Source organism: Haloechinothrix halophila YIM 93223, assembly GCF_000504245.1.
Classification (GTDB): domain Bacteria; phylum Actinomycetota; class Actinomycetes; order Mycobacteriales; family Pseudonocardiaceae; genus Haloechinothrix_A; species Haloechinothrix_A halophila.
On sequence record NZ_KI632509.1, the window covers coordinates 3,367,045 to 3,423,627 of the forward strand.

The following is a 56,583-nucleotide window of genomic DNA, read 5'->3' on the forward strand; positions in this document are numbered from 1 at the left end:
AGGGCGCGGCGTTTGCGGAACGGCTCGCCGGTGAGGTCGTCGTCGCCGAGCGCGAGCAGGTCGAACGCCACGAAGCTGGCCGGGGTCTCCGCCGCCAGCTTGCGCACCCGCGACGCGGCGGGGTGCAGCCGGTTCTGCAGCACGTCGAAGTCCAGCCCGGATTCGGTGACCAACACGATCTCGCCGTCGACGACGCAGCGCGGCGGCAGCGCCGCCGCCAACAGCTCGACCAGTTCGGGGAAGTACCTGGTCAGCGGCCGGTCATTGCGGGAGCCGAGCTCGATCTCATCGCCATCTCGGAACACCACGCAGCGGAAGCCATCCCACTTCGGTTCGTAGGCAAGGCCCTCGGTGCGAGGCACCTCGCGGACCGCCTTAGCCAGCATCGGCTTGACCGGCGGCATCACTGGAAGGTCCACGAGGCACAGCTTAGGCCCAGCCACCGACACTCCGCGCGGTTTCCGGCACCGCCCGGATCAGCCTTCGCCGACAGTATCCGCGACGAGCATCGTCATGAGGCCCCTCCTGCCTCCTAGTGAGTCGGCGCGTGCAGCCGTTCCCTGACGTCGCGCTGCCGGGCCTTGATGACCGCTTCCGGGCGCCCGACGCGCAGCAGCACCTGCGGGTAGCCCGCGAGGCCGAGCCGGTCGACCATGCCGGAGCGGACTTCGCTCAGGTGCAGCGCTTGGGTGAGCACCGCACCGGCAAGGCCGTCGGAGACCGACGTGAGCCAGGCACGCTGCATCGCTTCCCCGGCACGCACGTGGTCGGCGACGGTGTCGGTGTCGCTGACGACGATGAACAACGTCTCCGCGGCGAGCCTGCGGGCTAGCGTCGGCACGTCAGGCAGCCGGGTTCCCCTGCTGACCAGCCCGGCCCACGGCAGCGTGTCCTGCGGCCGGGCGCGGGACACTCCGTCGGCAGCACCGGTGTAGCGCGCGTAGCGGCTGGTCCACGCGTCCAGCTCGCGCTGATAGCCCTTGTCGGCCCGCAGCATGTCCGCGGCGTAGCAGAGCAGCGACGCGAGCGGGCGGCACTCGTTCGGCTCGACCCGCCGCAGCCGCACGCCCTCGCCCTCCCCTGCGTTGACTACCTCGGTGATCTCGGCGTCGGTCACGAGCTCCGCCACGAACGGTTTGCGGTAGCTGCGCCTGCGGAACATGGACCAGTAGCTGGCGAGCTCCGTCTCGGTGACGGGCTGGCGCGCGGTGATCGTCAGCCGGGCGATGAGGTCCCTGCGGCGTTCCGGGTACAGCTCGACGTCGAAACACCAGCCGAGCGAACGCACCGCGAGACGCAGGTTGGCCAGCGCGGCGCCGCAGGAGATCAGCCGGTCGCGCCCGGTGGGATCGTGGTGCGGCAGCGACCGTTCGACGTTCTCGTACAGGTCGGCTCGGTGGTCGCGCGTTTCGAGGAACCACGGCATCGTGTCGTGCACCGACGGGGCGTTGCTGACGGCTCGCACCAGCACCCCGACTTCCGCGCGCGTCCATGCGCCCATAACCACAGCTCCTTAACCAGTCCGCCCCTGGCTACTTTCACCGACGCAATCGCCCTGGTGCAGAGTCTTCCGTTGGGCATGACTGGGCCCTACGTCCCGAATCGGACGCCACGAACCGGACAACATCCGGTCGTTTCTTGATCCGCAGGTGACTTTCTGCTCTAGCGACACGCCGCGGCGGCTCAGGATGCTGGAGTCATCCGGGGCGTCGCCGGTCACGGCCAGGCGGCGTCCGCCGACGACGACAGGAAATCAGCATGCATAGCGACCCGAAGCGACTGCGTGAGCTGTCGCCCGCAACGGCATTGCGCCATCTCGGGTCCGTACCCATTGGCAGAATCGTGTTCACGGCGCATGCCCTGCCCGCCATCCGCCCCGTCAACCACGTGCTCATCGACGGCGACGTCGTGTTGCGATGTCACGCCGGTGCCGCGCTGCTAGGCGCCATCGGCCAGGTCGTCGCGTACGAGGCCGATGCGATCGACCCCGACACACACGCGGGGTGGAGCGTGATCGTGACCGGCAAAGCGGAGGAGGTCACTGACGCGGACGAGAGGGCACACGTCGAACAGCTGCTAGACCCGCATGTGGATTTGACGATGGTGCACGTGGTGCGCATCCGCCCGGAGCTCATCACAGGCTTCGAGCTGATCGACGTCACGCAGGGCACGGTCACGCAGGGCGCGAACGACCTCATCGCCTGAGCCCCATCCTCGCGGCACCGCTGCGGTGACGCGATCTCAGCCCGCGTCCGAGCGCACCATCATGACGGGGCAATGCGCATGGTGCAGCACCGCCTGGCTGATCGAGCCGAGGCTGAGCCCGGCCATTGCGCTCTTCCCGCGGGTGCCGACCACGATCAACTGCGCGACCCTCGCCTCCGAGAGCAGGCATTTCGCCGGCTTGCCCTTGCGCACCCTGCTGTCCACCTCGACGTCCGGGTAGCGCTCCCGCCAGTGGGCGAGCCGCTCGGCGAGCACCCGGTGTTCCGCGTCGATCACGTCGTCCTCGGACAGCCGCATCGGATAGTCCGGCCAGCCCGTTTCGATGGTCGCCTCGTTCCAGACGTGCACCGCCATCAGGTCGACCCCGCGCGCGTCCGCGGCCTCGAAGCCGAACCCGAGCGCGGCATCGCTGATCGCGTCGCGACCGACGCCGACGACGACCGGTCCCCGCTCGGTGTGGGCGTACTCCTCGCCGTCGTGGTGCCCGGTTGTGGGGGTGACGACGACAGGACAGCTCGCCCGCGCCGCGACGGTGAGCGCGACCGAGCCGACAAGCAAGCTGGCGAACCCGCCAATGCCGCGCGAGCCCATGACAACCAGCCGCGCGGTCTCGGCGGACCGGATCATCTCCTCGGCGGGATGTCCTTCCCGCTGCTCGGATCGGACGACGACCTCCGGCGTTACCTGCCCGACCAGGTGCTCGGCATCGGCGAGGTATTCCTTACCGCAGTCCGCGAGCGCGTCGGCGACGCTGCGCGGCAGCGCGATGCGGCCGTGCCGGATCGGCGGTGGATGGCACACGTGCAGCAGCCGCAGTGGCACGGAGTGACGTCGTGCCTCCAGCGCCGCCCAGTGCACCGCTCGCAGCGAGGACTCCGACCCGTCGACGCCAGCCACGATGTCGCGGTGCGCCGCGGTGTCGCTCACGTCGGTCATGGCGTGCTCCCGTCAGCACGATCGGCCACTGAACCTGGTATGTGGCGGGTACCCCCGCGCGGCGGATGTGACACTCCGCGCGCCGCGATCGGGGCTCACATACCGAACAAGTGCGGGCGAAAGTGCTGTCCGCACGGATCAACCAGGGCCGACCGCAGTGCTACGCCGCCCCAGTCCGTTCGGCCGCTCCAGCCGGACGCACCGCTCACGTCGGACGCACTGCTCCAGTCCGCGCCCTCGTCCTCGTGCTCGGCGGTCTCGACGCTCCCGTCGTCCACCCCGTCGCCATGCCAACGCGGTGCCAGCGCCACGGCAGCGGGGAGAATGTCGGTCGTGCTCATCAATGCCTCCAACGTCCGAGCCAACGGTAGGCCGTGCCGCCGCCTGATCGGCAGAGTCGAAATACCCCATTCGGCGGGACCTTGCCGGGCATCCGACGACAACGCCCCGGCACGACGGCCAGTGAGCCGCCTGCGGACACCGACCATTGGGCGCTAACCTCGCAGCACAAGCAAAGCGCCCGTATCAGGCAGGACGGGGAGCATGACCGAGCAGGTAAGGGTGATCGTCGGGGTGGACGGCTCCGGCCGCAGCCACCGGCTCCGGCAGCTCGCTGCCCAGCACAGCGGCCCGGTCCGCGCGGTCGAGCCCACGACGACGACCGACGAACTCGACCGCCTGCTCGCCAGCGTCGCCAGCTCCGCCGACGGCACCCTCGTCATGGTCGACGACGCCCACCTGCTCGGACCGGAGCCGCTGCGGCAGCTGACCACGGCGGCGGCCAACGGCATCGACGTCGCCGCGACCAGACGGCCGTCGTTGCCCTCAGCTGAGCTGGCCGCGCTGGATGCCACGCTGTCCGCGCGGGGCATCCTGGAACGGCTCGCCCCGCTGGACGAGGCCGCCGTTGCCGCGCTGCTCCCCCGCGCCGCGACACCCGCCGCGGTACGCGACGCGACCGGGGGCCTGCCCGCGCTGGTCACGGCGGTGTCCCCGGACGATCCCACCAGCGCGCCCCCGGCACTCGTCGCCCGCGTGCAACGCATCCTCACGCTGCTCGGCGCCGAGGCCACACGACTGGCGCAACTGCTCGCGCTCGGCATCGACCTGCCGGACGACGTCCGCTGCCACGCACTCGGCATCGAACGGACGACGCTGGCCGATGCGATGCGCGCGTTACGCGACGCCGGCCTGCTCGCCGAGGACGCCGACCACCTGATCCCGGTGATCGAGCACGCGGTGCGCGCCGAACTCGCACCCGCCGAAGTCCGCGCGCGACACGCCGACGCCGCCCACGCCCTGCTCGCCCGTGGCGGCACTCCCGTCGCGGTGGCGGACGCGTTGACCGCCGCCGACGCGCGCGGCCCAACCGCGACCGAGGCGTACACCCGCGCCGCCGACACCCTGCGCTTCACCGACCCGGCGTCAGCGGCCCGCTGGTACGACCGCGCCCTCGACGCTGGCGCCGACCCCGACGCACTCGCGCTCGGCAGGGCCGAGGCCGCGGCCGCGCTCGGCGAGCCGATCGACCCCGACCTCCGTGCGGACTCACCGCAGCAGCGTCAGCGCAGAGCATTGCTCACTGGTGCGAGCGCTGCTCACGACGGCAGGCAGGACCGTGCCGCACAGGCACTGCTCGCGGCGGACGCACCGGGTCCGGTTCTGGCGGTCCCCGCCCTGGTGGCGACCGGCGACCTCGACGCAGCCCGCGAGGCCGCCAGCGGTGACGCCGCGCCGAGCCTGCGGCTGCTGGCGGATGCCGTGCTCGCACTGCCGGAGCCGGTCGCGGCTCTACCCGCGCTGATCGAGGCAGCCGAGGCAGCCGAACGCGCCCACCCGGAGTACGTGCTGCCGGACACACCGCACGCTATCGGGGCGCTCGCCGCCGTCACCGCGGGAGACGTCGCGACCGCGGAGCACCTGCTGGACCGTGCGCTTCGCACGAACATCGGCGGGCCGGTCGCCACCGCGCGGCACCGCATCCTGCTCACCTGGGTCCGGCTGCGCACCGGGCGTTTCGAATCGGCCGTCGCCGAGCTACCACGGCTCAGCCAGCTCAAGCTCGGCGCGCGGGACCAGATGCTGCTCGCAGCGCTGACAGCCGGCCTGGCCCGGCGCACCGGCGACATCGCGCAGCTGCGCGCCGCGTGGGAGCACGCCGAGCCGGTGCTCGCCCGCCGCGCGGCCGACCTCACGCACATCGAACCGATTGAGGAGCTGCTGGTCGCGGCGGCACGGCTCACACAGCACGACCGGACCGCCGCGACACTCAGCCACCTGCGGGCCATGCTCGAGGGCTGCGGGCGTCCCCCGGCGTGGGCGGTCACGCTCGGCTGGCTCCGCTGCCAACTCGCCGTCGCGACCGAGGACGCGCAGGCCGCGGCCGACGCCGCACGCGAGATCGCCGCCGTTCACGCACCAGGACGCAGACAACAGGCACAGCAGGACGCCGCACGCCGCTGGGCCGACATCCTGGTCGGCACGGTCGACGCCGACGCCGTGCTCGCCGCTGCCGCCGACCTAGCGGCAGGAGAACTGCCCTGGGAGGCGTCCAGGCTCGCGGGCGGCGCGGCGATCAGGACATCCGACCCGGCAACGGCGCGGCGGCTGCTGGAACGCGCGCGCGAGCTAGCCGACCTCGACGCGCTCACCGGTGACGAAGCCGCTGGCGCACGCACCAGCACGCTGTCCGAGCGTGAGGCCGACGTGGCGCGGCTCGTGCTGGCTGGCCGCACCCACCGGGAAATCGGCGCACAGCTCTACGTCGCCCCCAAGACCGTCGAACACCACGTCGCGCGGATCCGCACCAAGCTCGGTGCGACCAGCAGGGCCGAGCTGCTCGCCGCGCTGCGCGCTGAACTGGGCCACGACCAGGCGTAAGGACGCCGGATGCGCCGCGAACCTTGAGGGCTTAAGCCTCTAGCCGGAAGCCCCCTACAGGCGTCTGCTCAGCATGGGGGTTTTCCCGATGTGGCACGGGGTGGCGAGAACGCACTGTTGTCTCATCACCCGCTCCGCCACACCGGCAGCGGAGCACCAACTGAAGGAGACCAATCATGGCAGTGGACGTCAGCTCGCAGCTCTACCAGGCGATCAAGGACATGATCAACCAGCTGTTCAACGACAAGCAGGCCGCGGCGCAGTTCGCGGAGGACCCCTTCGGCGCGGTCGCGGCGCAGGGCATCGGCGGTGACCTCGACGGGCTGGACATGCACCAGATCATCGGCGAGTGTGCCGCGGACTCGAACCTCGGCGACGGCCCGAAGCAGGCGTTGCAGAGCTACGCCAGCGGCAGCCCCGCCCCGGCCAGCTCACCGGTGAAGCCGCCACCGCAGCCCGCGAACAACACCACGGAGGTCGTCCAGCAACTGCAGTACGCGACCTACGTGGCCCACGAAGGTGACACGAACATCCAAGAGACGATCATCGACAACAGCGTCAACACCAACGTCGAGGGTGACGTGCACGGCGACGTCGACGTCGACTCCACCAACGTCAACGCAACCGGCGACGGCGCCATCGCGGCGGGAGACGACGTCAACGCCGCCACCGGCGAGGGCTCGCAGGTCATCGACGGCGACAACTTCGGCCAGGCCAACACCGGCGACGAGGCCGCGCTGGCCGATGACGGCAGCCAGGCCAACACCGGGGACAACGCCGCGGTAGCCGGCGACGACGGTCAGGCGAACACCGGCGACGGCGCGGTGCAGGCCGGCGACGACATCAACGCCCCGGTCAACACCGGCGTGAACACCGGCATCCTCGCTGACGGCAGCGTCGAGGACGCGGTCGTGGGCGACGGCAACACGGTCAACCAGGTCGACGGCAGCGCCGACGGCGCGGTCTTCGGCGACAACAGCGGCCTGGCTGGTGGCATCGACATCGACACCGGCGGTGGTGCTGGCGGGGACGCGAGCGGCACCGGTGGCGACGCGTTCGGCGGCTTCGGCGGTGACGGTGGCAGCACCGGCGACACCAGCACCGGTGGCGGTGGCCTGTTCGGCGGTTCGAACGACACCGCGGTCGGCGGCATCGGCGGGTCCGGCGGTGACGCCAATGCCACCGGCGGCGCTGGCACCGGCGGCAGCGCGGACGGCGGGCAAGGCGGCGACGTCAACCTGAACCTCAACTTCGGTGGCGGCTCGCAGACCAGCGTGCAGGACTCCATCGTGGAGGAGTCGGCCGTCAGCACCGGCGGCGACGCCAACAACGTCGCGGACAACTACGTCGACGACGGCTCGGCGGCAGCGGCGGGCGGCGACGCCAGCGGCTACAACGAGGACACCGACGTCGACGCCAGCTTCTCGGACGTGTCGACCGAGCAAGGCCCTGGCGACCAGACACAGGAGGAATCGGACCCGGCGTCCTTGTAACCCAGAGGTCCCAGTGCGGGCCGGCAGGCGCACCCTGCCGGCCCGCACTGCCGTCAGCAGACACCCCTCATACCCAACCCATCAAGCGAATTGCACGTCGATGACTGAATCACGTGACTTATTCCCTGCGAGTAGATGATGAGGCACGATGATGGCCATGGCATCCCAGCCCGCGGGTAAGGAGGCGGTCGCGCGGGCCACCGCCGCGGTAGCGGCAGGCATCAAAGCCTGCGAGGCCTATGACCGGCCCGACTTGGCGAAACGGCTGGAGCGCGCGGCGACGTCACTGGCGGAACCGAGCGTGCCCGTCGTGGTCGTCGGCGAGTTCAAGCAAGGTAAGAGTTCATTGGTGAACGCACTGGTCGGTGCGAACATCTGCCCGGTGGACGACGACGTCGCCACCGCCATCCCCACCTCGGTCAGCTACGGCGAGCAGCAACGCGCGGAGCTGATCTTCGAGGGCGAGCCCCCGGCGCGCGAGCCCATCGACCTCGGCGACGTCCGGCGCTGGGTGGTGGAGTCCGACCCGGTGACCGCCGCCGTCGAACCGGAACCGCAGGACACGAACCGCGGCCGCCCGGTCGGCGCCGAGGTGACCCTGCCGCGCAAACTGCTCTCCGGCGGGCTGACGCTGGTGGACACCCCCGGCGTCGGCGGGCTCGGCTCAGCACATGCCGCCGCGAGCCTGGCCGCCGCGTCCATGGCCGACGCGCTGGTGTTCGTCACCGACGCCTCGCAGGAGCTGACCGCCAGCGAGCGGGACTTCCTGATCAAGGCGCGTAACCTGTGCTCTGCGGTGGTGTGCGTGCTGACCAAGACCGACTTCTATCCGCGCTGGCGCACCATCGCCGAACTGAACGCCAAACATCTGCGTGATCTGGGCGATCCGCCGATTATCCCGGTGTCGTCCACCCTGCGGTCCCAGGCTGCGGCGACCGGCGACACCGCCCTGAACGCCGAGTCCGGCTTTCCCGAGCTGGTGACGTTCCTGACCGCGCAGGTCGGCGGCGCCGCGGCGCAGCGAAGGGCCGCCACGGCGGCGGGTGAGGTGGCGACCGCGTGCACCCAGATCGAGGCGCAGTTCGAGGCCGAACGCTCCGCACTCGACAATCCCAAGCAGGCCAAGCGGGTCGTCGCCGAGCTCACCGAGGCCAAGGAACGCGCCTCAGCGCTGAAGTCCGCCGCCGCGAAGTGGAGCCAGACGCTCACCGACGGCGTCACGGACCTGACCTCCGACATCGAGCACGACCTACGCGGCAGAATCCGCACGGTGCTGCAGGAAGCCAGCGACGCGATCGACGAGAGCGACCCGGCCGACACCTGGCACGAGATGGAGGCGTGGCTGGAAGCGCGGGTGGCGCACGAGCTGATCGAGAACTACACCATGCTCCGCGACCGGGCGATCGAGCTGAGCGAGCGCGTGGGCGAGCACTTCCGGGAGGCGTCCGGCGGAGTGCTCGACGCGATCGCGGTGCGCAATCCTGAGCCGATGCTGGCGGGGGCGAAGATCGACCACAAGATCGAACTGGAGCGGATGAAGGTCGGCAAGCAGGCCATGGTCGCACTCAAGAGCGCCTACGGTGGCGCGATCATGTTCGTCATGCTCGGCACCCTGACCGGGATCTCACTGGGGCCGATCGCGCTCGGCATCGGCCTCGTCATGGGCCGCAAGGGGCTGCGCGACGAGAAGAAACGGCAGCGCAACGCACGGCAGTCGCAGGCGAAGAACGCCGTCCGCCGCTACTGCGACGAAGTCAGCTTCGTCGCGCAGAAGGACTCCCGAGACACCATACGCAGAATTCAGCGTGAGCTGCGGGACTACTACACCGGACTCGCCGACGAGTTCAACACGTCCAACGCGGCGGCGCTGCAGCGCGCGAACGAGGCGGCGGCACGCACCAAATCCGAGCGCACCAAGCGGCTCTCCGACATCGACGCCGAGATGGCCCGCTTGAAGCAGCTGCGCGAGCACGCCATGGCGGTGACGTCGTGACCGGCCTGCTCGACGACACCAGGGCGGCACTGGCCCGCGCCATCAACGTCTATGCCGGCACCGAGGATGGCGATCGGCTCACCCAGCTTCGCACCCGGCTGGACGAGCCACTACGGGTCGCGGTGGCCGGCCGGATCAAGGCGGGTAAATCGACGCTGCTCAACGCGCTGGTCGGCGAACGTCTCGCACCGACCGACGCCGGGGAGTGCACCCGCATCGTCACCTGGTACGCCGATGGTCACACCTACCGAGTGACCGCCGAGATGACCGACGGGGAACAGCAGCAACTCACCTTCCACCGCGACGAGGGCGTCATCGACGTCGACTTAGGCGGGCTGCCACCGGAGAAGGTCACCCGGCTGCTGGTCACGTGGCCGTCCGCGCGATTGCGCACGGCGACATTGATCGACACCCCCGGCATCGGCTCGCTGTCGGAGTCGGTCGCCCAGCGGACCTGGGATCTGCTCTCCCCATCCGACAGTGACACTGCCGAGGCGCCCGCCGACGCCGTGCTCTACCTGTTGCGGCACCTGCACTCACACGACCTGGAGTTCCTGCGCGCGTTCCACGACACCGAGGTATCGCAGCCGAACCCGGTGAACGCGATCGGCGTGCTGTCGCGGGCGGACGAGATCGGCGTCGGCAAGCTGGACTCGATGACGTCGGCTGGCAAGATCGCCGCTCGGATGGCGACCGACCCGGTGGTGCGGACGGTGGTGCAAACCGTGGTGCCGGTGGCTGGCCTGCTCGCCGAGACGGCCGCGACGCTGACCGAGACCGAGGTCGCGCAGCTGCGGCGGGTCGCTGAGCTGCCGGTCGCCGACGCCGACGCGCTGCTGCTGACCGCCGACCGATTCGCGACCAGGATGCCCGAGCTGGGGCTGACATCGACCGAGCGCGAGGAGCTGCTCGACCGGTTCGGGCTGTTCGGCATCCGGCTAGCGACCAGCGTGCTGCGGCACCGGGTGGCGGCAACGGCGACCGAGTTGGCGGCGGTGCTGACCGAGCGCAGCGGCGTCGGCGAGCTGAACGAGCTGCTCCGATCGCTGTTCTTCGATCGCAGGGACGTCCTCAAGAGCCGGTCGGTGCTGGCCGCCCTCGACGCGCTGACACGGGCTTCGCCGCGGCCGGGCAGCGAGGCGGTGGCAGCCGACGTAGAGCGGATCATGGCCTCGGCGCATCCGTTCCAGGAGCTGCGTGTGCTCTCCGCGATCCGCGCGGGATGGGTGACCGGCAAACCCGCCGTGCTCGATGACCTGGAGCACCTCATCGGCGGCGCGGGCGCTGGCATTTCGCAACGGCTGCGGCTATCAGACGATGAGGGTCACGACGCGCTGGTCGCGGCGGCCGCCGAGGCGCTTGACCGGTGGCAGCGGCGTGCGGAGAACCCGCTGACCCGGCACCAGCTGGCCGTCGCCGCGCGCGTGGCGATCCGCTCCTGCGAGGGGATGCTCAGCGAGTTGGGGCGGTCGTCGTGAGCACGCCCAGATCAGTCACCAGTGAAGCCGGTCTCGTCCGCGGCCCCGGCGCCCGGCTCCTCGCCATCGTCCAGGTTCGCCGAACCGGTGCCGAACAGCTCCGGCAGCTCGTCCCCCTGCGCCTCGACGTCGGGCTCGGGCAGCGGCGCTGCGCCTTCCGGCCCAGCCAGCCCCGCCGCGTCCCCTGCCACCTCGCCGACGTCCGCCGCACCGCTGCCGAAGTCCAGGTCGTCGCTGCCAGCGCCGAACGCGATTCCCAGCGTCTCGCCGGGCTCGGCTGCCACCGCGTCGAGCTCGTCGATGTCCCCGCTTGGCGCGCTGGCCAGCAGCGAGAGCGCCTCAGCCAGATCTGCGTCCTCGCCCGCCTCGTGCGCCATGACGAACGGCGCGAGGTGTTCGGCCACCGCGATGTCGGCGGTGCCCGCGTAGTGCGCGAGCGCGTCGCCGAGCAGATCGACGGGCAGATCGTGTCCTGCGTCGCGCAGGGCGGCGACCGGGTCATCGAGCGCACCACGGGACAGCGCGTCGAAAACCTCATGCAACGGGCGAGCGGAATCCATACCACCACGGTAGGCGCCGCACGCGCGCCCTGCTTCGGGGACATCCCCCGCGCCACCCCCATTCACCCGCCACCGGATGACACGGAGCACTGATGTACTCACTTGGTATCGACCTCGGCACGACGTTCACGGCGGCGGCCACCTGTCGCGACGGCCACGCCGAGGTGGCCTCGCTCGGCAGCAAGGCGGCGGTCATCCCCTCGGTGGTGCTGCTGCGTGACAACGAGACCGTACTGACCGGTGAGGCAGCCAGTCGGCGTGGCCTGAGCGAGCCACAGCGCGTCGCGCGCGAGTTCAAACGGCGGTTCGGTGACACCACGCCGATCCTGCTCGGCGGTGCGCCGCACTCGCCAGAAGCGCTGACCGCGAAGCTGCTGCGCGCGGTGATCGACGACGTCGCCGAACGCGAGGGCGAGCAGCCGTCGCGGATCTGTGTCTGCCACCCCGCGAACTGGGGCCCATACAAGCGGGACCTGCTGGACCAGGTGATCCGGCTGGCCAATGTCGACCAGCCGGTGCGGTTCACCACCGAGCCGGAGGCGGCGGCCGCCTGCTATGCGCAGCAACAGCGCGTCGAGGTCGGGTCCGTGGTCGCGGTGTACGACCTTGGCGGTGGCACGTTCGACGCCACCGTGCTGCGCAAGACGCCGACCGGGTTCGAGATCCTCGGCACCCCGGAGGGCATCGAACGACTCGGCGGGATCGACTTCGACGCCGCCGTGTTCCACCACGTGGCGCAGGCGCTTGACGGTGCGCTGGACGATCTCGACGAGGACGACCCCAGCGTCGTCAACGCCGTCGCGCGGCTGAAGGAGGAGTGCGTCGAGGCCAAGGAGGCGCTGTCCTCGGACACCGATACCTCGATCCCGGTGCTGCTGCCGTCGCTGTCGACCGAAGTGCGGCTGACCAGAGCGGAGCTGGAGGCGATGGTGCGGCCCGCGCTGTACAGCTCGATCGAGGCGCTGCGACGCGCGCTGCGGTCGGCCGACGTCACACCGGAACAGTTGCACTCGGTGCTGCTTGTCGGCGGGTCGTCGCGGATGCCGCTGGTCTCGCAGCTGGTGGGAGCAGAGCTGGGCAGGCCCGTCGCGGTGGACGCCCACCCGAAGCACGCGATCGCGATCGGCGCGGCGTGGCTGGCGAGCGCGGCGGACCGTGCGGAGCAGGAGACCCAGCCGGTCTCGCACCAGGCACCGCAGCGGACGGCCTCGGCTGGGCGTTCCGGTGCGGCAGCGGCGGGCGCGGTTGGCGCGGCAGCGGGTGCCGCCGCTGGGGCAGGCATGGCGAACGCCACGAACGGAGCAGGCAAGGCCGACCACGCCGCCGCGGGGCAGCCCCCGACGCAACCGGGCCAGCCCCCGGCGGAGACGTCGCGACAGCAGGCGTCGCCACCAGAGCACCAGGTGTCCTCGTCGCAGCACCCGACACCGCCGGGGCAGCGGCCCTCGTCAGGACAACCCACCCAGCTGATGTCCACGTTCGGCACCAGCAGCGGACCGCCTACGCCCGGCGGGCAGCGTGCACCCGGCGGACACGGCAGCGGCGGCAGTGGCCACGGCGGTCCGAACGCGCCACACACCGGCAGGAGCGAGGGATATGGCGTCCGGAGCGAGGGACACGACGCCGGGAACGGGGGACACGACGGCAACGGCGACCGCCGCGGGACCATGCTCCGGCGGATCGGGCTCGTCGCGGGGGCCGTGGTCATCGCGGCGCTGGTGGCCAGCGCGGCGGTGTGGGCCAACCTCGGCGGCGGAAACGGCGGGGATGAGGGCACCGGCCAGAACCAGGGACAAGGACAGAACCAAGGTCAGGACGACGGCGGCGACGCTGGCGGCGCGGACGACGGTGGCACCGGGCCGCAGGTACCGCCTGACGAGGAGTGCACCGACGCGATCAAGGACAACGAGCGCTGGGTGTGTCTGGTCAGCGCCCGGTTCGAGGGCGAGGAACTCGTCGTGGACTACGAGGCCGAATGGGCTGGTGTGCCACCCAACGTCAACGGCGGTTTCCACCTGCACCTGTGGGGCAGCGACGGCGAGAGCCCGCCTGCCGAGAGCATGGGCACCCACGCGACGGATCGCGGCACGTGGGTGATCAAGGACGAGCAGCCTGCCGTGCTGGACGCCAAGCAGGTGGCCAACGTCATCGGCGCCAACCCCAAGGTGTGCGCCCGGATCGCCAACGGGTCGCACGCGCTGGTGCCGGACAACGACGGTGGCTACACCACCGGTAACTGCGTCCCGATCGAGTAGTAACGCCACCTGACGGCCCGCCAGGCAGCGTCGAGCCTGGCACCGAGGACACCGTGTCCCGCACGCTGTCGGCCCACACGCACCAGCGCTGAGCCACCCCGGTGTGTGAAGACCGACGAGCCGGGTACTCCGGAATGGCCCGTACTGGCAGGACAGAGAGGAGCCAGCCATGACGGCCATTCAGGTCTCGGTCGATGTCGCACGCCCAGTGCGCACCGTCTACAACCAGTGGACCCAGTTCGAGTCGTTCCCCGCGTTCATGTCGGGCGTCGACCGGGTGGTGCAGAAGAGTGACACTCGCGCCCGCTGGGAGACCAGCATCGGCGGCGTGAAGCGGGAGTTCGACACCGAGATTACCGAGCAGCGCCCCGACGAGCGCATCGCGTGGACGTCGCTCGACGAGCCGAAACACGGCGGCGTGGTGACGTTCCATCGGATCGACGACCACAGCACGCGTGTGCACCTGCAGATGGAGTACGAACCGAACTCGATCCCGGAGAAGGCGGGCGCGGCGCTCGGTGTGGTGCAGCACCGCATCAAGGGCGACCTCAACCGGTTCAGGGACTTCATCGAGCACCGGCGGCGGGAAACCGGCTCCTGGCGCGGTGCGGTGCCTACGCCTCGCCAGCACGACGCGGGCGCCAAACCGGGCAACGCGTGAGGATCACCCGAGCCGAGACGAAAGGGACCCATGGATCAGTCGCGGGTAGCCGGGCGAACCAGCGCCCGGCTTAGAGCGACTCGACGACGTCGACGAGTTCGTGGCCGGGAAAGATGCCCAGCTCCGCAGCCGCGAGGCTTTCCGGCGGGATCACCAGCACCACCTTGCCGCCGACCCCCGCCACGGCATCGGCGATCTCCTTGATGGCCAGCGACGCCCCGTCGACCACGGGGCCAAGCGCGCTGAGATCCAGCATGAGTGGGACGACGCCGCCACAGCTGGCGCCGAGGAGCTGCCTGCGCAGCAGCGCGGCGGCGTCCGCGGGGACATTGCCGGTGATCCTGACGATGACCTCATCGGCACTGCTGCGCACCGCGATCCGGTGCTCGCCCTTGTTCCGGCCGGACGCCTGGCCATGTGCGACATCGAGCTCAAGGGTGACATCGGTGCCGTCCGACGTGTGCTCGATGTAGACCCGATCAACGCACTCCTGCATCATCAGCACGCCCCTTCCCCCAAGACCCTCGCCGGGACGTGCGGGTTTCCAGCTGCCCTTGTCAGCCACCGTCAGCACTACCTCGTCCCCCCGATGCTGGCCCACGACACGCAACGGGCCAGGGGGACCGTCCCGGTAGCCATGCACCATGGAGTTGGTGATCGCCTCGTTGAGCGCGAGCAACGCACGCTCGACGCCGTCGTCGGGACAGGTTATGTGCCGGAGCCAGCGTTCGAGGCGATCGCGCAACCATGGCAGCTGCCGCGGTTCGGCGCGCACCTCCACCTCGACGTGGTGCGGGTGCGTCTGCCCGCCGGTTGTGTTCACCAGCGCCCTCCTGCACCTGCCTCATCATTACCTGCGAACCCTCGGGTTTATTACGGAACGGATACCGCACGACTCAAGGTTCGAAACGGGCGGTGACCATTCCGTAACGTCGCAACAAAACGGCTCGCCACGGCCAGCAGGTAAACACAGACACCACGAGGGATCAACCGTACGGCGTAGCAAGGCCCCTTCCGCCGCGAGAGCGGCCTGGCCCAGCGTCCTAGCGAAGCACCACGATGAACGATCGCACCCCGGCGCGGCGGGCACTCCCCGTGGCGGTACACACTGAGTACACGCATCGACACGTCGCAATTACGACGAGGACCACACAGCCCAAATACACCGATCAGCGACCCACCCTCGCTACCCTGCCATAGCAGCGGGCGCGGTCGCCGCCGGTGATCCGCGCCTGTCGATCGTTTCGTTGACCGCCAGCTGACCCAGCACGATTTCGGAGAAGGATCTGTGACCGCTCTCGCCGAGGACATGTACGGGGCTGACGACCTCACCCACCTTGAAGGGCTGGAAGCCGTCCGCAAGCGGCCCGGCATGTACATCGGTTCCACCGACAGCAGGGGTATCAACCACCTGTTCTCGGAGATCGTCGACAACTCCACCGACGAGGGCGTCGCGGGCCACGCGAACAAGGTCGTCGTGACGCTGCACGCCGACGGCAGCGTGCAGGTCGACGACAACGGCCGAGGCATCCCCACCGACGTGCATGCCAAGTCGGGGCTGTCCGGCGTCGAACTGGTGCTGACCCGGCTGCACGCTGGCGGCAAGTTCGGCGGTTCCGGCTACAAGGCGTCCGGTGGCCTGCACGGCGTGGGCGCGTCGGCGGTCAACGCGCTGTCGCACCGGTTCGACGTCACGGTCAAGCGCAGCGGCAAGGTGCACGAGATCTCGTTCGCGCGCGGCGTGCCCGGTGTGTTCGACGGCCAAGGACCGAAGGCCAAGTTCACCAAGCAGGCTGGGCTGCGGGTGGTGCGCAAGATGAAGCGCACCGAGACCACCGGCACCTCGATCCGCTACTGGCACGACTCGCGCTATTTCGAGTCCGGCGCGACGCTGGACATCGAGACGGTGCGGGACAAGCTGCGCAACACCGCGTTCCTCGTGCCTGGCGTCACGTACGTGCTGCGCACCGCGGTGGGCGACGAGATCAGCGAGGAGACCTTCCATTACCCCAACGGCCTCGTCGACATGGTCGACTTCCTCGCGCCCGCGGGCGAGAAGCCAGTCTGCGACACGTTGCTGATCACCGGCGAGGGCACCTACAAGGAGAACGCCGCCGACGACAACGGCGTGATGCGGTCCAATGTGGAGCGTCATGCCGAGGTGGAGATCGCGCTGCGCTGGGGCACCGGCTACGAGCGCACCATCGAGTGCTTCAGCAACACCATCCGCAACGTCCACGGCGGCACCCACCGCAAGGGCTTCGACCGGGCGCTGAGCCGCTCGCTGCAAGACGCCATCAGCAAGACGCGCGGACTGCTCAAGCCGAAGGAAGACCCGCCGACGCTCGACGACTGCCTCGAGGGCATGACGGCGGTGATCCACGTGCGCGTCCCCGAGCCACAGTTCACATCGCAGACCAAGGACGAGCTGTCCACCGCGGGCATCACCAAGGTCGTGCAGCAGGTCGTTGAGAAGCACATCAAAGCGTGGATCTCGGCGCGCAAGACCAAGACCGAGGCCAAGACCGTGCTGCAGAAGGTCGTCGACGCCGCCCGCGTGCGGCTGATCCAGAAGCAGCAGAAAGACGCCGCCCGCCGCAAGACCGCGCTGGAAGGCGCGGCGATGCCGCCCAAGCTGGTCGACTGCCGCACTACCGGCGTCGCCCGCAGCGAGCTGTTCCTCGTCGAGGGGGATTCGGCACTTGGCTCAGCGCGCATGGCCCGCGTGTCCGAATACCAAGCGTTGCTGCCGCTGCGCGGCAAGATCCTCAACGTGCAGAAAGCCAGCCTGTCCGACGCACTGAAGAACGCCGAGATCACCTCGATCGTGCAGGTCCTCGGCTCGGGCACCGGCAGGACGTTCGACGTCGCCTCGATGCGCTACGGCCGCATCATCCTGATGGCCGACGCCGACGTCGACGGCTCGCACATCCGCACCCTGCTGATCACGCTGTTCGCCCGCTACATGCGGCCAGTGATCGACGAGGGCAGGCTGTACGCCGCGATGCCGCCGCTGCACAAGGTGATGACCAAGGGCCGCAACCCGGAAACGCACTTCACCTTCACCCAGCGCGAGATGGAGGACACCGTCGCGCGGCTGGAACGAGCGGGCAAGAACATCGTCACCCCGGTCCCCCGGTTCAAGGGTCTCGGCGAGATGGACGCCGACGAGCTGTGGGAAACCACGATGAACCCCGCGACTCGGTCGGTCCGTCGCATCACCCTCGACGATGCCGAGGCGGCCGAGAACGCGCTGGAACTGCTCATGGGCGAGAAGGTCGAGCCGAGGCGGAATTGGCTGGTCGAGTCGTCCGCCCGGGTCGACAAGGCCGCCATCGACATCTAGTGACCGCCACCGCGCTGGTCACGACCATCGCCGCGTCAACAAACACAACAGCGTCAAGCAACGCCACCGCGCCGCTGCATCACCGCAAGGAGTCTCCCCACCATGGCACGCCGCAAGGGCACCGTCACCCGAGTCGATCCCGCCGCGTTCGACCAGGCGGGCGCGCAGGTTTTCGAGAACCCGGTCAAGACCGAGATCGAGGACTCCTACCTGGAGTACGCCTACTCGGTCATCCACTCCCGCGCGCTGCCCGACGCACGCGACGGACTCAAGCCGGTGCACCGCCGGATCTTGTTCTCCATGAACGAGAACGGCTACCGGCCCAACCACGCCTACGTGAAGTCGTCCCGCGTGGTCGGCGACGTCATGGGCCGCTACCACCCGCACGGCGACACCGCGATCTACGACGCGATGGTGCGGCTGGCGCAGGACTTCTCGATGAACGTCCCGCTGATCGACCCGCACGGTAACTTCGGCAGCCCAGACGACGGACCGGCCGCATCGCGTTACACCGAGGCACGGCTGTCGCAGGAGGCGATGCTGCTGGTCGGCGAGCTCGGCGAGGACACCGTCGACTTCCGGCCGAACTACGACGGCTCGCTGGAGGAGCCGTCGGTGCTGCCAGCTGCGTTCCCGAACCTGCTGGTCAACGGCACGTCGGGCATCGCGGTCGGCATGGCGACCAACATGATCCCGCACAACATGGGCGAGGTCATCAACGCCGCGCGGCACCTGATCACCAAGCCGGACGCCTCGCTCGACACGCTCATGGAGTTCGTGCCCGGCCCCGACCTGCCGACCGGTGGCACGCTGCTCGGACTGGATCAGGTGCGCAAGGCGTACGAAACCGGACGCGGTGTCGTCCGGATGCGCGCCAAGGCGGAGACCGGCCCGCTGGAAGGCAGCCGGGGTCGCCAAGCGATCACGGTGACCGAGCTGCCCTATGCCGTCGGCCCCGAGAAGATCATCGAGAAGATCACCGACGAGGTGAACAAGTCCAAGCGCCTCACCGGGATCGCCGACGTCAAGGACCTCACCGACCGCGAGAACGGCACCCGGCTGGTCATCGAGTGCAAGGTCGGCGTCAACCCGCAGGCGCTGCTGGCCGACCTGTACCGGCTCACGCCGATGGAGCAGTCGTTCGGCATCAACAACCTGGTGCTGGTCGACGGCACACCGCATACGCTCGGCCTCAAGGAACTTCTCGAGGTGTTCCTGCGGCACCGCTACGAGGTCGTCACCCGCCGCACCCGCTACCGCCGCCGCAAGCGCGAGGAGCGGCTGCACCTGGTCGAGGGCCTGCTCAAGGCGCTGCTCGACATCGACAAGGTGATCAAGCTGATCCGGGGCAGTGAGAACGCGCAGGCCGCGCGCGAGGGCCTGATGAAGCAGTTCACACTCTCCGAAATCCAGGCGAACTACATCCTCGACACGCCGCTGCGCAGGCTCACCAAGTACGACAAGCTCGAACTCGACGCCGAGCACGACCGGCTGCGCGAGGAGATCGCCGAGCTGTCGAAGATCCTTGATGACGAGTCGGTGCTCAAGCAGGTCGTCTCCGACGAACTGGCGAAGATCGCCGAGGACTTCCCGACCCCGCGCCGCACCGCGCTGATCGACGGCGATCTCAAGGAAGTGCTCGCCGCGTCGCAGCCCGCTGGCCCGCTTGAGGTGGCCGACGATCCGTGCCAGGTGATTCTGTCCGCGACCGGGCTGGTGGCACGCACCGCGGCCGAGTCAGAGGAGGTCTCCGAGAAACGACGGCGCAGCGGACGCACCAAGCACGACGCGGTCGCCGCCGTCGTGCACACCACCGCGCGCGGCCAGTTCCTGCTCGTCACGTCCCGAGGCAGGGCGTTCAAGACGGATGTGCTGCCGCTGCCGGTGCTACCCGAACAGTCCGGCACGGTGTCGCTACGCGGCGGGATGCCCGCGACCGAGCTGGTGCCGATCGACGACGGCGAACGGATTGTCGGCATCGCCCCCCTCGGCGAGCACGTCGAGGGCTCACCCGGCCTGGCGCTCGGCACCCGCAACGGCATCGTCAAGGTATGCGCGCCGGACTGGCCGGTGCGCGCCGACGAGTTCGACGTGATCTCGCTGAAGGACGACGACGAGGTGGTCGGCGCGAGCTGGCTCACTGACGGCGAGGAGACGCTGACGTTCGTGTCCACCGCCGCGTCGCTGCTGCACTTCGAAGCCTCGCTAGTGCGCCCGCAGGGGCTCAAGGGCGGCGGTATGGCTGGTATGAAGCTCACGAAGGACGCCAACGTGCGCTTCTTCGGCGCGATCCGCACCGACGACCCGGAGCACGGCGAGCCGCAGGTGATCACCGCGACCGGGCAGAGCATCAAGATGACGCCGTTCGCCGAGTACCCAGCCAAGGGACGCGCGACCGGCGGTGTGCGGGCACACCGGTTCCGCGCCGGGGAGAACGCCCTGGCGCTGGCCTGGATCGGACCTCGCCCGGCGGGCGCGACGGAGAAGGGCGAGCCGGTAGAGCTGCCCGACCCCGATCCGCGCCGCGACGGCGCTGGCCACGCCCATCCCGGCCCGGACGTCATCGGTCACATGATCGAACGCGCCTAGCAATGGACACCACGCTGCACCCGAACGTCGCGCACGTGGCCGACGTGCTCGCCGCACACGGCGCCATCGGGCGTCCGCACGTCTTCACCGAGCCGGTACCGACCGCTGCCGCGGCAGCCGAACAGCTCGGCGTCGCGGTCGGCGCGATCGCGAACAGCCTGATCTTCGACGCCGACGGCGAGGCGGTGCTGATCCTGGCGAGCGGCGCGCACCGGGTTGACATCACGCGCTGCGCGACGCTGCTCGGGGTGACGTCGCTGCGCAGGGCGAAGCCGGAGTTCGTCCGGGACGCCACCGGACAACGTGTCGGCGGCGTCGCCCCGGTCGGACACCCCACCCGGCTGCGCACGCTGGTCGACGTCTGGCTACGGCAGTACCCGGAAGTGTGGTGTGGCGCGGGCGAACCCAGCGCGGTGTTCCCGACGTCGTTCGATGAGCTCCTCCGCCTCACCAACGGCATCCCAGCGGAGGTCGGCGACTGAGCCTCGCCGCTCTGCCCAGCTGGCCGCCCCACTGCCGCCAGCTGGCTGACGGGCCCAAGTACACTGACGATATCGAATCGGTAACGGCACGTCTCGCCGCTGGCAGGCAGAACGCGACACCCACGCCGCTGCGACGCGCCCTCGTCGTCGCGGTGACCCTCGCGCTGCTCATCGCGGTCAACCTCACCATCGGCTTCGGCCCTGCGGGGATCGGGCTCATCGCGGGTCCCGCCGTCGCCGTCGTACTGGTCGGCCTCGCCCGCCGCATGGGCCTGACCTGGCATGATCTCGGCCTGAGCAAGCACACCTGGCGTAAGGGCGCGGCCTATGGCGGGGTTGCGCTGCTCGTCGTGGGCGCGATCTACGCGATCGGCGCGCTGCTGCCGCTGACGAGCGCGCTGTTCCTCGACGTCCGCTACGACATCGCGATCGGGTCAGCGCTGTTCATCGCATTGGTGATCATCCCGATCAAGACGGTGCTGCTGGAGGAAATCGCCTTCCGAGGGGTGCTGTTCGGGCTGTTCAAGCACCGGTTCGGCATGGCCTGGGCCGCAGGGGTGTCCTCGGTGCTGTTCGGGCTGTGGCACATCCTGCCAGCGCTGGGCCTCGGCACGCAGAACACCGCGCTCGACGCCGCTACGGGGCCAGGCTCGCAACTGCTGGTGGTCGCAGGGGTCGTGGCGTTCACCGCCGTGGCCGGGTTGTTGTTCGCTGAGCTACGACGTCGGAGCGGCAGCATCCTCGCCTCCGCGGGGCTGCATTGGGCTACCAATGGCCTCGGTGTGCTGCTGTCGTCGGTGCTCTGGGCCGCCACCTGAGCACGCCGGCGCTATTCCAGATCCCGCACGAAGTCGGCGAGCTGCGCCATGCTGCGGCATTCGATCATCTCCACGACCTCGGCATACGTCGGCGCGGCCGAATCGCCGCTCCCCCAGTTGCCGCGCGGCTCCGGGTTCAGCCAGTAGGCGTGTTTGGCTCGCCGCACCAGCCCGGCGAACGTCGCCGCCGCCGGGTCGACGTAGTTCGCCCGAGCGTCACCGAGGACGAGCAGTGTGGTCTTCGGCGTGATCGCGTCGGCGTAGTGTTCGTCGAACCGGGTGAACACCCGCCCATAGTTGGTGCCGCCACCCATGAGCCGCATGCTCAGCCCCTGCTCCATCCGGTAGATGGCATCGGCGACGTCGTCCGCCGCGGTGAAGTGCGGCGTGACCTCCTCGACGGTGTCGACGAACGCGAACGACCGCACCGCGCTGAACTGCTCGCTCAACGCGTACACCAGCAACAACCCGAACCGGGCGAACGACGCGACCGACGAGCTGACGTCGCACAGCACGACGAGTTCCGGTTTGTGCGGTCTGCGTGGCCGGTGCCGCGTGTTCACCGGCACCCCGCCGGTGGCCAGCGAGGCACGAATGGTGCGGCGGAAGTCGAGCACACCCGCGCCGCCGCGCTTGCGTTTCATGCTCTTCTTGGTTGCCAGCCGCCGCGCGAGCGGATAGATCTCCCTGCGTAGCGCGGCGAGCTCCGCCTGGCTCGCGCCGATGAGGTCGATCTGGTCGAGCGGTGGCCGCACGACGGACTTCGCGGTCGCGTCCGCACCCCTGTCCTCGGCGATCCTGCGGCGCGCCTCGGCGTTGACCACGCGTTCGAAGCGCGCGATGCGTTCGCGGTACGCACGACGGGCGAGCGACTGGGCGAACTCGTCACGCCCGGCGTCGCTCCGCAGCAACCCCGCGAGCAACGTCCTCGGCGTGAGAGCGTCCAGTGCGGCGTTCGGTGACCAGGACCGGGCGCCGGTGCTCGCCCCGGCCGCCTTGCCGCGGGTGCCGCCGGTTCCGGCCGATGCCGCACCACCTCGTCCGCTCGCATTCCCAGCGGAGCCGCCGCCGATCTCCCCGAAGCGTGCGACCGCCTCGCTCGCGAGCTGCCGCAGCCCGGCGTCATCGCCCTCGAAGAGCAGTTCCGCGAGTTCGGCGCGCATCGCGCGCGCGTCTTCCGGTGCCGCACGGCCGCCGGTGACCTCGACGCGCGGTTCCTGCCGCTGTCGTTCGTCGCCGCGGCCTTCCCCGATGGCGCGCGGAAACCACAGGTCGAAGAGTTCGTCGAACAGTGGCCGGTGGCCTTGGCGTTTGAGAACGGTCGCCGCGTACGCCGTGCGCAGTGACTCCCGGTCGAGCGGTTCGACCATCGTCGTGGCGCGGGCGGCGTCCAGCCCCTCTGCCAGTGACACCGGCAAGCCGGCCTCCCGCAGCGCGTCCAGGAACGCGATGTGGTGATCGAGCAGCGCGGTCCGGTCAGCGTCCGGCACAGGGTAGCCCCAATTCCTTGGCGGCGCGCAGCTGGTCAGACTGGTGCTTGAGCACAACGCCCAGCGTGCTCCTGATCGCTGATTCGTCCATTGTGGACGTACCGAGCGCGAGGAGGGTGCGCGCCCAATCGACGGTCTCGGCGATCGACGGCACCTTCTTGAGTTCCAGGGTCCGCAGCGTCGCGACGACCTCGACCAGCTGGTCGACCAGCGTGGCTTCGATGCCGGGCACCCGAGCCACGACGATGTCGCGCTCACGCTCCCGTGTGGGGTAGTCGAGGTGCAGATAAAGACACCGGCGCTTGAGGGCTTCTGACAGCTCCCTGGTCGCGTTCGACGTCAGCACCACGAACGGCCTGCGCGCGGCCTGGACGGTGCCGAGCTCGGGAATGGTGATCTGGAAGTCCGACAGCACCTCGAGCAGCAAGCCCTCGATCTCGATGTCGGCCTTGTCGGTTTCATCGATCAGCAGCACCGTGGGGTCATCCCTGCGGATCGCGCGCAGGAGTGGGCGCGCGAGCAGGAACTCGTCGGTGAAGATGTCGTCGTGGGTCTTCTCCCAGGTCGCGTCGGACCCCGCGGCTTGGATGCGCAGCAGCTGCTTCGAGTAGTTCCACTCGTAGAGCGCCCGCGCCTCGTCCAGCCCTTCGTAGCACTGCAGCCGGATCAGGTCGGCATCGGTCGCCGCCGCGACCGCCTTGGCGAGTTCGGTCTTTCCCACCCCGGCAGGCCCCTCGACCAGCAGCGGCTTACCGAGCCGCTCCGCCAGGAAGACTGTGGTGGCGATGTCGGATTCGGCCAGATAGTTGACCTCAGACAACCGCTTCGCGACCTCGCCAGGCGAGTCGAACGCAGGCGACGCCGACGGCAGTTCGGACTCAGGCACCACAGCAGTCTCCCTTCACTGCGGGCAAGGTAGCACCCATAAGCTACCGGCGGGTAGCTTATGGGTGGCGTTAGAACGGTGGGTCGTCGTTGAGCGGGGAGTTCGGCTCCGCTGGTGACGCCTCGGCGGGTCGCCGTTGTTCGGGGATCGCCACGTCTGATCCCATGTCCGGTTCGCTTGCCGGTCTCGGTTTTGGTGCGGTGATTGGTGCGGTGATGGGCCGGGTTTTCTTGGTGTAGGTGCGGCCGGTGGGACTGGTGATGGTCGCGGTACCGGTCGTGGGGTCGTAGTCGAGGCGCCACCCTGGCTCGTCCTTCAGGTAGTGGTGGCATTCGCATTTCGGGCCACCGTTGCGGGCGCTGGTTTCCCGGCAGATGCTCCACCCTCGGAGATGATCGAAATCGCAGAGCTGCGCCGGCCGGTAGCAGTAGGGGCATTCGCGGTCTCGGGCCGCGACCAATTCCCGCATCGCCTGGGTCGGGCGGCGACGACGGCTGATGTCCTGCGGCACCCCTGAGCCGGGATCGGTCAGCACTTTCCGCCACACCGACCCCGGGTTGGTGGCGATCTCGCGCGCGATCGGGCCCGGAATCGGCCCGTACCCAGACAACTCGGCACCCTGATCGCTCATCGTGAGCGCGGTATCGACCGGCATGTGCACATACACCATCGCCCCCACACCCGGCGACGCCGTCGAGCCGGTCGACGTGGCGTCGCTCCCGGTGGCGGGCTGTGCCAGTAGCAGTGCGGCGGCCACATCAGCGCGGAGTTGTTCCAGGGTGCGCTCATCCCCGGAGTCGCGTAGCGCGCGAGCGTCGCGGTCGATCCGGGCATACGCGGTGGCGGCGACCTCGGCCGGTAGATCCATAGACAGCGTCGACATGGCGTCCTCGCCCGGCAGTTCCACCCGGCGGCCCGCGCGCGCCCTGCGAGCCCGCACAGCTTGCCCGTCCGGGTCGACCTGTTGCACAAGCCGGCGGGCGGCGCGCCGGATCTGGCTGGCATCGCCCGGCGCGAAACATCCCTCGCGTACCTTCTCGTCGAGGCGGGCGTCCACCTCGCGGGCCTGAGCCGGGGTGAGGTGGTCGGTAATGTCGACGATCTTGTCCGCGGTATAGGCTTCGTACTCGCCGTCATGCATCGCCGCCAGCGTGCACGGCAGCCGTTGCGTCAACGCGCGGGCGCGTTCGCAGCGCCGCTGCGCCGCCTGCCGCGACACCCGCAACTCGAGAGCGGCTTCCTCGGCGACGTAGCGGGAGCCGTCACGCAGTTCGTGCAGCCGCGCCAGCGCGCGAGCCTCCAGCGCATCCGCCCGTGCTCGCGATCGCCGCGCCACCCCAAGCGCGCGGACCGTACCGTCGTCGCTCAACCGGTCAACCTCGTGACGCATCCGCAGCCACTCCTGCTCGGCCAGCTCGTCGGGCACGTAAAGACAGTCCGACAGCGCTGGCACCACCACGTCGTCGGGAAGGAACAGCTTCCCCGACGGGCCAGCGACTTCGATGAATGTAGTCACCATCACATGGTGTCGAACACACATTCGAGACGTCAAGTCAGCGCACCCGCGAGTGGAACCATCGACAGGCCAATTTCGGAACGACCCGCGGCCAAACGGCGATGACCACTCACCGCCGCAGCCCTCTCACCGCCCGACGACCCCACTCGCACGACGCACCGCGGCGACCACATCGTCCGCCGTCGGGTCGTCCAGCACGGCGGCGACGTGCGCGTCCGGCCGGATGACCCACAGCTCGGCGGGCTGCGCGGCCAACGACTCGGTCACCGCACCATCGACGTCGATCGACGCCAGCTCAAGAACCCGGACCGGCGCCGCGGTCGCGGACGCCGCGGCGGCGCGCAACCCGGCGGCGTCGACGTCAGGCCCGGCCAGCAACAGAACGCCGTCGCGCGCGTGGTCCCGGAGTCGCCCACCGACGCCGTCGACGACCACGGGCGCGTCGGGCAGCAGCACACCCGGTCCCGCATCGGGAACCGTCCCGCGTTGCGGACGACCCGCGAACGGCCGACCCGGATTCGGTGTGGTCAGCGGCGAATCGACGTACCAAAATGGTTCGGCAAGCCGACCAGAGTCCACATCGGACGTAGCGGAGGGGTCACGAGCGGCCCGTTCCAGCGCGTCAACCCGATGCCGCCGTTGCGCGTCGGTGTGCGGAACCAGGAAGTCCATCGTGGACGTCGTCACGTCGAGGTTCTCGAGCGCGGCGGCATGCCGTTCGTCGTGGTAGCTCGCCAGCAGCTCGACCGGCGCCCAGCCGCGCAGCACGAACGCGAGCTTCCACGCCGCGTTCTCGACATCCGCCACCCCGGAATTGAGCCCGCGTGCCCCGAACGGCGCATACAGGTGCGCGCAGTCGCCCGCGAGCAGCACTCTGCCCACGCGCAGGTGATCGGCCACACGGGAGTGGAACCGGTACACCGACCGCCACACGACTTCGTAGTCCGTGTCGCCGATGATCGCGCGGATGCGTCGCTCCAGCGCGCCGCTGCGTTCCTCGGCGACGAGGTCGTAGTCGCTCGGCACCTGCCAGTCGATGCGGAATGTCGACTGTGGACACGGATGGATCAGCACCTGCCTGCCCGGGTTGAACGACGGATCGAAGTAGAACCGGCGCTCCTCGGCCCAACCGGGCATGTCCGCGCGGATATCACAGATGAGGAACCGGTCGTCGAACGAACGCCCGTCGAACGACACCCCCAGTGACTGCCGGAGCTCATCAGCCTTGGCGCCCGCGCAGAGGACAGCGTAATCACCCGAGATGTCGACGTCACCAGCGTCAGTCGCACACCGCACGGTCACACCCGACGACGTCTGCTCGATGCTGGTGGCCCGATGTCCCCACCTGACGTCGATCAGCCGTTCGGCGGCGATCCGCGCGTCGAGAACTTCCTCGACGCGCGACTGCGAGATGTTCACGAACGGCGGGAACGCCGACCGGCCAGGGTCGGGCAGGGTGATGGCGAACAGCTCACGGTCACGGTAGAAGGTGCGGGCGGTGGTCCAGGTCAGCCCCTCGTCCGCGATCAGCCGACCGACACCCGCGGCCTGCCAGATGTCGAGCACATCGCGTTGCTGGCAGATCGCCTTCGAGCCGACCAGGTCCCGCTCCGGCCGCCCGTCGAGCACGGTCACGGCGACACCCCAGCGCGCGAGCAACAGCGCGGTCGTTTGGCCGACCGGCCCGTTGCCGATGATCGCGACCCGGCCTGGTGATGTCTCGTTCATGTCGTCTCCGGATCCGGTGTCGTGAGTGCGTAGCAGGGTTAGAACCCTCATCCGCACTCACGACTGCAGCTGGTCCCAGACCTCGCGGTCGCGCTCGGCGGTCCAGATCGTCGGCCGCTGGACACCGGACAGTTCCTCCCACACCCGTGCGACGTCGAACGGCAGGCAGTGCTCGAAAATCGGCCAGTTCCCATAGTCATCGGCCAACGCGGCATGGGCGGCGTCGAACGCCTCCTTGAGCGAGCCACCCCCCTTCCGCACCGCGTCGACCTCGCGCAGCATCACGTCGAGGAAATGCCGGGTCTGGCCGATGGCGGCATCGACCGCGTCGCGCCCGTGTACCACCGCTCCCCTGCCACCGACCAGCGCCTCCGCACCCAACGCGGCCACAGCATCCAAGGTCGACGTCGACCAGTCACGATGAAACGCATCGCCGGTATAAAGCGCGGCCTGGGCCTCAACCAAGTCACCCGCGAACAGAATCCGCCGCCGCGGCAACCACGCCACGAGGTCACCCTCGGTGTGACCCCGCCCGAGGTAACGCAGCTCCAACGCGCCCCGGTCACCACCAAGGTCAATAGTGACGGCATCACTGAAGGTCAACGTCGGCCACGTCAAACCAGGAATCGACTCCGGACCGTCGAACAACCGGGGCATCCGGCCCAACTCCGATACCCAATCCTGCTCACCACGCTCAGCGATCAACCCACGCGTGTTGTCATGCGCGATAATCACCTCGGCGTCGAACGCGCTCGCCCCCAGCACCCGCACCGCGTGATAATGCGACAGCACCAGATACCGCACCGGCTTATCGGTGTACTCACGCAGCTTCCCCAACCACTTCCGCGCCGCGACCGGAGTCGCCAACGCCTCAAAACACACCAGAAAGTCCTCCCCCTCGACCGCGCCGACGTTCGGATCGCCCTCCGCGGTGAGCGCGTAGACACCGTCGGCGAGCACCTCCAGCGTCTGTTCCTTCTCGGTCAGGTCGGTTGAGGACGCGAATGCCTTCACGATCCACCCCTTTGTGCGACATCGCTGTGCCTCCCATCGTGTCCGAGCGGGTCGCGGCCGTCTACCGGCTACTCGGCGGACACGAACGTGGCCTCGCATAACGTCCACAGGTGCTCGTCGAGCGCTTCCCGCGACCAGGCACGGCCGGTGAGCAGCCGTTCGAACAGGTCGGTCGCGATGAGCCCCCAGAGCATGTCGGTGGCGGTCTCCACCGTCCACGGCGCGGCGAGCCGCCCCCGCCGCCAGCCCCTCGGCGATGCGGCGGCACCCGGCCAGCTGCGCCTCGACGACGTCGACGTGCCCCGGCCCACGCCGCGAGCACAGGCCGGGGCACGTCGCGAGGTCAGCCGCCGTAACCGTCCAGGGTGAACGTCCAGACGCCCCCCTTGTCAGCGGTCGACGGATCGCTACCCGTGAGGTTGGCAGGCGAGAAACTGCTCGCGTACAGCTTCCCCTGGTACGGGTACGCCGCCCAGAAGTTCGCGCCGTCCGGCTCGTAGAAGGCGTGCGTCGTCGGCGCCGATGGGTCGGAGAAGTCCACCACCCAGACGCCGTGCTGGTAGTACGAGGTCACCACCATGTCGCGGGCGTCGCCGTTCTCACCAGGCATCTCGAAGGTGCCGAAGAAGTGCGTGGTGCAGAAGTCCGACGTCGGGTCCGGTGTCGGCGCCGACCAGTACGACTTCGGCTGCGGGTTCTTCGGATCGCTGATGTCGTAGAACCAGATGGTGCCCGAAGGCTGGTTCGGCGCGAGGCAGCCGGTGTTGGCGCCCGCCGCACCGAGCCACTCGTCCTGAACCAGCAGCACGTCACCGGACTTGTTGACGTGCGCACCGTGGTGGATCGAGACGTCGGGGTTACGGATGATCGTCTCGATCGTCGGGTTCCTCGGATCCGAGATGTCCCAGATCATCGTCTCGGTGATGCCCGCGCAGAACGCTCGGTCGCGCTCCAGATCGAGCCCGATGTCGTGGCAACCCATCGACGTCGGCATGGTGCCGCTGTTGTTGGTCATCTGCTCATGCTCGCCACTGGCGTCAGCGTCCGGGAACTCCAGGAACGTCACCGGTGGGTTCTCCGGGTTGGCACCGACGTCGATGATCGACACGCCGTCTACCGCGAACGGATCACCGAGGTTGTACGAGGCGTTGTAGACCAGCCCGGTGTCGCCGACAGCGGTGAGGTTGTGCGAGCCGTGGATGGTCTCGGCGAACCCAACGGAATGCGGCTTGCGCGGGTTCTTCGCGTCGATGACGCGGATGCCTTCCTCGCCCTCGCCGGGCGCGCAGTTGACGTTGTCGTCGTCAGAGTCGTGCGACTGGACGATGTACTTGCCGACCCAGTCGACATCGGCGTGCCAGGAAGAACAGTTCAAAAATGACAGTGGCTCGAGCGTGCCGTCTTTCCTGTCGCGCTTGAGGATATGCACACCGCTGTCTTCCCTGGCGCCCTCGTCCCACGCACCAGCGCCCGCCGCGACCAGGTGGCCGTTGAAGGCGATGTCGGTGCCGTAGGGGAAGGCGTCGTGGTCGGTGAGTGCGATGTTGTCCGTGTGAGTGATCGTGTCCGCCTCTTGGGCGGAGGCGGCCCCGGCGAGCCCAGCAGCCACCAAGGCCGTCGCGCCGATCACCGCGATGGTGCGGTATCTGGTCCACTTCGACATCAGGTTCTCCGATCTGTCGTTTCGCCAGCGTGGGTGCCCGCCAACACCCGTGCGCGTCGCCGATAGGCAGGACGCGATGTTCGGCTCAACGAGCGACGTCGCGAGAAGAAACCCCATTCATATTCACGCAGGTCAAACCGTTACTGACGAATCAGACCCGCACGACGACGAGCCCGGCCGTAACATGAATCACTCTCTGATCGTTACCACGCGCAAACACATCCAAGCAGGCTAGCTACTGTGCGTAACATTCGGAGGGGCGCGGTGGGGTACCGGCGCTCGATACCGGAGGCGAGCGACGACCTGCTCGGCAGCGCCGCGAGTGCACTGAACCTGAGCGAGCTCACCCCGCGGACCGCACCGCCAGCTGCACGGTCTCGGGCAGCGGGACATCGACGTCGTGCACGTCGAAAGTGTCGGTGTCGATGGCGACGACGTCGCCGTCAGCCTCGATGGCGAACAGCCACTCGCTGTCCGGCGAGAACACCAGACCAGAACCGATGTACGCGCCGGTGCGTCGTTCCCGTCCGGTGGCGAGGTCCGTAATGGACACCTCGCCGAGCTTCCCTTGCCCCTTGCGAATGGCCGCGATCGACCCGTCCGGCGCGATCGCATACTGCGGCCTAACAAACGGGTCCACGAACTGCCGTTCGATCGTGCGCCGCTGCCCGGTGTCTCGAGAGATCACGACACGCTTGCACCGCGCCCGCTCATCGCATTCGGTGACCAGGAAGTGATCCGCGCTGACACCGTCCACCTTGCCGGTCGTCACCCGGCGTGGGCCGCGTAGTCCCGGCCGCATGAGGTAGGTACCACCCGCGGCGTGCACCAGCACGTGACCAGCATGGTCCGATGCGGCAGGGCCGGTCGCTGGGGCGTAGAACGACGGGCCGACATGCTCGCCTGCCACTGTGTACAGCGTGAACGTCGGCAGATAGCCGGAGTCACCGTCGGTGTCTTCAACCCAGACCTGGTTCGGTCCTGGTCCAGGAAACATCTGCCCGCCACCGCCGAGCGCGCCCTGGAGCATGCGCGCGGGCTGGCCGTCTGACACCAGGTAGCCCAGCGCATCGTCGACAGGACGCACGATGGTCCAGTCAGGTCCAGTAAGCAGCGACACCGGCCCGGACCCGTCGAACTGCGGCAGCTGGGTGGTGGTGACACGACCCTCGGCAAACTCGATGCGTGACACGGTGTTCTGCCCGCGTGCGATGAGTTCCCAGTCCGCGGTCACGCCGAGCACGGGTTCGCCGACGTCGACAACGGAGGCGTCCTGGTCCGTCGGGCCAGGCTCGGGGGCGGGTTCGGCCTGGTCCGCACCCGTCTGCTGCCGGACCATGATGATCGCCACCGCCAGGACTCCGACCAGCAGCAACGCCAGCCATGGCGTTCTCCGACGCCATACGCCACGTGAACGACGTTCCGGCTCGGGCTCGTCGCCGAGCACACGCACCGCATCGGGTTCGGACGACCAGACCCGATCAGTGGACGTCGACTCGACCAGGCGAATGAGGTTGCCCTCGGGGTCGCGTACCCAGGCGACCCCGCCGCGCGCGGGAGTCGCCGGATCGACGTTCACAGTGGCTCCGGCCGCGCGTAATTGCGCCACCATCGCGTCGAGGTCGTCAACGTCGAAGCTGACCGACCAGGTCGTTCCGTCGGTGTCACCAGGTTGGCCGGCATCGGCGCGCACCATCACGCCGTTCGCGCTGGCGTCGGTCTCCGCACCAAGCTGGTCGGCATACCACTGACCGAGCCGCGCGGGGTCCTGCGCGCTGACAACGGCCGCACCGACCCCGCTGACCCGCTCCATGCCCCCTCCTCACACCGGGTACGTTCCGTGAGTCACGGAGTCCCGGCGTCGGTTACTGCTTCGCTTTGGCGCGCCCGGAGAGTCCTTCCGCGACACCGATAAGCAGAACGGCGACCACGACCGCGATGATGAATCCAAGCACGTTCAGTTCGAAGATGTCGCCGGTCCCGACAAGGTTGGCGATCGTGCCGCCGATGACCGAGCCTGCCAGCCCCAGCAGCAGCGTGGCGATGATCCCCAGGTTCTGCTTGCCAGGCTTGATGAGGCGCGCGAGAGCGCCAATGATGAGACCCGCGACGATGAAGCCAATCATGGCAATGTCCTCCACCCTGAACTGTGTACCGGTCTAGCTGGCCGGATGATCTCATCGTAACGAGGGTTCACGGATCCCGCGGTTCATCGGGGTTTGTGACCCCCATGGCGCGGTCACTCCGGTAGCAACACCATGTGATGTGTCCCTTGCGCGTCCAGGGAGCACGAGCGGCATCGGCGGAAGCGCTGATCTCAGGAGGAACCAAATGCTTCCCGATACCATGAGTGCAGTTCAACTGACAGGCCACGGCGGCCTCGAGAAGCTCGTCTACCGTGACGACGTACCCGTTCCGAGTCCCGCGCCGGGGGAAGTCCTCATCGAAGTCACCGCGACCGGGATGAACAACACCGACGTCTGGGTCCGCGAAGGCGCGTACGGTACCGAGACCTCACCGGGTTCGGTGTCCACCTGGCGGCGCGATCGCTCCACGCTGGAGTTCCCGCGCATCCAGGGAACTGACATCGTGGGACGCATCGCCGACGTCGGCCAGGGTGTCCCGGCGAGTCGCATCGGTGAACGGGTCATCGTCGACTTCAGCATCTACAACCGTCCCGAGGGCGATAACAGCCTCGCCGACATCGACTACATCGGGCACGGGCGAGACGGTGGCTATTGCGAGTACACGACCGTGCCCACCGAGAACGCTTACCAGACCGATGCCGGTATCAGCGATGCCGAGCTGGCGACGTTCGGCTGCGCCTACCAAACCGGCGAACACATGCTCGACCGTGCCCGGGTAGCGGTGGGCGAACGTGTCCTCGTCACGGGCGCTTCCGGCGGCGTGGGATCTGGCATCGTCCAGCTCTGCCGAGCCCGCGACGCCATTCCCTACGTCGTCACCAGCCGCGAGAAAAAGGACGCCCTCATCGCGATCGGCGCGGAAGGCGTTGTGTTTCGCGATGATGGTGACCTCGTCGCGCAGGTGGATGCGGCGACTGACGGCGCGCCCATCGACGTCGTCGCCGATCTCGTCGCCGGGCGACTGTTCAACGACTTGCTGCGGATACTGCGTCCCGAGGGCAGATACACCACAGCTGGTGCGATCGGCGGGCCGGTCGTTGAGCTCGACCTGCGCACCATGTATCTGAAGCAGCTCGAATTCCACGGTTCGTCGCAAGGAACACGCGACACCTTCCGCAGGGTACTGCGCCTTATCGAGCACGGAACGATCAAGCCGCTGCTACACGACGTGTACCGGCTCTCCGAGTTCCACCGCGGCCAAGAAGCCTTCATGGCCAAGAGCCACATTGGCAACATCGTGATCGTTCCGGACGCCAAGTGGGACGACCACGGGCTCAGCTGAACCCTGCCCACGCGCGGTCAGCGCGGCCCGCAATAGCCATCGTGACCGGCACCTGCACGCCGAAATATTGACGATATCCAGATACCGTGATTATCTGAAACTCCCGCGGCGGCAGGAAAGGAACCGATGAGCTATCCGGAGATCAACCTGGACGGCGCGGTCGCGCTGGTGACCGGCGGTGGTCGGGGCATCGGCGCGGCCACCGCCGAGTTGTTGCGCCGTCACGGCGCGACGGTGTGGCTCGGCGATCTCGATGTCGCCGCCGCACGGGCCACCGCCGATGACCTTGGTGCGCACGCGCATGCCCTCGACGTCACCGACCGCGCGTCGTTCGACACGTTCGCGCGTGCGGCACTGACCACGCACGGCCGGATCGACGTCCTGGTCAACAACGCGGGAGTGATGCCGCTGGGCGACTTCCTCACCGAGCACGACGCGACCAGCCGCACCACGTTCGACGTCAACGTCTGGGGCTTGATCAACGGGATGCGGACCGTGCTGCCGCACCTGATCGAGCGCGGCCGTGGTCACGTGATCAACGTCACCTCGATGGCGGGCAAGATCCCGATCCCAGGTATGGCCGTCTACAACGCGTCCAAGTTCGCCGCCCTCGGCGTTTCGCTCGCGGTCCGCGAGGAATACCGGACTACCGGAGTCAGCGTCAGCACGGTGTTACCGGCAGCTGTGCGCACCCGGCTCGCCTCCGGTGTGCCGCTGGCCAGGGGGCTGCCGACGGTCGACCCTGACGACGTCGCCACGGCGATCGTTGGCAGCGTTGCCACCCGGCGGGCGGAGATTCCGGTGCCCGGCTACCTCGCGGGGTGGAACCTCCTCGGCGCCGTGGTGCCCGAGCCACTGATGCGGCTGGGCCGCCGGATCGTCGGCGACCGCCGTGCTCTCACGTCCGTTGACCACAGCATCCGTGACACCTACGAGCGGACCGTCCGCAGTCAAGCCCGCGCTCGGGACCGAACCTGACAGGGAGCACCACGACGCGATCATCATCGGTGCCGGATTCGGCGGCATGGGCGCGGGAATCCAGCTCGACCGCCTCGGCATCCGCGACTACGTCATCCTCGATCGGGAGGACGATCTCGGCGGTACCTGGCACGTCAACCACTACCCCGGGCTGGCCGTCGACATCGCCTCGGTCACCTACTCGTACTCGTTCGAGCCGAACCCGTACTGGTCACGACTGTTCGCCCCTGGCGCGGAACTGAAACGCTACGCACAGCACGTCGCCGAGAAGTACGACCTGCGCCGCCGGATGCGGTTCGGCACCACCGTCACCGGTGCGCGGTGGGACGACGACGCTCACCACTGGGCGGTACACCTGGCCGGCGGTGAGACCCTGACCGCGACGTACCTGATCACCGCGACCGGGTTCCTGTCCCAGCCGAAGAAGCCCGACATCGACGGCGTCGACGATTTCGCCGGCAAGGTCATCCACAGCGCCGATTGGGACCACGACTACGACCTCACCGGCCGCCGCGCCGCGGTCATCGGCACCGGTGCCACCGGCGTGCAGCTCATCCCCGAACTGGCCACGCGAGTGGCCGAGCTAACCGTGTACCAGCGCACCCCGATCTGGGTGGTGCCGAAGCTCGACGGTCCGATCCCCCGGCCGCTCCGGCGGTTGTTCGCGCGGCTGCCGATCACCCAGCGCGCGGCTCGCGTCGCCAACTCGGCGCTGCTTGAGGCACTCACCTTCACCGGGGTGCTGCACTACCGGCAGGCCCGGCTGGGTGCCCTCGGCGCTGAGCTACTCGCCAGGGCGCACCTGCGCCGGCAGGTGAAGGACCCGGAGCTGCGCCGCAAGCTCACCCCTCGGTACTCCTTCGGCTGCAAGCGTCCGACGTTCTCCAACGACTACTTCCCCACGTTCACCCGGCCGCACGTGCATCTGGAGACCGAGTCGATCGCGCGGATCGAGCCGGACGGCATCGTGACCGCGGACGGCCGCAAGACCGAGATCGACACGCTCGTCCTCGCCACCGGGTTCGACCTCTGGGAGACCAACTTCCCCGCGATCGAGATCATCGGCCGCGAGGGCCGTGACCTCGGCAAGTGGTGGCGGGACACCCGCTTCCAGGCGTACGAGGGCATCACGGTGCCGCACTTTCCGAACCTGCTCAGCCTCAACAGTCCGTATGCCTACACCGGCCTGTCCTACTTCTGGACCATCGAGGCCCAGATGCGGCACATGGAGCGGCTGTTCGGCGAGCTGCGGCGGCGCGGCGCGGACACCTTCGAGGTCACCAAGGAAGCCAACGACGCGTTCCTGGCGCGGATGACCGACGACCTCGCCGACTCGGTGTTCTACCAGGGCAACTGCGGCCCTGCTCGCAGCTACTACTTCAACCCGCACGGTGAGGCCGCACTACTGCGGCCAGCCACCGTGCTCGCAGGCCGTCGCGAGGCGGGCAGCTTCCCACTCGACGACTACACCTACGCCGCACGGCACACGGAGACGGCTGGCTAGCGGGTTCGTTCGTTGGCTCGTCGACGTTCCGGGGTGAGTGGCTCGATGGGGTCGCTGACACCCTCGATGCGCAGCGTATGCAGGCGTTGCAGCGGCGCGATGGGAACGCGGCATGAGCGCAAAGAAGAGCCCCGGAGTGTTGGATACTCCGGGGCTGCTCTATGCGTCTGTCTACATCGGACCTCGTCTACCTGGGTAAACGAGGGTGTTGTGGTCGGGCTGACAGGATTTGAACCTGCGACCCCTTGACCCCCAGTCAAGTGCGCTACCAAACTGCGCCACAGCCCGGCCCGCCTTCTCGCGAAGACGATGGGACATACCCTAGCGCGCCCGCCTCGGCGGCCGCACAGCAGGGTGCCGTCCGCGCACGCACCGCATTGGGTTCTGATCCACATCCCCACCCCACGCGCACCGCATTGAGACCGAGGCCACACTGAAATGTTGGTCACAAAGAAGAAGTCTTCACGCGTTGTTTGCTTCATCCTCAGAAGTACGTCGCAAGGAGGCAACGTTGACATGGACCCCCGAACCGTCGAACTGAACAACAGGGAACGAGCAGCCCTTCGGGCGATCGCGCGCGGCACGGCGGAGATCACGTGCAGTTGCGAGCCCGACCTGTTCATCGACGGCCTGGCCTGCTGCGACCAGTTCACTGTGCGGCGTCTCGCGCACCTCGACTTCATCGCGCCCGCGCGCTCCGGCGTTCCCGGCGAGCGCGTGCGCGCGATCCTCACCGGCACCGGCCGCGCCGCGCTGGACCAGGAGTTCACCCAGCGACGCGCGGCCTGAGCGGATCGCCCCCAGTCACGGGCCCGCTGGCACCGCAACCCGGTGCTGGCGGGCCCGCGCCATGTGTGGACCCCGCCACGCCAGCATTGACAACCTGACAACAACGCCGCGATCGTGGGTGCTCACCCGACCAGTCAGCGAAAGGAACGGCGGATGCTGTCCACCCGGTTCACCGAACTCTTCGGCGTCGAGCACCCCATCGCGCAAGGTGGGATGCAGTGGGTCGGTCGCGCCGAGTTGGTCGCCGCCGTCGCTAACGCGGGCGCGCTCGGCTTCCTCACCGCGCTCACCCAGCCCACGCCGGAAGACCTCACCAAAGAGATCGCCCGCACCCGGGAGCTGACCGACAAGCCGTTCGGCGTCAACCTGACCATCCTGCCGTCGATCAACCCGCCGCCGTACGAGGAGTACCGGCAGGCGATCGTCGAGTCCGGGGTGAAGATCGTCGAGACCGCGGGCTTCAATCCCGTCGAGCATCTGCCGTCGTTCCAGGACGCGGGCATCAAGGTCGTGCACAAGTGCACCAGTGTCCGGCACGCCGTCAAGGCGCAGTCCATCGGCGTGGACGCGGTCAGCATCGACGGCTTCGAGTGCGCCGGTCACCCCGGCGAGGACGACATCCCCGGACTCGTGCTGATCCCGGCGGCCGCCGACAAGATCACCATCCCGATGCTGGCCTCCGGCGGCTTCGCCGACGCGCGCGGACTCGTCGCGGCGCTCGCTCTTGGCGCGGACGGCATCAACATGGGCACCCGCTTCCTCTGCACCCAGGAAGCGCCGGTGCACCAGCGCGTCAAGGAGCAGATGGTCGCGACGACCGAGCGCGACACCGAGCTGATCTTCCGCCCGCTGCGCAACACCGCCCGCGTGGCCAGTAACGAGGTCAGCCGCAAGGTCGTCGAGATCCTGGACGGCGGCGGTCAGTTCGACGACGTCCGCGAACTGGTCGCTGGCACGCGGGGACGCAGGGTGTTCGAGGACGGCGACCTCGACGCCGGCATCTGGAGCTCCGGCATGGTCCAGGGCCTGATCACCGACATCCCGAGCGTCGCCGAACTGGTCGACCGCATCGCCACCGAGGCGAGTGACCTCATCCAGGCACGGCTGGCCGGGCTGGTGCACTGAGCTACTCGCGCGCGGTCACCGGGACGACGTCGAGGGCCTGGCTGGCGAGCAGCACGTGCATCACGTCCATCGGATCGCTCAGCGAGCGTCCGGTGAGCTGCTCGATCCGCCGCAACCGGTAGCGCACGGTGTTGGGGTGGCAGTGCAAGCTGCGCGCCGCATCGCTCGCCGCACCGCCCGACGTCGCCCACGCCCGCAACGTCGTCAGCAGCATGCGGCCGTCGTCCGACTCGCCACCAAGCAGCTCCCCCAGTGTCTGCCGCGCGAGCCGGGCCGCCGCATCGGTGGCGCTGGCCAGCAGCATCGGCACCAGCGCCGTGTCGTGCCGGATCACGGCGGGTTGAGCAGGCGGGGCAGCACCAGCGGCGAGCGCGGCCTGCGCCGCCGCCTCCCCGGTACCTTCCAGCGCCGGGTAGGGCTCGCTGACCCCGATCCTGCCTTCGGCCTGCACCGTGAGGTCATCCGCCAGCTCGGCCATGCCGTACCGCGCGCCGAGCGCGACGATGCCGACCGAGGCGTCGGTGCGGGTGCGCCACGTCGACTGCACTCCCCTGCGGCGCAGCTGATCGGCCAGCCGCGACAACGGCGTCGCGCTTCCCGGAACCATCTCGGCATGCACCACGACGAACCGACCGCTGCTCGGCATTCGCAACCGCTGCGCACAGGACCGGGCGACGGCCGCGTCGGCGATCTCGCCGGCAAGGAGCTGGTCCAGCATCCGCTCCCTGGCGGCGTCGTGCTCCGCCGCATGCTCGGCCAGCCCCCTGCGATACCCCGTCACGAAGGCCTCGGAGAACTCGTCCACCACCGACCAGGTAACGCTCGCCGCCGCGCGCATCGCACGGTGTTGTTCGCGTCCGTCGTCGGCAGCCTTGAGCAGCACCCCGCATATGAACCGACCGCCCACCCGGTACGCCCGCAATGCCGATTCAAGCGGAATGCCGCGTTTCGCGTGGTCCTTCGCCGATCGCCGGGCGTCTTCCAGCGCGCGCTCCCGTTCCCCCGTCAGGTGGCGACAGGCCAGCTCCAGGGTGTGCCGGCACACGCCGACCACCTCGTCGTCGCTCAGGTAGGCCCCGTCACGGTAGGCGGGTTCGACGTCCTGAATCGCCTTGGCTAGCGGTGTTGCCAGCTCATCGAGGTGTCCGGTGATGCACTCGACCACGGCCGCTGTTCGATCATCCATCTCAGCCGTGGTGACGTGATTCACGGGCGGCAACGTAACAGTGAATTGTTCTCACGAACAACAGTTTCTGGTGAATTAGCCATATCGCTCAGCGGGTGACCGCCCGCACGATGTCCCTCCGGGCGCGCATCGTGCCCACGGCCAGATATCCGAGCGATTGGAGACTCGCTGGTGAAGAACCAGACCGCATCTCGCAGGATCCGCATTGCGCTGACCTGCGTACTCGCGGCCCTGCTCACCTCGTTCACGGCGCCGCAAGCCAGCGCGGCGACGTACCCGAACTCGATGGACGCGCTGGGCGACTCGATCACCCGCGCGTTCAACACTTGCTGGTTCCCGTTCGTCGACTGCGTGCGGAACAATTGGTCGACCGGCACCAACTCTGATGTCAACAGCTACTACCAGCGGCTGACCGCGCTCAACCCCAGCCTGGAGGGCAACAACTACAACGACGCGGTCAGCGGCGCCGTGATGGCCGATCTCGACAGCCAGGCCGCTGACGCGGTGAGCCGCGACGTCGAGCTGGTCACCGTTCTGATGGGCGCCAACGACGCCTGCACCGACACGATCGACACGATGACGTCGGTCTCGACGTACCAGAGCCAGTTCGAGACGGCGATGTCGCGCCTCGACAGCGGCATTCCGAACGCGGACATCAAGGTGGTGTCCGTGCCTGACATCTACCAGCTGTGGGAGCTGTTCCACGACAACTCGGACGCCGTATCCACCTGGGACACCTACGACATCTGCCAGTCCCTGCTGGAAAACCCGCAGTCCACCGCCACCGCTGATGTCGAGCGGCGGGAGACCTTTCGGCAGCGCGTGATCGACTACAACACCGCGCTGGAGAACGTCTGCTCCCAGTACAGCCAGTGCCAGTTCGACGGCAACGCTGGCTTCAACACCACGTTCACGGAACAGGACGTGTCCACCCGCGACTACTTCCACCCGAGCGTGGCAGGCCAGACGCTGCTGGCCGACGTCGCATGGAACGCGCTCGGATACTGACCCCCGTGCGGTAGCTGGCGCCGGGCCCCGACCCCTGTGCGGGGCCCGGCGCCCAGCACGTTGTGTCCTGCACTCCCGACGCCGTGTCCCGCACTCCGGACGTCGTGTCCGACGCTCAGGACGTTGTGTTCGACATTCCCGACGCCGTATGCGACGTTCAGCGCGGGGGCGGCCGGACGTGGTGGATCAGATCGTGCACGGTGTCGTCGGCCAAGCGATAGCGCATCAACCGTCCGCTGCGACGCGCGGTCACCAGCCCGTGTGCCTTGAGCAGCCGCAGCGCCTGAGACACGGCGGTCTCGCTCATGCCCGCCGTGGCAGCCAGGTCGGACACGCAGATGTCCTCGGCGTAGTGAATGCACACCAGCAACGTCAGCCGGGACGGGTCGGCCAGCACGGCGAAACGTTGTGCCCAGTCCAGGACGTCCTCGCGGTCGCCGAGTCCCGCAAGCGCCTTGTCGACGAGCTCGGGATCGATCACGTGTCGAGAAGAAGGGACCGGCACGTCGGAAATGGTGCCACGCCACGCGCGGCGAGGCCACTGAGCGTGAACACGGGCGTCCACTCGACGTCGGGAGCGCATAACACGGCGTCGGGAACGCAGGACACGACGTCCGGAACGAGGGACACGGCGTCGGGAGCGCATAACACGGCGTCGGGAACGCAGGACACGACGTCCTGAGTGTCGGACACGGCGGTTAGGGGTGGGGGACGAAGCCCCAGGGAAGCTCGATCCGGTGGGCGGCGAGGAGGTCGGCGTCGGCGAGCAGGTCCCGGGTGGGACCGTCGGCGACCACGACGCCGTTGTCGATGAGTACCGCGCGCGGGCACAGCTGCAGCGCGTACGGCAGGTCATGGGTGACCATCAGCAACGTCCGATCGAGCGACAGCAGCACGTCGGCCAGCTCGCGACGCGCGACCGGCTCCAGGTTCGCGGATGGCTCGTCCAGCACCAGCAGCTCGGGGTCGCTGGCCAGCACCGTGGCCAGCGCGACTCGGCGTCGCTGCCCCTCGGACAGGTGCATCGGGGAGCGATCAGCGTGCCCCGCCATGCCCACGGCGTCCAGCGCCGCCTGGACCCGCTCCGCCAGCTCAGGCTCGGTGACGCCGAAGTTGGCCGGTCCGAACGCCACGTCGTCGGCGACGGTCGGCATGAACAGCTGATCGTCAGGGTCCTGGAACACCACGCCGACACGCCGGCGTATCTCCCGCAGCGTGCCCGGCGACAGTGGCATGCCCGCCACCTCGATGCGCCCTGTGCCGGTCAGCACGCCGTTGAGGTGCAACACGAGCGTCGTCTTTCCCGCGCCGTTGGGGCCGAGCACCGCGACCCGCTCCCCAGGTTCCACCCGCAGGTCGATCCCGGCGAGTGCCGTGGTGCCGTCCGGGTAGTGGTACTCCAGCCCGCGCACATCCAGCGACGCGCTCACGCCGCCACCGCCAACGCGATCAGCACAACCACGCCGCCCGCCGCCGTGCTTACCCCGGCCATGCCGCCACCGCCCATACCGTCGCGATCACCAGCGCCGGGCTGCCGCCCGCCACCCACCGCAGTGCACCGACGGGAGCCGCCGACCCAGCGGGCATGTGTCCTGCCCAGCCGCGAGCCAGCATCGCCCGGTGCACCCGCTCGCCGCGTTCGTAACTACGCAGGAACAACGTCCCCGCACCACGCGCCGCCGCCCCGAGCTGCCAAAGGAACCGGGGGTCGTCGCCCCGGGAGATTCGCGCGATCCGCATCCGCCGCAACTCCCCCGCGATGACGTCGACGTAGCGCAGCATCAACGTCGCGATGGTGATGAACCAGCCGGGCGCGCGGAGTCGTTGCAGCCCGAGCACCAGGTCCCTCGGCTGCGTCGTCGCCGCGAGCGTCAGCGCGATCAGCACGCCGAGCGTGCCTTTGGCCAGGATGTTCCATCCGGCGAGCAGGCCGTCGGCCGAGACGGCAAGACCGAGGACATCCATCCGAGGCCCGCCACTCACGAACGGCAGCACCACGGCGAGCAGCACGAACGGCGTCTCGATCACCGCGCGGCGCGCGAACCAACCCAGCGGCACCCCGGCCACCGACCACACCGCCAGCACAACAAGCAGGTCGATCCCGAACGCCCAGAACGCCTCGCGCGGCGTTGCCACGACGCCGAGCACCGCCGCGAACGCGGCGAGTAGCTTGACCTGCGGCGGAAGCAGGTGCACCGGTGAGTCGCCCGGCCGGTGCAGCACGGTCGCATGCCCGCCGCTCACTCGCGTGCCCCGCGCCCGCGCAGCAGCGCGACACCGCCCCAGGCGAGCAGCAGCACGAGCGCGGCACCCGCGCCCGCGGCGAGGCCGGTGCTGCCGAGCGCGTAGTCCCCCAGTGCGTGTTCGCGCTCGTGCTGGGCAGGGCACGTGCCGCGCAGCTCGCCGGACGACTCCGAGCAGCCGTCCCGCAATGCCCATTCCAGCCCGTCCGGCGCCGCGGACGCGAACGCCGAGACGCCGACCGCCAGCACGCCGATCACCACCGCGGCCAGCAGTGCGAGCCGCCGGGTAGACGCCGTCACGACGCCACCGCCGCCGGTTGCCTGGCCTCGGATGTCCGCACCAGGTAGATCAGATCCGGCCGGACACGCGCGATCGCGCCGACGGCCAGTGCCGTGATCACGCCCTCGCCGATGCCGATCACGGCGTGCACGCCGATCACCACCCCGGCGAGCCCGCCGAGGGAGACGTCGGCCTGCCCGCCGATGGCGTACTCGACGACGAAACCCGCCGACGCCGCCACCGTGCTCACCAGCCCGGCGAGGAACGCGACCGAGAGCAGGCCAGCACGAGAACGTCGTGCGACACCGCGCGCGGCGAGTGCCACGACGAAACCGGCCGCGGTGCCGAGCAGCGCCATGTTGGTGACGTTCGCGCCGAGCGCGGTCAGCCCACCGTCGGCGAACAGCAACGCCTGGATCACCACCACCACGCTGAGGCACAGCGAGCCGACCCACGGCCCGAGCAGGATCGCGGCCAGCGCTCCGCCATACAGGTGACCGCTGACGCCAGGCAGCACCGGGAAGTTCAGCAATTGCATCGCGAACAGGAACGCGGCGAGGAGCCCGGCGAGCGGCGCCGTCCTGTCGTCGATGTCGATGCGGCCACGGGCGGCGGCAAGCGTCAGCCACACCGCCGCGATCGCTCCGAACAGCAATGATGTCGGGGCATCGAGCACGCCGTCACTGAGATGCATCGCGACCGAGGCAGTCATGGCTCTCCCTGGTGAGACGACGAAATCACCCGTCAGTGTCCCGCCATGGACATGGGAGTTCAATACCTGATCAGATGGACAGGTATAGCCTCTCCTTCCGATAAATCCCAGGTCAGGGCCTACGATCGCATCGGTTGTGAGGCCAGGACCGCAGGACTAACGTCAGAGGGGCCTGCCTCCCACCACCGAGGAAGTGACCCGCGATGTCGTGGTCTGAACAGGGCACGGAGCTGGTCGACGCGATCTTCGGGCGCCGTGCTGACCCCGTGCAGGATCTGTCGGATCAGGCCGACACCGTGGCGCGCACGTGTCACGCGATGGCGCTCCGGTTTCACCAGGGCGGCACGCTCATCGTGTTCGGCAACGGCGGCGCGAGCACCGACGCGCAGCATGTCGCGGTCGAGTTCGTGCACCCGGTCATCGTCGGCAAACGCGCGCTACCCTCGCTGTCGCTGACCGCCGACGTCGCCACGCTGACCGGCGTGGCCAACCGCGTCGGGCTCAGCGAGGTGTTCGCGCACCAACTCCGGTTCATCAGCGACCCGGCGGACATCGCGCTCGGCATTTCCGCGGACGGCGAGTGCGAGAACGTGCTGCGCGGGCTGCGCTACGCCCACGAGCGTGGCCTGCTCACCGTGGCGCTCACCGGCGGGCACGGCGGCAGGATCGCCCGCGACCCCAGCATCGACCACGTGATCGTCGCGCGCTCCGACGACCCGCGCGTGGTCAAGGAAGTGCACGTCACCGCCTACCACATCCTGTGGGAGCTGGTGCACGTGTTCTTCGAGCATCCCGGCGTCCTCGACGAGGAGGTGACGGCGTGAGTACCGATCACTGCCACGACGACATCTGCATCACCTGTTCCGACACCGCCGTCGAGGTGACCATCGTCGAGGTGCACGAGCTGGCGATGGCCACTGTAGACACCGGGCAGGGCACAGAAGAGGTCAGCATCGCACTCGTCGACGCGGGTGCCGGGGACACGATCCTGGTGCACGCCGGCGAGGCGATCGCGGTGGTCACCAGGAACGAGACGGCCGCGCGGGAGGAATGAGCGCCCATGCGCAGGGATTCCGCTGCCGAAGGCACCGAGGCGATGGAGTCGCTGTACCCGTTCCTGTACGCGAGGGACACCGACCTCAACGCCGTGCTCGACCAGGTGCGACAGTCCACTGTGGACAAATCACGGGAGATCACCGCGCTGCGCGCGACGGTGCTTGACCGTGACCGGTCCCGGCTCGCGGAGTGCGCGGAGGCGGTCGCGGCGGCATTCGCCGCGGGCGGCAGGCTGCTCGCCTTCGGCAACGGCGGTAGCTCCACCGATTCGCAGGACATGGCCAGCCTGTTCCTCAGCCCGTCGAGCGGCGAACGACCGTTGCCCGCGTTCGGTCTCACCAATGACATCGCCGTGGTGACCGCGCTGTCCAACGACATCGGCTTCGACGTCGTCTTCGCCCGCCAGATCGAGGCGTGGGGGCAGCGCGGTGACATCGCGGCGGGACTGTCCACCAGCGGTAACTCGGCGAATCTGCTCCGGGCGTTCGACGCGGCCCGCGAGCGCGGCATGGTCACCATCGGCATCTCGGGCTACGACGGCGGCAAGATGGCTGAACTGGACTCGATCGACTACCTGTTCGTGGTGCCATCGCCGTCGGTGCACCGCATCCAGGAGGCGCAGACCACGGTCTACCACGCACTGTGGGAGCTCACCCACGCCGCGCTGTCCTGGCGGTGAGCCCCGCACCGCGCTAGCCCTGCCGGGAGCCCTCCTCGGCGGCGAAGTCGGAGTAGCGCTCGATGAACCGCTGCAGCACGCGTTCGGTCTCCCGCAGGCTGCCTGCCCACGCGTGCAGCCAGTCGCGGCCTTCGTCGCTGAGCACGTAGGTGCGGCGACGGGGGCCGAGGTCGGAGACCTCCCAGTCGGACTTCACGAGCCCTTCCTGCTCCATCGCGCGCAGCGAGCGGTACAGCATCCCAGGGTCCGCCTGCTTGAACCCCAGCTCGCGAAGCCGTTCCAGCAGGTCGTAACCGTGCGAGGGCTGCTCGCCGATCAGCAGCAGCAGGCAGGGCCGTTGAAAATTGCGGGGCAAACCGGCGAGCGGATCGTCGCTCGCGCGTGGCATCGGCACACTCATCTCCCTGACCTGTCGTCGACCGGGTGTCCCCGTTCGGCGAGGCACGCTTCCGCCTCGTCCACCGACATGTGACACCAGCAGTCCGCGCCGCACTCCCCATGGGCAGGTTGGGTGATCTCGGCGAACTCCGCCGCGAACACCCGCGCGCCCTGCTCGTGTCCCGTCGGCGTCAGCTGGTAGCGCCCGGCGGCATCCCGCTCGATCAGCCCCTCGTCGACGAGCCGGTCCAGATAGCTCAGGCCCACCTCGGCTCGCACCCCGAGGAACCGTTCCAGCAATTCCGCGTCCACCGCGTCGCCGAACCCCTCGCCTTTGACCCAGAACATCAGCTGGAGGATCTCGTCGCGCCAGAACAACGCGCGCAGGGCCGCCGACTTCGGCTCGTGCAGCTCGTCCATGCCCGCCACCTCCCGCTTCTGGTCACCAGCGGTTCGCCCCGATCCTACCGCTCGACACCAGGCCCGCCCGCGCGTTGCGGACTACCCTCGGGTCATGGACTCGCTGGAGTCGCTGTTACGACGGATGGAAGAGCTGCTGCACGACGTCGAGCGGTTGGCCGATACCGACCGCGCGACGGTGTTCGAGCTGCTCGACGGGATCGACACGCTCCACAGGCACGCGCTGACCGACTTGGCGCGCCAGCTCGACGCCGACACGCTGGCGTCACTGCGGGAGAACAGCGACGCCGTCGCCTGGCTGTTCGACGCCTACGGCGTTGACGTCGATGAGCGCGCGGCGGCCGAGCACGCGCTGGAACAGATCCGGCCCTATATCCATTCGCACGGCGGCAGCGTCGAACTGCTCGACGTCACCGACGGCGTCGTGCGGCTGCGGCTCGCGGGCGCCTGCGCGGGCTGTACCGCGTCAGCGATGACGCTGTCCGATGGCATCGAGCAGGCGCTCGCCGAACATCTACCCGGTTTCGCCAGGGTCGAGGCGGAGCAGGAGGAGGCCGAACCACACCCGCCGCCAGGGCCGGTGCTGGTCGAGCTGAAGTCGTCGCCGCCGGAAGGCTGGCGATAGTTCTCCCGCTTTCGTGGCAGGTACATGCAAGCCACACATAGTACACTCGGAAGATCGACCGCCCAGCGTGTTGCGAGGTGCCTCATGGACGACCTCTCCACCGGCGGCGCGATCATGTGGTGGATCGGTGTCGCCGTACTGTTTCTCGTGGTCATCCCCCTTGTCCTCATACTTGCCGCGACGGTGCTGCGGCGCCTGCGCGAGATCAGGGACTACGCCGCCGACGTGCTCGACAACGGCGTGCGCGTCACCAAGAACCTGGAGGCGGTGCCCGCGCTGTTCGACACCCGCGACCTCGCGACCTCGGTCGCGACCCGGCTGCGCGGTTACGCCACCGCGGTCGGTCAGCTGCTCGGCGGAGGTGCCCGATGACAACGACTCTGGTGGTGCTCACCCTCGTCGCGGCAGGGCTGATCGTGGTCGCGCTGGCGCTCGTGCTGATCACGATCCTTGTGCTGCTCCGCAAGACACTGTTCACGCTCGGCACGGTCAACGTGGGGCTGCGCTCGATCGCGCGCAGGGTAGAGCCACTGCAACCGGTGATCGCCGACGTCAACACCGGGCTGGCCGAGGCGCACCGCGACCTGTCGGCCACGCTCGCCGCCGCACAACGAACACCGAGCGAGGTGTGATCGCATGGCTTACGACTTCCACTGCCGGGACGCGGGCGCGCCGAGCTGCGGGGCCCGCATCACGGCGGACACCGAACAGGAGCTGCGCGACAAGCTCACCGAGCACTTGCGCAAGCACGACGTCGACCAGCCGAACGAGACCCTGCTCGATCATCTTGTCGCGTCGGCTGAGCAGCGCTGAGCCCCGGCTACGGCCAGTCGACACCGAGCCCGCGCACCAGCGTGCGCACCTCGGCGATGGCGTCGTCGACGGCGGCGGCGACCTCAGGGTGCAGCTCGCGCGCCACGCTGTTGGCGTCGACCGGCTGGCAGCCGACGACCCAGGTCTGCTCCGGCAGCACCCCAAGCGCGCTGGCCAGCATGAACGCGCGCTCCGGTGTGGCGTAATGGACGTCGGCCAGCTGGTCGTTGCGGGTGAGCAGCGGCAGCGATCCGACGTCGGTGACCTCCGGCCGCACCACAAGCACCGTGCCCGGCTCGCGGCCGAGGTCGACGGTGTCGACGACGACCAGCGCGTCCGCGCCAGCCATCAGCTCCTGCACCAAGTGCAGCCCGCCGATGCCGGTCTCGACCACTTTCACCTGGTCCGGCACCGCACCGGCCTGCAGCCGTTCCGCGACGACGACGCCGAAGCCGTCGTCCCCGCGCAGCACGTTGCCCACCCCGGCGACCAGCACCGTCATCGCTGAAGGATACCGCCGATGCGCGCCCCCGACCCTCGAACCGACGCGGTTACCGAGCTGCACGACCGGCTGACGCGTTATCCGGCCGCGAAGTACCCGGTGCAGCACGCGACCGCCCAGTTCCACCTCGGCGGCCTGCTTGCGGCTGTCAACCGGGTCGACGAAGCGCGCGCCGCGCTGCTGCGGGCCTGCGAGCTGTTCGGCCCCGACACGATGCCCGTTGAGCACGCCAAGGCACTCAACGCGCTCGGCGCGGTGCACCGGGTCACCGGCGAGCTGGCCAGAGCCGAGGAGTGTTTCGCGGTGGCTGAACAGCGCTTCGCCGACGCGGAGCTACCGTTGGAGCGCGCCGCCGCCGTGTTCAACCGGGGTCTGGTGTGCCGGCAGCGCGGCGACGAGGCCGCCGCGCTGCGGTGGTTCCAGCTCGCCGCCGAGCTGTTCGATCCGGATCAGGCACCCGCCGAGGCCGCGGCCACCGCGCGGGAGACAGCGGCGAGCCTGCTGGCCACCGGCGAGCCGCGCGCGGCCCTCGAGGCGCTGGCGCCCGCGTCGGCACATGCCGAAAGCGCGGGCGACGTCGCGGCACGGGGCGCGGTGGCGAACCTGACCGGGCTCGCCCAGCTGGCGCTCGGCGAGCCCGCCCAGGCGATCGAGACGTTCACGCTGGCGGTGGCGGCCAACCCGCGTGGAGTGCGGCCCGGCGAGTACGCCATGGCCAAGGCCAACCTCGCGCTGGCCTACGAACAGACGGGGCGGATCGACCACGCTCGACTGGCCGCCGCGCAGGCGCTGGGCGTGCCGGACGCCGCGGAGCCGGTGCGCACGCAGGCCACCGGAGTGCTCGACCGGCTGGGCCACACTCCGTGCGCGCTGCCCGAGGTGCTTGACGTCGTGGATCGCGACGTCTGGCCGCCGCTGCTGCGCGAGGAACTGGCCCGCTGGGCCGACGCCGCCGAGCCCGACCGGCGCGCCGCGGCCGGCGCGTGGATCGACGGTCAGCTCGCGCGGCCGCAGACGTCGATGGCGCTGGCCGAGGAATGGCTTGGTGGGCTGCTCGAACTACCACCGGAGGCGATGACCACGCTGATCAGGAGCACCCTTGCCGCACTCGCGGACAAGGACGCGGCGAGCGCGTCGGAGTTCCGCCGCACCGTGTCGTCCGCGATGATCCACTTCCACGTGCCGCAGTGGATGCGGCTGCGCGACACCTTCGCTGCCGTCGCGGCCGAGTTCGACAGCGACCAGGGGTGGGGATAGCCGTGGCCATCGGCGACGACTTGACGGACGACGCGCTGGCCACGGCGCTGCCTGATAATGAGGTGCGCGCCTACCCCGCTGTGTTGTCCACCGAGAGCGTGGCGCTGGCCTGGGCACGAGACGGCGCACCGCACGGGTCCGTAGTGACGGCGGGCTACCAGGTCTCCCCTCGGGGCAGGGGCGGTCTGCCATGGACCGTCGACCCGGAGCGCGACGTCTGCTTCTCGCTGGTGCTGCGCCCCGAGTTGCACGCGGCGCGGGAGGGCTGGATCTACGCCGTGGCAGTGGCCGCGCTCGCCGATCTCAGGGGCGGTCCTCGGATCACATGGCCGGACGAGGTGCACACCGCACGGGGCCGCGCTGGGGCGGTCGGCGCGTGGGTAGAGCTGGGCCCGCACGGAGTGCGGTGGGCGGTGCTGACCGTGCTGCTGCCGGGCGTCGATGTCGCCCGTGCGGCGGAACTCGCGCGTGCCGTGCGGGCGATAGAGCACCGCCTCGCGGCGGATCCGGCCGACGTCCTCGCTGACTACCGGCCCCGCTGCGACACGCTCGGGCGCAAAGTATGCGCACGGATGATCCCGCTCGGCCCAGCGGGACCGCGGATCGAGGGCACCGCGGCCGACGTCCTCGCCGACGGGTCGCTGGCCATCCGCACTGACCAGGGAAAACGGATCGCCATCCGGCCGCAGAACCTCGGCGTGCTCGACGTGTCGTGAGTGGCTATCAGCGTTCTAACTCTGATCAGCACTCACGACTCACCTAGCGTTGTCGTACTAGGCCGATTGGGCGAGATCACTCTAGTGCATGCAACAGTCACTTACCTACGCCGTTTGCCGAAGCGGACACTCTCCTCAGCTGAGTTGATTACCGCAGAACCGACATCATCCCCGCCGGACCGCGGAGGTCGTCATGGCTCAACGCAGTGCTCACGTCCGCTCCACCATCACCGCCATCACAGCCACGGCCGCGCTGCTCGCGGCATCCTGCGCGGCGGACGAATCCGGCCCCGCCGCGCCGCAAGGCGATGGTGAGCCAACCAAGGGCGGGACACTGGTAGTGGCGATCAGCTCCGACCCCGACCACCTCAACCCAGCGATCACCACGAGCGGCGCGACCCACACCGCGTCCGAGCTGCTCTACAACGGACTCGTCCGGCTCGACGAGCAGGGCACGCCGCAGCCAGAACTGGCGGAGTCCTGGGAGGTCACCGAGGACGGCGCGCGCTACACCTTCGCACTACGCGACGATGTCACCTGGCATGACGGCGAGTCGTTCACCTCAGCCGACGTCAAGTTCGCCTTCGAGGAAGTGCTCCTCAAGTACCACTCGCGCACCCAAGCCTCCCTCGGCGAAGCGTTGACGGCCATCGAAACGCCGGACGAACAGACCGTCGAGTTCGTCTTCGACGAGCCCTACGGCCCGCTGCTGCAGCAGCTCGACGTCACCGAGGCGCCGATCGTGGCCGAGCACGTCTACGAGGGCACCGACCCGCTGGAGAACCCAGCCAACACCGAGCCGATCGGCACCGGCCCATTCACCCTGGAGAGCTACCAGCCGGACGCCGAGATCCGGTTCACGGCCAACGAGGACTACTTCAAAGCGGACCTGCCCTATCTCGACGGTGTGGTGATGCGGGTGATCCCCGAGGAGTCCAACCAGGTCGTCGCGTTGGAGTCCGGTGAGGTGCAGTGGCTGTGGGGCGTGCCGGGCCCAGATCTGGAGCGGCTCAGGGCGGACGGCCGGTTCGAGTTCCTCGAAACCAGCGTCAATCCCGGCGGAGCAAACTGCATCATGACGGTCGCGTTCAACCTGGACCGTCCGATGTTCGACGACGTCGACACCCGCCGCGGGATCGCACTCGCGATCGACAAGCAGCAGTTCCTCGACCGCGTCCAGTTCGGACAGGGCAAGGTCGCGGAGGCACCGATCTCGAGCGGCATCTCGTTCGCCCACGCCGATGACCTCGACGACATGCCCAGCTACGACCCTGACGAGGCGGCACGGCTGCTCGACGAGGCGGGCTGGGTACGCGAAGGTGACGGCACCCGCACCGCCCAAGGTGTCGACGGTGTCAAGGACGGCACCCCGCTGTCGTTCGACTTCCTGCACTTCTCCACCTTCGCCGATTACGGCGAGCTGTTCCGCGCCCAGCTGGCCAAGATCGGCGCCGAGGTCGAGCTGCGGTCTATGGAGCCGCCGGTGTTCGTGGAGAAGGTGTTCACCGAGCGCGAGTTCGACACCAACGTCATCTCGTACTGCAACGGCAACGACCCCGAGATCGGCGTGAAGCGGATGTACCTGTCGTCGAACATCGGCCCTGTCCCGTTCTCCAACGCGGCGGGCTACCGCAACACCGAGGTGGACACGCTGTTCGAGGAGGCGAGGACGACCATCGGCGATGAGGAGCGCAAGGAGGCGTACCGGCGGCTGCAGGAGGCGCTCGTCGCCGACCTGCCCTACACCTGGCTGGTGGAGACCACCGCCAACCGCGTGTATCACAGCCGCTGCCGCGGGTTCTCGCACTCAGGGCACTTCGCCGAGGCCGCCTACTGCGACGAGGGCTAACGGCAGAGAGCTGAGGGCAGTGACCGGTGAGCTGGCGCTACGCCGTCCGCAGGATCGCGCAGCTGGTTCCGACGGTGGCCGCGATCCTGCTGGCGAGCTTCCTGCTCATCCGCCTCGCGCCCGGTGACCCGGTGCTCGCACTGGCGGGCGAGCACGGCGACGCCGAGTACTACGCGTTCATGCGGGAGAAGTTCGGCCTCGACGAGCCGCTGCACCAGCAGCTGCTGACCTATGCGAGCAACGTGCTCACCGCCGACTTCGGTGTGTCCTATGTGCAGGGCAGACCGGTGCTCGACGTGCTGCTCGAGCGGCTGCCAGCCACGCTGCTACTCACCGGGACGGCGCTACTGCTGTCGACGACCGTCGGGCTACTCGCCGGGATGTTCACCGCGACGCGGCGCAGGCGCTGGCCCGACCTGACGGTCAGCGGGGTGCTGCTCACGCTCTACGCGACACCGGTGTTCTGGCTCGGCCAGCTCGCCATCCTCGGGCTGGCGCTCGGCGCGGGATGGTTCCCAGTACAGGGCATGACCACGGCGGGCAGCGACGCCACCGGTCTCGCCCGCATCGCCGACGTCGCGCACCACCTCGCACTGCCCGCGATCGTGCTGGCCTCACAGGAGATCGCTGCCGTCGGCAGGCTCACCAGGGTCGGCCTGCGCGACGAGCTCGACAGCGATCACGTGCGACTGGCTCGCGCCAAGGGACTCGCCGAACGTGTCGTCGTGGTCAAGTACGGGCTCCGGCGCGCGCTGTCGCCGGTCGTCACGGTGATCGGCGGGCGAATCGGTCACCTGGTCGCAGGCGCGGTCATCATCGAGGTGGTGTTCGGCTGGCCCGGTCTCGGCAGGCTGCTGGTCACCTCGATGCAGAACCGCGACGTGCCGATCGTGCTCGGCGTCTTCCTGCTGGTCGCGATCGCCGTCGTGGTGGCCAACCTGATCACCGACCTCTGCTACACCTGGCTGGATCCCCGTGTCCGCTACCGCTGACGGCGTCCCGTTCGAGCCTGTCCCGCCCGGTGCGGGGCAGCGGCGGAGCGTGCTGCGAGGGATCGTGTCCTCACCGTCCGGCTTGTTCGGGGCAACGCTGACCGCCACGCTGGTTGTGGTCGCGGTCTTCGCTCCCGCACTGGCGCCGTACGACCCGTTCGGCATCGACGGCCCGGTGTTGCATCCGCCGTCCGGCACGCACCTGCTCGGCACCGACGCGCTGGGCCGCGACGTGTTCTCCGGGGTGATTCACGGGACACGGACCTCGCTGCTCATCGCGGGCACCGTCGGAGCGCTAGTGCTGCTCATCGGGTCATTCGTCGGCGCGGTGTCCGGTTATGCCGGTCGTTGGGCGGACGACGTCCTGATGCGACTCACCGAGGCGTTCCAGGTGCTGCCCCGGTTCTTCCTCGCCATCGTCGTGATCGCGTTCTTCGGGCCAGGCGTCGACCGGCTGATCATCGTGCTCGGCTGCACGTCGTGGCCGATGCTGGCACGGTTGGTGCGCGCCGAAGTGTTGTCGCTGAAACAGCGCGAATTCGTCGCGGCAGCGCAGGCGCACGGCGCGTCCAGCGTGCGGGTGGTGGTGCGAGAGATCCTACCGAACGCGCTGCCACCCGCGATCGCGCTGCTCGGCCTCATCCTCGCGCAGGTGATCCTGATCGAGGCCAGCCTCGGCTTCATCGGCCTCGGCGATCCCAACGCGATGAGCTGGGGTTATCTCGCCAATACGGCACAGCGATTCCTGCGGGTGGCGTGGTGGTTGCCGCTGTTTCCCGGGCTGGCGATCCTGCTCGCCGTGCTCGGCCTGAACCTGCTCGGCGACGCGCTCACCGAGGCACTCGGGGGACGCCGATGACCGAGCCACTGTTGTCGGTCAGGGACCTGGTGGTCGAGTTCGGCACCGGACGCGACGTCGTGCGCGCGGTGGACGGTATCGACATCGCCGTCTATCCGGGCGAGACGGTTGGCATCGTCGGCGAGTCCGGCTCGGGCAAGACAGTGGCGATGCTGGCGGTGCTCGGGCTGCTGCCGCGCTCGGCGCGGATCGTGCGGGGTGAAGCGCTGCTCGACGGCAAGGACCTGCTCACGATGCGCCGCCGCGCGCTGCGCCGGATCAGGGGCAGCCGGGTGGGCATGGTGTTCCAGGATCCGCTGACCTCGCTGCATCCGTCCTACCGGGTGCTCGACCAGGTCGCAGAGGCGGTCCGAGTGCACCACCCCGAGCTGTCGGCCGCCAAGGCGAACGAACGCGCCATCGATGTCCTCGATCTGGTCGGCGTGCCGGAGCCGCGCAGGCGGGCGCGGCAGTACCCGCACCAGTGGTCCGGCGGGATGCGGCAGCGCGCGGTGATCGCGGCGGCCATCGCGAACCAGCCCGCGCTGCTCATCGCGGACGAGCCAACGACAGCGCTGGACGTCACGGTGCAAGCGCAGATCCTTGACGTGCTGCGAGACGCGCGGGAGCTGACCAGAGCGGCCTGCGTACTGATCACCCACGACCTCGGCGTCGTAGCCGAGCTGGCAGAGCGTGTCGTGGTGATGTACGCCGGGCGGGTACAGGAGATGGGCACGGCTGAGCAGGTCTTCCGCGATCCCCGGCACCCGTACACCTCGGGGCTGCTGGCCACCCTTCCCCGGCTGGAAGGCCCGGTGCTGCCGCTGACCCCGATCCCCGGCCAGCCGCCCGGTCCAGGAGAGCGGATCTCGGGCTGCCCGTGCCGACCGCGTTGCGCGGTGGGTCGCGATCGAGCCGAGTGCGCCAGCATCCGGCCTGAGCCGCGGACACTCGACGGCACCGGACGGCGGGTGGCCTGCCACTGCCCGCACGACGCTCATAGCGGCACGCCATGACAGACACGCGTGTCATGACAGGCACCGGCGATGAGGTGCTGCGGGTGGAGCGGCTCGTCAAGCACTTCCCCGATGGCCGAGGTGCCACCGTGCGCGCGGTGGACGGCGTCAGCGTCACCCTCGGAGCAGGCGAGTCACTGGGGTTGGTCGGCGAGTCCGGCTGCGGCAAGAGCACGCTGGCCCGCACCATCATCCGGTTGCTGGAGCCCACCAGCGGGCGGATCGTGTTTCGGGGCGACGACATCACCCACGCCAGCAAACGGGAGCTGCGGGCGGCGCGGCGGGCGATGTCGATCGTGTTCCAAGACCCCTACGCCTCGCTCAACCCGAGGATGCGCGCTGGCGAGATCATCGCGCAGCCGCTGCGGATCCAGGGCGGCTACCGGCAGGCGGGTGGCAGGGAGCGGGTCGCCGAACTGCTGCACACCGTCGGGCTGAACCCGAGGCACGCGAACAGGTTCCCCCACGAGTTCTCCACCGGCCAGCGACAGCGCATCGGCATCGCCCGCGCGCTCGCGCTCGGCCCAGAGCTGCTGATACTGGACGAGCCGGTGTCCGCGCTGGACGTCTCGATCCGGGCGCAGATCATCAACCTGCTCGACCGGCTGCGCACCGAGATCGGGCTGGCATACCTGTTCATCGCGCACGACCTGGCCGCGGTGCGGCAGACCTGTGACCGGGTCGCTGTGATGCATCTCGGCACCATCGTGGAGACCGGTTCGCGGGAGGACATCTACCGCAGGCCGACTCATCCGTACACCCAGGCACTACTGTCAGCCGTGCCGGTGACCGATCCTGGGTTGCGCGGGCGCAGGCGGCGGATCCGGCTGACAGGTGAGCTGCCCAGCGCGATCGACCCGCCGAGTGGCTGCCGGTTCCGCACCCGCTGCTGGAAGGCCACCGGACGCTGCGCCGAGGAGACCCCCGCGCTGATCGACCGGCACGGCCACCCCAGCGCGTGTTTCTACGCCGAGCTCGCCGAGCCGTAGTCGGGAGTTCGCTTACGCGTGCCGCAGCGCTGGCAGTAGCAACATCGAGCTCAGTGACGAACTGGGTGGCGGCGGCGAAGCCTGCCGGGCCGGGCGGCTCGGCGTTGACCCGCCGCGCGTCCGTGCTGCGCACACCACGCGCAAGCAGCGAATCTGTGGTCGTGTCGGCAAGACGAGATACAGTGTGTGACGCACAGCTTCCACGCGAAGGACGAACGATGACCACGTCTCACTGGCCAGACCACCTGCTGACCCTCGACGAGTGGGACGCACTACCCGAAGACAACTCCCGCCACTACGAACTCGTCGAAGGTGTGCTGTTTGTGAGCCCGAAGCCCGCACCCCTGCACCAGCGTGCGATGTACCGGCTCACCGCCCAGTTGGACGACCAACTACCAGACGAGCTAACCGCCCTTCCGGACGTCGAGATCACCGTCGAAGCAGCGTATCCCGCAACGATCCGCGCTCCGGACGTCGTGGTGACGCACGCGCAGCGAGCTGAGGCCAACCATGCCCGGCTGGATGCCGACGACGTGATCCTGGCCGTCGAGATCGTCTCGCCAGGCACGAAACGTACGGACCACGTCACTAAACTTGCCGAATATTCCGAGGCCGGCATCGAGCATTACTGGGTCGTCGATGTCACCGCGCCCACCACTGTGACCGCATACCGGCTTGTCGACGGAGTCTACGAGATCGTCGCGGACAACGCGGAGCCGTTCAGCCTGTCCGAGCCCACCCCGCTGACAATCGACCCGACCAGGCTCACCAGCAGGCGCTGAACCGCACCACCCGTCGCGAGCTCCCGCGGTCCATACTTCGATGCCGGAATCCTGCGGCTATCCGGTGATCTCCCACTGCTGGCAGCGATCGAGCTCCGCGATCAGTGCCCACAACAAACCCCAGTCCAGATGGTCCATTCCCTGGAGTGCGTGGCCGCGGGAGATCCGGTCACGCAACCGGTCGCGCAGAGCGAAGGTGGCACCCCAACATCCTGCCTCGTCGAAGGTATCCAGTTCGCCGAGCAGCTCGCGTGCCGTCTGGAGGGCGGGAGCCGGTCCGAACCCGCCGCGTCCAGTGAGCTCGCGGAGCCGTTCGACCAGGTCGAACAACGGAACCAGCTCTACCTCCCTGGCGACCATGCGCACCACCACGTCGAGCGCTGCCGCGCCCGCCGGGGACAGG

Annotated in this window: 57 protein-coding genes and 1 tRNA gene (2 of these 58 cut by a window edge); 32 read left to right on the forward strand and 26 right to left on the reverse strand. The window is 69.0% G+C overall.

The window, feature by feature from the left end:
- Both AMYHA_RS15445 and AMYHA_RS15450 read right to left on the reverse strand, forming a co-directional pair.
- On the reverse strand, positions 1-419 hold the 5' portion of the coding sequence (locus AMYHA_RS15445) for an ATP-dependent DNA ligase (protein ID WP_196776906.1). It extends 658 nt beyond the left edge of the window; the window shows 419 of its 1,077 coding nt (coding positions 1-419); the start codon lies at positions 417-419; its stop codon lies off the left edge, out of view.
- Positions 420-532: 113 nt separating this feature from the next.
- On the reverse strand, positions 533-1,501 hold the full coding sequence (locus AMYHA_RS15450; RefSeq protein ID WP_051399967.1) for an Acg family FMN-binding oxidoreductase: 969 nt from the start codon (positions 1,499-1,501) through the stop codon (positions 533-535).
- Positions 1,502-1,758: 257 nt separating this feature from the next.
- Here AMYHA_RS15450 and AMYHA_RS15455 point away from each other — a divergent pair, with 257 nt between their 5' ends.
- Positions 1,759-2,205 carry a pyridoxamine 5'-phosphate oxidase family protein gene (locus tag AMYHA_RS15455; RefSeq protein WP_051399968.1) on the forward strand — a complete coding sequence of 149 codons (447 nt, stop codon included), beginning with the start codon at positions 1,759-1,761 and terminating at the stop codon, positions 2,203-2,205.
- Positions 2,206-2,241: 36 nt separating this feature from the next.
- Here the strand turns inward: AMYHA_RS15455 and AMYHA_RS15460 are convergent, their stop codons facing one another.
- Both AMYHA_RS15460 and AMYHA_RS15465 read right to left on the reverse strand, forming a co-directional pair.
- Positions 2,242-3,162 (reverse strand): universal stress protein, encoded by a 921-nt coding sequence (locus AMYHA_RS15460; protein ID WP_051399969.1) that lies wholly within the window; start codon positions 3,160-3,162, stop codon positions 2,242-2,244.
- A 95-nt stretch (positions 3,163-3,257) separates the two neighbouring features.
- Positions 3,258-3,503, reverse strand: coding sequence for a hypothetical protein (locus AMYHA_RS15465; protein ID WP_034272007.1), 246 nt, complete (start codon positions 3,501-3,503; stop codon positions 3,258-3,260).
- A 202-nt stretch (positions 3,504-3,705) separates the two neighbouring features.
- Between AMYHA_RS15465 and AMYHA_RS15470 the strand changes: the two genes are divergently transcribed.
- The 4 genes from AMYHA_RS15470 (at position 3,706) to AMYHA_RS15485 (ending at position 11,006) form a co-directional block, all read left to right on the forward strand.
- Positions 3,706-6,042: a helix-turn-helix transcriptional regulator gene (locus tag AMYHA_RS15470; protein ID WP_034272010.1), complete on the forward strand. Its 2,337-nt coding sequence runs from the start codon at positions 3,706-3,708 to the stop codon at positions 6,040-6,042.
- A 176-nt stretch (positions 6,043-6,218) separates the two neighbouring features.
- Positions 6,219-7,535 (forward strand): hypothetical protein, encoded by a 1,317-nt coding sequence (locus AMYHA_RS25880; protein ID WP_051399970.1) that lies wholly within the window; start codon positions 6,219-6,221, stop codon positions 7,533-7,535.
- 157 nt (positions 7,536-7,692) lie between these two features.
- Complete coding sequence (locus AMYHA_RS15480) at positions 7,693-9,528, forward strand: dynamin family protein (protein ID WP_157362145.1); 1,836 nt, start codon at positions 7,693-7,695, stop codon at positions 9,526-9,528.
- Entirely contained in the window at positions 9,525-11,006 is a 1,482-nt protein-coding gene (locus AMYHA_RS15485) for a dynamin family protein (protein WP_034272015.1), read from the forward strand. Before AMYHA_RS15480 ends, AMYHA_RS15485 begins: the two co-directional genes overlap by 4 nt.
- Positions 11,007-11,017: 11 nt before the next feature.
- On the opposite strand, the gene AMYHA_RS25885 is transcribed toward AMYHA_RS15485, so the two are convergent.
- On the reverse strand, positions 11,018-11,566 hold the full coding sequence (locus AMYHA_RS25885; protein ID WP_051399971.1) for a hypothetical protein: 549 nt from the start codon (positions 11,564-11,566) through the stop codon (positions 11,018-11,020).
- A gap of 92 nt (positions 11,567-11,658) precedes the next feature.
- On the opposite strand from AMYHA_RS25885, the gene AMYHA_RS27965 reads away from it, so the two are divergent.
- Positions 11,659-13,821, forward strand: a complete 2,163-nt coding sequence (locus tag AMYHA_RS27965) for an Hsp70 family protein (protein ID WP_051399972.1) — start codon at positions 11,659-11,661, stop codon at positions 13,819-13,821.
- Between the two features lie 169 nt (positions 13,822-13,990).
- Positions 13,991-14,482, forward strand: coding sequence for an SRPBCC family protein (locus AMYHA_RS15500; protein ID WP_034272018.1), 492 nt, complete (start codon positions 13,991-13,993; stop codon positions 14,480-14,482).
- Positions 14,483-14,552: 70 nt separating this feature from the next.
- On the opposite strand, the gene AMYHA_RS15505 is transcribed toward AMYHA_RS15500, so the two are convergent.
- On the reverse strand, positions 14,553-15,305 hold the full coding sequence (locus AMYHA_RS15505) for an ATP-binding protein (protein WP_034272020.1): 753 nt from the start codon (positions 15,303-15,305) through the stop codon (positions 14,553-14,555).
- Positions 15,306-15,791: 486 nt separating this feature from the next.
- Between AMYHA_RS15505 and AMYHA_RS15510 the strand changes: the two genes are divergently transcribed.
- The 4 genes from AMYHA_RS15510 (at position 15,792) to AMYHA_RS15525 (ending at position 21,717) form a co-directional block, all read left to right on the forward strand.
- On the forward strand, positions 15,792-17,828 hold the full coding sequence (locus tag AMYHA_RS15510; protein ID WP_157362548.1) for a DNA gyrase/topoisomerase IV subunit B: 2,037 nt from the start codon (positions 15,792-15,794) through the stop codon (positions 17,826-17,828).
- A 102-nt stretch (positions 17,829-17,930) separates the two neighbouring features.
- On the forward strand, positions 17,931-20,417 hold the full coding sequence (locus AMYHA_RS15515) for a DNA gyrase/topoisomerase IV subunit A (protein ID WP_034272024.1): 2,487 nt from the start codon (positions 17,931-17,933) through the stop codon (positions 20,415-20,417).
- A gap of 2 nt (positions 20,418-20,419) precedes the next feature.
- Positions 20,420-20,899 carry a YbaK/EbsC family protein gene (locus tag AMYHA_RS15520; protein WP_034272026.1) on the forward strand — a complete coding sequence of 160 codons (480 nt, stop codon included), beginning with the start codon at positions 20,420-20,422 and terminating at the stop codon, positions 20,897-20,899.
- A gap of 152 nt (positions 20,900-21,051) precedes the next feature.
- The gene (locus tag AMYHA_RS15525) at positions 21,052-21,717 is read left to right on the forward strand and encodes a CPBP family intramembrane glutamic endopeptidase (RefSeq protein ID WP_231104767.1); all 666 of its coding nucleotides are present in this window, start codon (positions 21,052-21,054) and stop codon (positions 21,715-21,717) included.
- 11 nt (positions 21,718-21,728) lie between these two features.
- On the opposite strand, the gene AMYHA_RS15530 is transcribed toward AMYHA_RS15525, so the two are convergent.
- The 9 genes from AMYHA_RS15530 to AMYHA_RS15570 form a co-directional block, all read right to left on the reverse strand.
- On the reverse strand, positions 21,729-23,207 hold the full coding sequence (locus tag AMYHA_RS15530) for a vWA domain-containing protein (protein ID WP_051399973.1): 1,479 nt from the start codon (positions 23,205-23,207) through the stop codon (positions 21,729-21,731).
- Positions 23,194-24,093, reverse strand: a complete 900-nt coding sequence (locus AMYHA_RS15535) for an AAA family ATPase (protein WP_231104769.1) — start codon at positions 24,091-24,093, stop codon at positions 23,194-23,196. Before AMYHA_RS15535 ends, AMYHA_RS15530 begins: the two co-directional genes overlap by 14 nt.
- Before the next feature lie 70 nt (positions 24,094-24,163).
- The gene (locus AMYHA_RS15540; protein ID WP_169732942.1) at positions 24,164-25,609 is read right to left on the reverse strand and encodes a DUF222 domain-containing protein; all 1,446 of its coding nucleotides are present in this window, start codon (positions 25,607-25,609) and stop codon (positions 24,164-24,166) included.
- A 126-nt stretch (positions 25,610-25,735) separates the two neighbouring features.
- Positions 25,736-27,337 carry an FAD-dependent monooxygenase gene (locus AMYHA_RS15545; RefSeq protein WP_034272030.1) on the reverse strand — a complete coding sequence of 534 codons (1,602 nt, stop codon included), beginning with the start codon at positions 27,335-27,337 and terminating at the stop codon, positions 25,736-25,738.
- 57 nt (positions 27,338-27,394) lie between these two features.
- Positions 27,395-28,354 carry an MBL fold metallo-hydrolase gene (locus AMYHA_RS15550; protein ID WP_034277461.1) on the reverse strand — a complete coding sequence of 320 codons (960 nt, stop codon included), beginning with the start codon at positions 28,352-28,354 and terminating at the stop codon, positions 27,395-27,397.
- Positions 28,355-28,419: 65 nt separating this feature from the next.
- Entirely contained in the window at positions 28,420-28,662 is a 243-nt protein-coding gene (locus tag AMYHA_RS15555; RefSeq protein ID WP_034272032.1) for a hypothetical protein, read from the reverse strand.
- A 32-nt stretch (positions 28,663-28,694) separates the two neighbouring features.
- Positions 28,695-30,014: an LVIVD repeat-containing protein gene (locus tag AMYHA_RS15560; RefSeq protein WP_034272033.1), complete on the reverse strand. Its 1,320-nt coding sequence runs from the start codon at positions 30,012-30,014 to the stop codon at positions 28,695-28,697.
- 343 nt (positions 30,015-30,357) lie between these two features.
- The gene (locus AMYHA_RS27435) at positions 30,358-31,827 is read right to left on the reverse strand and encodes a VOC family protein (RefSeq protein ID WP_051399975.1); all 1,470 of its coding nucleotides are present in this window, start codon (positions 31,825-31,827) and stop codon (positions 30,358-30,360) included.
- Between the two features lie 52 nt (positions 31,828-31,879).
- Positions 31,880-32,155: a GlsB/YeaQ/YmgE family stress response membrane protein gene (locus tag AMYHA_RS15570; RefSeq protein WP_231104771.1), complete on the reverse strand. Its 276-nt coding sequence runs from the start codon at positions 32,153-32,155 to the stop codon at positions 31,880-31,882.
- A 205-nt stretch (positions 32,156-32,360) separates the two neighbouring features.
- Here AMYHA_RS15570 and AMYHA_RS15575 point away from each other — a divergent pair, with 205 nt between their 5' ends.
- The 3 genes from AMYHA_RS15575 (at position 32,361) to AMYHA_RS15585 (ending at position 35,925) form a co-directional block, all read left to right on the forward strand.
- Positions 32,361-33,443 carry an alcohol dehydrogenase family protein gene (locus AMYHA_RS15575; RefSeq protein WP_196776907.1) on the forward strand — a complete coding sequence of 361 codons (1,083 nt, stop codon included), beginning with the start codon at positions 32,361-32,363 and terminating at the stop codon, positions 33,441-33,443.
- Between the two features lie 126 nt (positions 33,444-33,569).
- The gene (locus AMYHA_RS15580; protein WP_034272040.1) at positions 33,570-34,421 is read left to right on the forward strand and encodes an SDR family oxidoreductase; all 852 of its coding nucleotides are present in this window, start codon (positions 33,570-33,572) and stop codon (positions 34,419-34,421) included.
- Positions 34,366-35,925: a flavin-containing monooxygenase gene (locus tag AMYHA_RS15585; protein WP_231104773.1), complete on the forward strand. Its 1,560-nt coding sequence runs from the start codon at positions 34,366-34,368 to the stop codon at positions 35,923-35,925. The genes AMYHA_RS15580 and AMYHA_RS15585 overlap by 56 nt, the downstream gene beginning before the upstream one ends.
- Before the next feature lie 211 nt (positions 35,926-36,136).
- Here the strand turns inward: AMYHA_RS15585 and AMYHA_RS15590 are convergent.
- Positions 36,137-36,213: transfer RNA gene (locus AMYHA_RS15590), tRNA-Pro, on the reverse strand.
- A gap of 228 nt (positions 36,214-36,441) precedes the next feature.
- On the opposite strand from AMYHA_RS15590, the gene AMYHA_RS15595 reads away from it, so the two are divergent.
- The gene (locus tag AMYHA_RS15595; protein ID WP_034272041.1) at positions 36,442-36,714 is read left to right on the forward strand and encodes a hypothetical protein; all 273 of its coding nucleotides are present in this window, start codon (positions 36,442-36,444) and stop codon (positions 36,712-36,714) included.
- Positions 36,715-36,867: 153 nt separating this feature from the next.
- Positions 36,868-37,839: an NAD(P)H-dependent flavin oxidoreductase gene (locus AMYHA_RS15600; protein ID WP_034272043.1), complete on the forward strand. Its 972-nt coding sequence runs from the start codon at positions 36,868-36,870 to the stop codon at positions 37,837-37,839.
- 1 nt (position 37,840) lies between these two features.
- Here AMYHA_RS15600 and AMYHA_RS15605 read toward each other — a convergent pair whose 3' ends face one another.
- Positions 37,841-39,025: a PucR family transcriptional regulator gene (locus AMYHA_RS15605; RefSeq protein ID WP_157362149.1), complete on the reverse strand. Its 1,185-nt coding sequence runs from the start codon at positions 39,023-39,025 to the stop codon at positions 37,841-37,843.
- 171 nt (positions 39,026-39,196) lie between these two features.
- Here AMYHA_RS15605 and AMYHA_RS15610 point away from each other — a divergent pair, with 171 nt between their 5' ends.
- The gene (locus AMYHA_RS15610) at positions 39,197-40,033 is read left to right on the forward strand and encodes an SGNH/GDSL hydrolase family protein (RefSeq protein ID WP_157362151.1); all 837 of its coding nucleotides are present in this window, start codon (positions 39,197-39,199) and stop codon (positions 40,031-40,033) included.
- Positions 40,034-40,190: 157 nt separating this feature from the next.
- Here the strand turns inward: AMYHA_RS15610 and AMYHA_RS15615 are convergent, their stop codons facing one another.
- The 5 genes from AMYHA_RS15615 to AMYHA_RS15635 form a co-directional block, all read right to left on the reverse strand.
- On the reverse strand, positions 40,191-40,514 hold the full coding sequence (locus tag AMYHA_RS15615; protein WP_231104774.1) for an ArsR/SmtB family transcription factor: 324 nt from the start codon (positions 40,512-40,514) through the stop codon (positions 40,191-40,193).
- Between the two features lie 217 nt (positions 40,515-40,731).
- Entirely contained in the window at positions 40,732-41,463 is a 732-nt protein-coding gene (locus AMYHA_RS15620; protein WP_034272046.1) for an energy-coupling factor ABC transporter ATP-binding protein, read from the reverse strand.
- Between the two features lie 49 nt (positions 41,464-41,512).
- Positions 41,513-42,277, reverse strand: coding sequence for a cobalt ECF transporter T component CbiQ (cbiQ, locus tag AMYHA_RS15625; protein ID WP_034272048.1), 765 nt, complete (start codon positions 42,275-42,277; stop codon positions 41,513-41,515).
- Positions 42,274-42,576, reverse strand: a complete 303-nt coding sequence (locus AMYHA_RS27085) for a PDGLE domain-containing protein (RefSeq protein ID WP_051399976.1) — start codon at positions 42,574-42,576, stop codon at positions 42,274-42,276. The genes cbiQ and AMYHA_RS27085 overlap by 4 nt, the downstream gene beginning before the upstream one ends.
- A complete protein-coding gene (locus tag AMYHA_RS15635; protein WP_084037274.1) occupies positions 42,573-43,268 on the reverse strand; it encodes an energy-coupling factor ABC transporter permease in 696 nt (231 codons plus the stop codon). The genes AMYHA_RS27085 and AMYHA_RS15635 overlap by 4 nt, the downstream gene beginning before the upstream one ends.
- Before the next feature lie 203 nt (positions 43,269-43,471).
- On the opposite strand from AMYHA_RS15635, the gene AMYHA_RS15640 reads away from it, so the two are divergent.
- From AMYHA_RS15640 to AMYHA_RS15650, 3 genes are read left to right on the forward strand one after another with little or no spacing between them, the layout of a single operon-like run.
- Positions 43,472-44,092 (forward strand): D-sedoheptulose-7-phosphate isomerase, encoded by a 621-nt coding sequence (locus AMYHA_RS15640; RefSeq protein WP_034272050.1) that lies wholly within the window; start codon positions 43,472-43,474, stop codon positions 44,090-44,092.
- Positions 44,089-44,322 (forward strand): HypC/HybG/HupF family hydrogenase formation chaperone, encoded by a 234-nt coding sequence (locus tag AMYHA_RS15645; RefSeq protein WP_231104775.1) that lies wholly within the window; start codon positions 44,089-44,091, stop codon positions 44,320-44,322. Before AMYHA_RS15640 ends, AMYHA_RS15645 begins: the two co-directional genes overlap by 4 nt.
- Before the next feature lie 6 nt (positions 44,323-44,328).
- Positions 44,329-45,003 (forward strand): D-sedoheptulose-7-phosphate isomerase, encoded by a 675-nt coding sequence (locus AMYHA_RS15650; protein ID WP_034272052.1) that lies wholly within the window; start codon positions 44,329-44,331, stop codon positions 45,001-45,003.
- Between the two features lie 13 nt (positions 45,004-45,016).
- Here the strand turns inward: AMYHA_RS15650 and AMYHA_RS15655 are convergent, their stop codons facing one another.
- A complete protein-coding gene (locus AMYHA_RS15655) occupies positions 45,017-45,391 on the reverse strand; it encodes a PadR family transcriptional regulator (protein WP_034277477.1) in 375 nt (124 codons plus the stop codon).
- An 8-nt stretch (positions 45,392-45,399) separates the two neighbouring features.
- Entirely contained in the window at positions 45,400-45,801 is a 402-nt protein-coding gene (locus AMYHA_RS15660; RefSeq protein WP_034272054.1) for a hypothetical protein, read from the reverse strand.
- Positions 45,802-45,895: 94 nt separating this feature from the next.
- Here AMYHA_RS15660 and AMYHA_RS25900 point away from each other — a divergent pair, with 94 nt between their 5' ends.
- From AMYHA_RS25900 to AMYHA_RS26505, 4 genes are all read left to right on the forward strand, one after another.
- A complete protein-coding gene (locus tag AMYHA_RS25900; protein ID WP_051399978.1) occupies positions 45,896-46,426 on the forward strand; it encodes a NifU family protein in 531 nt (176 codons plus the stop codon).
- 84 nt (positions 46,427-46,510) lie between these two features.
- Complete coding sequence (locus AMYHA_RS15670) at positions 46,511-46,798, forward strand: hypothetical protein (RefSeq protein WP_034272056.1); 288 nt, start codon at positions 46,511-46,513, stop codon at positions 46,796-46,798.
- On the forward strand, positions 46,795-47,058 hold the full coding sequence (locus tag AMYHA_RS15675; RefSeq protein WP_157362153.1) for a hypothetical protein: 264 nt from the start codon (positions 46,795-46,797) through the stop codon (positions 47,056-47,058). The genes AMYHA_RS15670 and AMYHA_RS15675 overlap by 4 nt, the downstream gene beginning before the upstream one ends.
- 4 nt (positions 47,059-47,062) lie before the next feature.
- Positions 47,063-47,239, forward strand: a complete 177-nt coding sequence (locus AMYHA_RS26505; RefSeq protein ID WP_084037280.1) for a DUF1059 domain-containing protein — start codon at positions 47,063-47,065, stop codon at positions 47,237-47,239.
- Positions 47,240-47,246: 7 nt separating this feature from the next.
- On the opposite strand, the gene AMYHA_RS15680 is transcribed toward AMYHA_RS26505, so the two are convergent.
- A complete protein-coding gene (locus tag AMYHA_RS15680) occupies positions 47,247-47,741 on the reverse strand; it encodes a hydrogenase maturation protease (RefSeq protein ID WP_034272061.1) in 495 nt (164 codons plus the stop codon).
- Between the two features lie 18 nt (positions 47,742-47,759).
- Here AMYHA_RS15680 and AMYHA_RS15685 point away from each other — a divergent pair, with 18 nt between their 5' ends.
- From AMYHA_RS15685 to AMYHA_RS15720, 8 genes are all read left to right on the forward strand, one after another.
- Positions 47,760-48,998 (forward strand): tetratricopeptide repeat protein, encoded by a 1,239-nt coding sequence (locus AMYHA_RS15685; protein WP_034272063.1) that lies wholly within the window; start codon positions 47,760-47,762, stop codon positions 48,996-48,998.
- A gap of 2 nt (positions 48,999-49,000) precedes the next feature.
- Positions 49,001-49,714 (forward strand): hypothetical protein, encoded by a 714-nt coding sequence (locus AMYHA_RS15690; RefSeq protein ID WP_034272065.1) that lies wholly within the window; start codon positions 49,001-49,003, stop codon positions 49,712-49,714.
- 193 nt (positions 49,715-49,907) lie between these two features.
- Positions 49,908-51,563 (forward strand): ABC transporter substrate-binding protein, encoded by a 1,656-nt coding sequence (locus AMYHA_RS15695; RefSeq protein WP_034272067.1) that lies wholly within the window; start codon positions 49,908-49,910, stop codon positions 51,561-51,563.
- A 26-nt stretch (positions 51,564-51,589) separates the two neighbouring features.
- Positions 51,590-52,555: an ABC transporter permease gene (locus tag AMYHA_RS15700; protein ID WP_034272068.1), complete on the forward strand. Its 966-nt coding sequence runs from the start codon at positions 51,590-51,592 to the stop codon at positions 52,553-52,555.
- Positions 52,539-53,414, forward strand: a complete 876-nt coding sequence (locus tag AMYHA_RS15705; RefSeq protein ID WP_196776908.1) for an ABC transporter permease — start codon at positions 52,539-52,541, stop codon at positions 53,412-53,414. Before AMYHA_RS15700 ends, AMYHA_RS15705 begins: the two co-directional genes overlap by 17 nt.
- Positions 53,411-54,409, forward strand: a complete 999-nt coding sequence (locus AMYHA_RS15710) for an ABC transporter ATP-binding protein (protein ID WP_034272070.1) — start codon at positions 53,411-53,413, stop codon at positions 54,407-54,409. The genes AMYHA_RS15705 and AMYHA_RS15710 overlap by 4 nt, the downstream gene beginning before the upstream one ends.
- Positions 54,406-55,398 carry an ABC transporter ATP-binding protein gene (locus AMYHA_RS15715; protein ID WP_034272073.1) on the forward strand — a complete coding sequence of 331 codons (993 nt, stop codon included), beginning with the start codon at positions 54,406-54,408 and terminating at the stop codon, positions 55,396-55,398. The genes AMYHA_RS15710 and AMYHA_RS15715 overlap by 4 nt, the downstream gene beginning before the upstream one ends.
- A 218-nt stretch (positions 55,399-55,616) precedes the next feature.
- Positions 55,617-56,180: a Uma2 family endonuclease gene (locus AMYHA_RS15720; RefSeq protein WP_034272075.1), complete on the forward strand. Its 564-nt coding sequence runs from the start codon at positions 55,617-55,619 to the stop codon at positions 56,178-56,180.
- 57 nt (positions 56,181-56,237) lie between these two features.
- Here the strand turns inward: AMYHA_RS15720 and AMYHA_RS15725 are convergent, their stop codons facing one another.
- Positions 56,238-56,583 carry the 3' portion of a hypothetical protein gene (locus AMYHA_RS15725; RefSeq protein WP_034272077.1) on the reverse strand. The gene runs 404 nt beyond the window's last position, so only the last 346 of its 750 coding nucleotides appear in the window; its start codon lies off the right edge, out of view; its stop codon occupies positions 56,238-56,240.

Excerpts from the sequence above, each read along its gene's own strand:
- AMYHA_RS15640 (WP_034272050.1), top strand. The coding sequence starts at position 43,472 with ATGTCGTGGTCTGAACAGGGCACGGAGCTGGTCGACGCGATCTTCGGG.
- AMYHA_RS15500 (WP_034272018.1), top strand. The coding sequence starts at position 13,991 with ATGACGGCCATTCAGGTCTCGGTCGATGTCGCACGCCCAGTGCGCACC.
- AMYHA_RS15715 (WP_034272073.1), top strand. The coding sequence starts at position 54,406 with ATGACAGACACGCGTGTCATGACAGGCACCGGCGATGAGGTGCTGCGG.
- AMYHA_RS15520 (WP_034272026.1), top strand. The coding sequence starts at position 20,420 with ATGGACACCACGCTGCACCCGAACGTCGCGCACGTGGCCGACGTGCTC.
- AMYHA_RS15510 (WP_157362548.1), top strand. The coding sequence starts at position 15,792 with ATGTACGGGGCTGACGACCTCACCCACCTTGAAGGGCTGGAAGCCGTC.
- AMYHA_RS15720 (WP_034272075.1), top strand. The coding sequence starts at position 55,617 with ATGACCACGTCTCACTGGCCAGACCACCTGCTGACCCTCGACGAGTGG.
- AMYHA_RS15450 (WP_051399967.1), bottom strand. The coding sequence starts at position 1,501 with ATGGGCGCATGGACGCGCGCGGAAGTCGGGGTGCTGGTGCGAGCCGTC.
- AMYHA_RS15685 (WP_034272063.1), top strand. The coding sequence starts at position 47,760 with ATGCGCGCCCCCGACCCTCGAACCGACGCGGTTACCGAGCTGCACGAC.
- AMYHA_RS15465 (WP_034272007.1), bottom strand. The coding sequence starts at position 3,503 with ATGAGCACGACCGACATTCTCCCCGCTGCCGTGGCGCTGGCACCGCGT.
- AMYHA_RS15655 (WP_034277477.1), bottom strand. The coding sequence starts at position 45,391 with ATGCCACGCGCGAGCGACGATCCGCTCGCCGGTTTGCCCCGCAATTTT.
- AMYHA_RS15600 (WP_034272043.1), top strand. The coding sequence starts at position 36,868 with ATGCTGTCCACCCGGTTCACCGAACTCTTCGGCGTCGAGCACCCCATC.
- AMYHA_RS15560 (WP_034272033.1), bottom strand. The coding sequence starts at position 30,014 with ATGTCGAAGTGGACCAGATACCGCACCATCGCGGTGATCGGCGCGACG.
- AMYHA_RS15580 (WP_034272040.1), top strand. The coding sequence starts at position 33,570 with ATGAGCTATCCGGAGATCAACCTGGACGGCGCGGTCGCGCTGGTGACC.
- AMYHA_RS15635 (WP_084037274.1), bottom strand. The coding sequence starts at position 43,268 with ATGACTGCCTCGGTCGCGATGCATCTCAGTGACGGCGTGCTCGATGCC.
- AMYHA_RS15680 (WP_034272061.1), bottom strand. The coding sequence starts at position 47,741 with ATGACGGTGCTGGTCGCCGGGGTGGGCAACGTGCTGCGCGGGGACGAC.
- AMYHA_RS15470 (WP_034272010.1), top strand. The coding sequence starts at position 3,706 with ATGACCGAGCAGGTAAGGGTGATCGTCGGGGTGGACGGCTCCGGCCGC.
- AMYHA_RS15650 (WP_034272052.1), top strand. The coding sequence starts at position 44,329 with ATGCGCAGGGATTCCGCTGCCGAAGGCACCGAGGCGATGGAGTCGCTG.
- AMYHA_RS15575 (WP_196776907.1), top strand. The coding sequence starts at position 32,361 with ATGAGTGCAGTTCAACTGACAGGCCACGGCGGCCTCGAGAAGCTCGTC.
- AMYHA_RS15460 (WP_051399969.1), bottom strand. The coding sequence starts at position 3,162 with ATGACCGACGTGAGCGACACCGCGGCGCACCGCGACATCGTGGCTGGC.
- AMYHA_RS15695 (WP_034272067.1), top strand. The coding sequence starts at position 49,908 with ATGGCTCAACGCAGTGCTCACGTCCGCTCCACCATCACCGCCATCACA.
- AMYHA_RS25880 (WP_051399970.1), top strand. The coding sequence starts at position 6,219 with ATGGCAGTGGACGTCAGCTCGCAGCTCTACCAGGCGATCAAGGACATG.
- AMYHA_RS27435 (WP_051399975.1), bottom strand. The coding sequence starts at position 31,827 with ATGGAGCGGGTCAGCGGGGTCGGTGCGGCCGTTGTCAGCGCGCAGGAC.
- AMYHA_RS15675 (WP_157362153.1), top strand. The coding sequence starts at position 46,795 with ATGACAACGACTCTGGTGGTGCTCACCCTCGTCGCGGCAGGGCTGATC.
- AMYHA_RS15515 (WP_034272024.1), top strand. The coding sequence starts at position 17,931 with ATGGCACGCCGCAAGGGCACCGTCACCCGAGTCGATCCCGCCGCGTTC.
- AMYHA_RS15480 (WP_157362145.1), top strand. The coding sequence starts at position 7,693 with ATGGCATCCCAGCCCGCGGGTAAGGAGGCGGTCGCGCGGGCCACCGCC.
- AMYHA_RS15595 (WP_034272041.1), top strand. The coding sequence starts at position 36,442 with ATGGACCCCCGAACCGTCGAACTGAACAACAGGGAACGAGCAGCCCTT.
- AMYHA_RS15605 (WP_157362149.1), bottom strand. The coding sequence starts at position 39,025 with ATGGATGATCGAACAGCGGCCGTGGTCGAGTGCATCACCGGACACCTC.
- AMYHA_RS15660 (WP_034272054.1), bottom strand. The coding sequence starts at position 45,801 with ATGGACGAGCTGCACGAGCCGAAGTCGGCGGCCCTGCGCGCGTTGTTC.
- AMYHA_RS15545 (WP_034272030.1), bottom strand. The coding sequence starts at position 27,337 with ATGAACGAGACATCACCAGGCCGGGTCGCGATCATCGGCAACGGGCCG.
- AMYHA_RS25900 (WP_051399978.1), top strand. The coding sequence starts at position 45,896 with ATGGACTCGCTGGAGTCGCTGTTACGACGGATGGAAGAGCTGCTGCAC.
- AMYHA_RS27965 (WP_051399972.1), top strand. The coding sequence starts at position 11,659 with ATGTACTCACTTGGTATCGACCTCGGCACGACGTTCACGGCGGCGGCC.
- AMYHA_RS15710 (WP_034272070.1), top strand. The coding sequence starts at position 53,411 with ATGACCGAGCCACTGTTGTCGGTCAGGGACCTGGTGGTCGAGTTCGGC.
- AMYHA_RS26505 (WP_084037280.1), top strand. The coding sequence starts at position 47,063 with ATGGCTTACGACTTCCACTGCCGGGACGCGGGCGCGCCGAGCTGCGGG.
- AMYHA_RS15455 (WP_051399968.1), top strand. The coding sequence starts at position 1,759 with ATGCATAGCGACCCGAAGCGACTGCGTGAGCTGTCGCCCGCAACGGCA.
- AMYHA_RS15670 (WP_034272056.1), top strand. The coding sequence starts at position 46,511 with ATGGACGACCTCTCCACCGGCGGCGCGATCATGTGGTGGATCGGTGTC.
- AMYHA_RS25885 (WP_051399971.1), bottom strand. The coding sequence starts at position 11,566 with ATGGATTCCGCTCGCCCGTTGCATGAGGTTTTCGACGCGCTGTCCCGT.